Origin of the sequence: Lacinutrix sp. 5H-3-7-4 (assembly GCF_000211855.2) — a bacterium.
Classification (GTDB): domain Bacteria; phylum Bacteroidota; class Bacteroidia; order Flavobacteriales; family Flavobacteriaceae; genus Lacinutrix.
On sequence record NC_015638.1, the window covers coordinates 865,071 to 922,741 of the forward strand.

The following is a 57,671-nucleotide window of genomic DNA, read 5'->3' on the forward strand; positions in this document are numbered from 1 at the left end:
ACCACATCCTAGAGCTGCACTATCTAAAGATAGAATTTGGCTAGAAAACCAAGACCATCTAATTGAAAAAAATCTATATGTTGCTGGCACATTAGCAGGTTGGCGTAGTCAATTTGCCATTGCTTCTGGTAGTGGAGCCCATGTAGCTACAGATATTTTAACACTATGGAATAATGGTAAGCAAACAAAAGTACACGACAAAACAACTATAATTTAACTATTTGGTTTCTGTAGATTGCTTTATAACCTCTTCTACCATAATATCTTTTTTATTTACAACTTCCTCATAAGCACCAAAACCAAACAATTGTTCTGCTAACGATGCTTTAATGTATTGTTTCACTTCTTCTCTGTAAGCTACAAAAACAATTGTTGTACGTCGTTTTTCATTTAAAAAATCCTGAAACTCGTTTATAGCTTCATCACTTATATGAAAATTTTCAATAAATTCTGTTCTAGTAAAATCACCAAAAGCTGCTCTATCTTTTTCTAAAAACTCGAAAGCAAAAGCTCTAATATAACCGCGTCTTAATAGAAAAGAAATGGTTTCATTTTGCATACTTTCATCTAACGGCACAAAAACATCAGGAATAATACCGCCGCCGCCATAAACTGTTTTTCCTTTAGGCGTGATAAACTTTAAAGAGTCTGCAATTTCAATTTTATTAAAATCTAACAACTCTCCACTATCTAGTCTTGAATAGTAGTCGTCAAAATAATCTTGTTGATGTCCTTTTTGGTATGAGCGTTGAATAGAACGTCCTGTAGGCGTATAATATCTAGAAACAGTTAATCTAACCGCACTACCATCACCCAACTGCATTTCTCTTTGCACCAAACCTTTCCCGTAAGAACGACGACCTACTATTGTTCCTTTATCATTGTCTTGCAGAGCTCCTGCTACAATTTCGCTTGCAGATGCAGAGTTTTCATCAATCATTACATAAACATGTCCTTTTTCAAAAGAACCACGTCGTGTTGCAAAACTTTTTTCTATATCTCCACGTTTATTTTTTGTAAATAAAATTAGCTTATCGTCTTCCAGAAATTCATCTACAATTTTTTCGGCTACACCAAGAAAACCGCCAGGATTGTCTCTTAAATCGAGTGCTAATTCTGTAGCTCCTTGTTTTTCTAATTTTGTTAATTGTAATTTAAATTCTTTATATGTTGATTCTGCAAACCTGTTAATTTTTATATAGCCTAGTTTATTTGTTAACATATAACCAGCATCAACACTTTTAATAGGGATATGATCTCTAACTACAGTAAACTCTAAAGGTTCTTCTTCTCCTTTTCTAATTACGCCCAACACTACTTTTGTATCTATTGGACCTTTTAACTTTTTTACTAGATCACCATTGGTTAAATCTCGACCAAATAAAGAGTCTCCATTGGCTGTAATTATTCTATCTCCTCCTTTTAGGCCTGCTCGTTCACTTGGTCCATTTTCTATAGTTCTAATAACAGTAATTGTATCTCTAAAAGTATTGAAATTAATACCTATACCAACAAAATCTCCTTTCATGTTTTCTGTTACACGTTGCAAATCTTCTTTTGGAATATAAACTGAATGCGGATCAAGATTTTCCATAATACCATTTACAGTAACATCTACAATACTATCTGTATTAACATCTTCTACATATTCATGGTCAATATAATCTATTAACCTATTTAATTTATCTTTTTTACTGTTTGAGGTAAATAAGCGATCTGAAGTATCATTAAAATCTAATTTGCCGCCAATAAAAATACCAGCTGCAATTGCAACACCAAAAAGTAAAGGCCAGTATTTTTTATTCATTTTATTAAGCTTTTAAATCTTCTATTCTTTCTATTTCTATTCCTGCTTTTTCTAAAAAGCGCAAACCAGAGTCGTCTTTATATCCTTCTTTATATACAACACGAATTATACCAGCTTGATGAATTAGTTTACTACATTCTTTGCAAGGCGATAAAGTTATATATAAAGTAGCACCATTACAGGATTGAGTTGAAGATGCTACTTTTAAAATCGCATTTGCTTCGGCATGTAAAACATACCATTTAGTATAACCTTCTTCATCTTCACAAGGATTTTCGAAACCTGTAGGCGTTCCATTAAAACCATCACTAATTATCATGCGGTCTTTTACAATTAAGGCTCCAACTTGTTTTCGCTTACAATGAGATAGCTTTCCCCATTCTTGTGCAATTCGTAAATACGCTTTATCGTATTTGTGCTGTTTATTTTTTGGCATATTATAAAACCGAGTAGCATTATAATGTTATTACGCTTAAAAAAAGCAAAAGCTACTACTCTACTAACAACGAAGATAATGTGTTAGTATTTTAATTACAATTTAACCAAGCAGATTTATGAAAACTTTATAGAAGCTATTTATTTTATTAATGGACTATTTAGCAACATTGGTATTACAAGTCCTACAACAATAGCAGAAACTACCATAATCCAATCGCGTTTAGAAAACCTAAATACTGTTTGTGTTAAGTAGCCTAAAAATAAAACTATAAAAACTATAATAACCTGAGCTAATTCTATACCTAAAGCAAACTCTAAAAGTGTTATTATTTTATTATCATCATTACCTATTAACAATTTAAATTCTCTAGCAAAACCCAATCCATGGACTAAGCCAAAAAACAATGTAGAGATAAATAAAACACCTATTTTTTCCTTTTGAGCGCCTTTTCCAGAAGTAAACACATTAAAAAGTGCGACAATTAATATTGTTATTGGTATTAAAAACTCAATTAAGTTCCCTGAAATTTTCACAGCTCCATAAGTTGCTAATATAAGCGATAATGTATGTCCAACAGTAAAAACTGTTACGAGTAAAAACACTCGTTTCCAGTCTCTAAACATATATGGAACAGTTAAAACAATAAGAAATAAAACGTGATCATAAGCATTAATATCAAGTACGTGATTGATACCATATTGTACATTAAACCAAAGTTCTTCAAGCATTTTAAGTTATATTTTTGGGTGTTTGTAAATATATAAAAATAAAGAAAGGCATCAATAAAAATTGATGCCTTTGTACTCAAAGTGGGAATCGAACCCACACTCCCGAAGAAATTGGATTTTGAATCCAACGCGTCTACCAATTCCGCCATTTGAGCTTATTAGCAATGCAAAAATATATCTTTTTTCGATAAACACCTTAAAAATAGTGGTGATTATACCTTATAGATAAAAAAATAGTCATAAATTTGCACCTCATTAAAAATAACGTAGTGTTATTCACTACTTTAAAACATTTTTACGATGCCAAATACTAAGCCAGACGCAAAAATTTTTTCAATTACGCAAAGTAAAACTTTAGCCGAAAAAATTGCCGCGGCATATGGTGCTAAATTAGGTAATGTAATTACATCTACTTATAGCGATGGTGAATTTCAACCATCTTACGAAGAATCTATACGTGGAACAAGAGTTTTTATTATTGGGTCTACAAATCCAAGTTCAGAAAACTTAATGGAAATGTTATTAATGTTAGATGCTGCCAAACGTGCTTCTGCTAGACATATTACAGCAGTTTTACCTTATTTTGGATGGGCAAGACAAGATAGAAAAGACAAACCTAGAGTTCCTATTGCAGCAAAATTAGTTGCAAAAATGCTTGAAACAGCTGGAGCAACTAGAATTATAACTATGGATTTGCATGCAGATCAAATTCAAGGGTTCTTTGAAAAACCAGTAGATCATTTATTTGCTTCTACAGTATTTTTACCATACTTAAAAGAGTTAAATCTTGATAATTTAACTATTGCTTCTCCAGACATGGGAGGAAGTAAAAGAGCTTATGCTTACTCTAAGGCAATGGAAAGTGATGTTGTTATATGTTACAAGCAACGTGCTAAAGCCAATGTAATTTCTCACATGGAATTAATTGGTGATGTTACTGGAAAAAATGTAGTTTTAGTAGATGATATGGTTGATACTGCTGGAACTTTAACCAAAGCTGCAGATTTAATGATGGAGCGTGGCGCAAAAAGTGTTAGAGCTATTTGTACACATCCTATTTTATCTGGTAATGCTTACGAAAGATTAGAAAATTCTAAATTAGAAGAATTAATTGTAACAGATTCAATTCCTCTAAAAAGAGAAAGTAAAAAAATTAGAGTTATAAGCTGTGCAAATTTATTTGCAGAAGTAATGCATAATGTACATTTTAACAAATCTATAAGCTCTAAATTTTTAATGTAGTTAATAACTACCAACAATGTATATTAATAATTAAATATAAATAACAACAATGAAATCAATTACAATCAACGGATCTCAAAGAGAAAGCGTGGGCAAGAAATCAACAAAAGCCTTACGTAATGCTGGTCAGGTTCCTTGCGTATTATACGGAGGAGACAAGGCAGTGCATTTCTCGGCAGCTGAATTAGCATTCTCTAAACTGGTGTATACACCTAATGCGCATACAGTTGTAATCGAATTAGAAGGTGGTGATACTTATAATGCAATCTTACAAGACATTCAATTTCATCCTGTAACAGATAGAATTTTACACATAGATTTCTACCAAGTATTCGAGGATAAAGAAATTACTATGGATATTCCTGTAAGATATATTGGTAACCCAAGAGGTGTAAGAAATGGTGGTGTTTTACGTAAAAACAAACGTAGCCTTAGAGTTAAAGCTTTACCAGGAAACTTACCAGATTACATAGATGCTGATATTGAAAACCTTAAAATTGGAAACAAACTTTACATCACTAAATTAGAGTCTGAAGACTACACATTCATGCACCCAGATAACACTGTTGTATGTTTAGTAAGACGTTCTAGAGCTGCTGTAGTAGAAGATGATGAAGATGATGAAGATGCAGATGATGTACCAGCAACAGAAACTGACGATGTAGCTGCTGTAAAAGAATAAACAACTTATTCTGAATAAATAAAAAAAAGCATTCTGAAATATTCAGGATGCTTTTTTATTTTTACAAAAAAAACTAACTTCAATATGTTTGATTGGTTCTACAAAATATTTAAAACTAAAAACAATTCAAATACAATTGAAAAAGCAAATTCTATGAAAAAATTCTTAATTGTTGGTTTAGGAAATATTGGTGATAAATACGAAAACACACGTCATAATATTGGCTTTAAAATTCTAGATTACTTTGCAAAAGAAGAATCTTTAACTTTTGAAACACAAAAACTTGGAGACATAACAACCTATAAATTAAAAGGAAGAACTTTTATTTTTCTCAAACCAAATACCTATATGAATTTAAGCGGAAAAGCTATTTTATATTGGTTAACAAAAGAAAAAATACCATTAGAAAATTTACTAGTTATTACTGATGATTTAAATCTTCCTTTTGGAAGCATAAGAGTAAAGACTAAAGGAAGTGATGGAGGTCATAATGGCTTAAAAGACACTCAAGACAAGCTAAACACCAATAAATACAATCGCTATAGATTTGGTATAAGTGATGCTTTTACCAAAGGACGACAAGTTGATTATGTATTAGGAGAATGGACGGAAGAAGAAAACAGCAAACTTGAAGAACGCCTAAAAAAATCTATAGAATTAATAAAATCTTTTGGCTTAGCTGGAATAAATAATACCATGAATACTTTTAATGGTAAATAAAAAAGGAAGCCAATTGGCTTCCTTTTTTTCTAAATTTATAATATAAATTACTTTACAATTATTTTTTTTGTTTGCGAGTTGGCTCCATCAGATACTTGTAATATATACATACCAGCTTCTACATTATTTAAATTAATTGTTTCTTCAAAATTTGTGGTGCTTTTAAATTCATTTTTAAATACACTTCTTCCTCTTACATCAAAAACAGAAATCATAATATCATTTTGAGATAGGTTATTGAATTTTACGTTAAACGATCCATTATTTGGATTTGGAAAAACTGAAAAATCAGATATCCCTGTATCAAATTCATTTACAGATAAACTACCTTGAACACAAAGGTCTAAATCAAAACTATTCCACGTTCCTCCATCAAGGTTAGCATCATCAACTACTGTTAAAATCCAATCTCCACCAGACAATTCACCATAAATAGTTGATAAATCTCCTTCTGGCACAAAATTACCTGTAAAAGGTGCACTACCTCCTGTAATAGGACCATCTGTTCCTTCTTGATCAAAAACAGTAGCAGTATAATTATCTCCACTTCCACCATTATCGCTCGTTAACTCTACCACTGTTCCTGCCGGGCTTGTTAAAGTTATATCTAAATCACCTGACCATGAGTGCGTAATATCTATTGTAACGTTAACATCGGTTATAGGAAAGTTAGCACCAACATTTATTGTAGATACATAACTATTTCCTGCACCACTTGTAGAAACTGTTTGAGGTAAATCTGTCGCACTAAAGGTAGCACAAGTTAAATTTGCCGTAGTAAAATTAAAAACAGTTGAAGGTGCAGCAGTAGCACATTGGTTAGATGCTGTTACTCTCCAAAAATATTGTGTATTTGCTGCTAGAGCAGTTGTATAAGTGTTTGTTTGCACCGTAGCTGTTTCAACTATAGAAGTAAAACCTGAATCTGTTGCTACCACTACCAAGTAATTCTCAGCATTAACATCTATATCCCAAATCAAATCTCCATCTGCAGCAACATCTACTGCTCCATTTGCAGGAGATACTAATGTCGTTGGGTTTATTGTACTACTAAATACATTAAATGTACCGTCTACAGATTTTGTAATAGTTCCTGAAGTCCCTTCTAAAACTATAGAATAAGGTCCAGAAGCTAGACTACCTGTTCCAGAAATTGTAACTGTTCCTGTAGTGCCATCTGCAGATGCAGATACTGGATTAATTACTGCCGAAGTTCCTGCTGGCAATCCTGTTACTGTAAAATTAGTAGTATCGCTAAATCCTAAAAAAGTATTATACGTGAAATTAAAAACAGCATCATTTGGCGCACAAACATCAACAACAGGATTATCAATAGTAATTACAAATTCTGATTCTTGAATTGAAAAATTTGAAGCGTTTACTGCATAAAAAATATTGTTGTTTCCTTCTACTATAACTCTAGCCATGTTAGTATCTCCACCAGTTAAAGGAACTGTAACATCATGAGATCCATCATTTGGCACATTAGATGCCATTACAAATGGAAAAGTTAATCCACCATCTACAGATAATAGTATGTTTACCGTAGGCGTGTTTACAACTCCTACATCTGTTCCTGCTACATCCCAGCTAACGGTTTGTGTCGATCCTGCATCCCAAGTTTCGTTAGTAGTTTGAGACGTTACAGTAAAAGGTCCCGAAGTCCCATCTACAGTTACTAACATTTCATCAAAACTAGTTTGTGGAGATTGCCCAATACCTCCAGCTTCAGAACGATCTCTAACTGTTAACGCAAAATTTAAGTTTCTTGCTACTGTAGATACTGTTTCCCATGACGAATTATCTACAGTTTCAACTGGACTAGATTCTGTTAAGTCTCCATTTAAAACTCTGCTTAAAATAGGCATATATCTATCTGGCGATGTACTTGGTGGTCTTGATCTCCAAACAGCTCCTGTTGTTTTTGTTGGTCCAAACGAAGAATTAGTGGTAATACCATTATCTATTTGCTCCCATGTATATGTCAGTGTATCTCCACCATCAGTATCTGTTGCTGCACCTCTTAAAACAAATGCAGTACCCATAGGTATAATATAATCTAAACCAGCATCTGCTATTGGAGCATTATTTGTAATTGCTGTAGTAACTGCACAATTATTAGGTGCGGTAGTTACATTGTTTAATATTTGATCTATACTATAGTAATGAAAATATGGATCACTATGGTCTTGCACATCGTTTCCTCCTGTTATTCCAGCATAACCCATTATAGTAGTTCCACTTCCCGGCTCAGCATTAACTCCAGTACCTTCAGAATTAAAAGACCAAGTATGGTTTGCTCCCATTTGGTGGCCAATTTCATGTGGCACATAATCAATATCGAAAAAATCTGCCATGTATGGTCCGCCATCATTATCTGTAAATTGATGTGCAGAAAAAGCACTTCCTTTCCCACTTTCGCATACACAACCTATACAACCAGCATTACCATTATTACCTGCAAAAGCTAACAAGTGTCCTATATCATAATCTCCTTCACCTACATTAGCTGTTAAATTTGTTTGTAAATCACCATTTAAATCTGTACCATAAGGATCTGTACCTACATAAATTAAATCTAATGCAGGATCATCCATAGTATCTACTAATTGAAATGTAATAGCCATATCAACTTCAAACACTTCATTAGTTCTATTTAAAGTAGAAACCATTTGAGCCAATGCATCTTGTTGCGCATCTCCATTTGCAGCATTACCATCATCCCAATAATTGGTATATTCTGATGTTACAGACATTGCCATTCTAAACGTTCGAAGTAATTGGTCATTTGCATCTCGAGAAAATGCACTACTCACAACACGTTTTGATATATCAACATCTTCTGTTAAGCATTCAAATGTTTCAGATGAATTAAGTTGAGCTGTTCTATTATAAACTAAGTATTGACCATTTGAGAATTTAGTAACAGGCTGTATGTAAACTGTTTCTTTTCCTGGCTCAGAAACCATTGCTTTTAAGCCTAATGGAGTTACACTAAATCTTACTCTTGTACCTGTATTATCCAGTCTAGAACCTAAATAAGTTTTAATGTTTGGGTGTTGTGCCTCATTATCGTTAGATGAAAAAATTTGAGTTTCCACTACTCTAAATTGTTCCAATTTACCATTCACTGATGGAAAACTTACTATTGTGTTAGATTTTCCTTGTGATAAAAATCTTAAAGGCGCTCCTACAAGTTGTTGTTTTAGATTGAGAATATCTAGCTGCAAAACTATAGCGTTATCTCTATCTAGGTTTTTTAAAGAAATGCCTTCTGTATTCTCTTTAAAAATTGTTTTAGTCCACACATTATCTTGTCCGTAAATTTGATTTACAAAAAGAAAAAGAAGCAGAAATAGTATTCTTAGTAATTTTGTTTTCATTTTGATGATTTTTTAGAATATAAAATTAATAATTTTTTAACACTTAACTTGTATTAATCTGTGTTTTTGTTTGTTTTTTTCACCACAATCAATAGCGTCTAAAAAAAAGAACCGTCTATAAATCAATGCTATAAAAGGAATATTTTTTTAACCCCATAAAATAATTCATTTTTAACAACTACTACTTCAGTCTTTTTCCATAATTTGTAAGCCAATAAATTAACGTGAATTTAATCTATAGAAAATGAAAAAAATTACTTTTTTACTTTTGCTTGCTACCGTAAGTTTTTCAGCAAACTTATTTGGGCAACAAAAAACTCCTATTCAAAATACTAAAAGAAGTATACAGCAGCAGATTCCAGCATTTGAACCTACAAAAGAAACTCAAAACTCACTAGAACAAACTGGATATGCTCGATGCTTAACAGATGAAAATGAGATTGCATTACAAAAGCAATATCCTAGTCGTGTAAACTCTGCAGAATTTGAGGCATGGATCGCTCCTAAATTAGCACAATACAAAGCAGATAGAGCTGCAGGTAAAACAATGCCTCCAGTATTTAACATTCCAGTAGTAATTCATATTATTCATAATGGAGACCCAATTAACACCAATGGTTTACCTGGTAATGAAAATATCTCTGATGCTCAAGCATTATCTCAAATTCAAGTTATGAATGAAGATTACAGACGTTTAGCCAATACTCCTGGCGGAGCTAATACAACTGGTTTAGCTCAAGATATTGAAATAAATTTTTGTATTGCTCAACAAGATCCTTTTGGCAGCCCTACTACTGGTATAGTACGTCACAACATTACTCCTCCAAGTAATACAAGTGCTGCTACAGATGATTGGGAAACTAGAGCAGATACTGAAAACATGAAAACTACCACGCAATGGGATCCAGAAATGTACCTAAATATGTGGACTATAAAAGCTGGTGGCTTACCAATAAATCAAGGTGGTCAACAAGGTCTTTTAGGTTATGCTCAATTTCCAAGTAATTCTGGATTAGCGGGAATTAACACTAACGGTGGAGCAGCAAATACAGATGGTGTTGTTGCTAGTTATGATGCCATGGGTACTTTAGCCGAAAATGATGGATCTTTTATATTAAACAACCAATATAACTTAGGTCGTACAATGACTCACGAAGTTGGTCACTGGTTAGGATTACGTCACATTTGGGGTGATGGAGATTGTAGTGCAGATGACTTTTGTGCAGACACACCTATTTCTGGAAACCCTAATTACACTTGTAATTTGAGTGCCGATTCTTGCCCAACAAGTGCTGGTAATGATCAAGTACAAAATTATATGGACTATACAAACGATGCATGTATGGACACCTTTACCCAAGATCAAAAAGATCGTATGGTAATTGTTATGCAAAATTCGCCAAGACGTATGCAATTAAATACTTCTAACACATGTAGTCCTGCTAGTCCTACTGTAAACTATACCACAACTGCTCCTAATTCTGTTATAGAAGGAAGTGATTGCGGTTTTCAAGATTTTACTTTCCAGCTGTCAATATCGTCACCTACTACAGCAACCACAACTGCTAATTTAATCTCTACTGGTTCGGCTACAATTAATGAAGATTTCGATTTATTAAACAATTCTGTTGTTTTTAATGCAGGGACTGGTTTTCCAAGTGGAAATGACACCATAACATTAAGAGTTTATAACGATAGTTTTGTTGAAACAGATGAAGATATAACTCTAGAAGTAAACGTAACAACTACTGGAGATGCCATTGCATCTACAACACCATTTACACTTACTCTTGTTAATGATGATATTGCTGCAACAGGAAGTGCAAATACAACTATTTTTACTCAAGATTGGGAAGACACTACCGGATGGACAATTATAGATAGTGATGGTGATGGTGAAAACTGGGGTGTTTTTCAACCGCTTACTTTTGGTAACCTATCTGGTAATTGGGCAGGTTCTGTAACAGATCAATCTGTAGTAGGAGGAACAGGAGTATTAACTCCAGATAATTATATTATCTCTCCAGCTATTACTATAGGTTCAAGTGCTACTAGTGTAGAATTCAATTACGAAATTGGAGCTGCAGGTACTCCTGAACATTTTGCTGTATATTTCACAACAGATATTACAGATGAGTCTACTATTATTGCAGGAACTTTACTTGAAGAAACAAACACAATTGGTGGCACAACAGAAAACAGATCTGTTATTACAAGTGATTCTAACATAGTTGGACAAACAGGACATTTAGTATTTAGACATTTTAATACTACCGGTAACTCTTTAATTATGTTAGATACAATTAATATTATAGAGTCTATTAATTTTGTTGTACAAACAGAAGAAAACATAGCAAACCCAAGTACTATAAATGTTAACACAACGGGAACTGCTTATTCTTTTGACAATGCAACTGGAAACATTGTTGCAGGATTAGATAATACAGGTGGTTTTGATTATGGGTGTACAACTATAACTGTAACAAGAGACCAAACAATAGCAGGAGCTCCAACCGTATTACGCCCTGGTTCTACTGCTAACGAAGATAGAGTTATGGCTAAGACAATAAGTTTTACTCCTGAAAACACGAATACTTCTGGTCAAACTACACTTAGTTTCTACTTTACAAATGCTGAAATTACAGCATGGGAAACAATTACCGGAGAAAGTAGAAATAATTTATTTGCCTTTAGAGAAGGTACAAATGTATCTGAACCTGTTACTGTTTCAGATTTTAATGGAGACTACATTTTAACAGTGCCTTTCACTTCTGGAATTGATGGTAATTACTATTTTGGTAGACAATTTAACTTATCTACACCTTCGTTTGATTTAGAAAATTCAGTTTCTATTTTCCCAAATCCAACAAGAAACTCGTTAACAATTTCATCTAAAAACAACGAGATACCAAGTGAGTATAGTGTTTATAATATGCTAGGACAATTAATTACAAACAAGAAAATTAATACCGAAGCAGATTTAACATTAAATACTAGTGCTTTAAGCAATGGTGTGTATTTTATTAAGATTGCAAAAGATAATGCTGCAATAACTTTACGCTTTATTAAAGAGTAAATAACAGCACTTAAAATTATATTAAAGAGGATTTGAAGTCATTTCAATCCTCTTTTTTTATTTTTGCAAACTAAAGACAAAGCATTTGAAACCAAACGCGCTAGAAAACGAGCAAACAATTATTACAATAGGTACTTTTGACGGTGTACATATTGGACACCAAAAAATTATTAAAAGATTAATTGCTGTTGGTAGTAAAAAACATTTAAAACCAACGATACTAACATTTTTTCCACACCCTAGAATGGTGCTGCAAAAAGATGCTAATATTAAGCTCATTAATACCATGGATGAAAAAGCCTCTCTATTAGAAAGCTTAGGTATTAAAAATATGATTGTAGAAAAATTTACTCAAGAATTTTCACGTTTAACGGCTGAAGACTTTGTTGAAAAACTTTTAGTAAAAAAATTAAATGCTAAATATATAATAATAGGTTACGATCATCACTTTGGTAGAAACCGATCTGCTAATATTGATAATTTAATAGATTTTGGTAAAACCTATAATTTTGAAGTTGAAGAAATAACAGCTCAAGATATTAACGATGTTGCAGTAAGCTCTACAAAAATTAGAAATGCCTTAAATGAAGGCGATATAAAAACAGCAAACACGTATTTAGGCTACAACTTTATGCTAACTGGAACAGTAGTAAAAGGAAAAGGAATTGGTAAAACAATAAATTACCCTACAGCCAATTTAGAAATTACCGAAACCTATAAACTTATTCCAAAGCAAGGTGTTTACGTTATAAAATCTATTATAGAAGGTAAAACTGTTTTTGGCATGATGAATATTGGTACAAACCCTACAGTAGATGGTACATCTCAAACCATAGAAACACATTTTTTTAATTGGGACGTTTCACTTTATAATAAAACATTAAAAATTGAATTATTAGACAGACTTAGAGATGAACAAAAATTTGAATCTATTGAAGTTTTAAAAACTCAATTAAAAAAAGATCAAAACAAGGCATTACTTATTATAAAAAATTATGATTAACTCATTTCTTTTTAAACATATAGATAATAGTGCGCTTGTTGTCTTCAGGATTATTTTTGGTTTACTATGCTTTTTAGAATCTGTTGGTGCAATTTTTACCGGCTGGATAACACGCACTTTAGTAGAACCAAAATTTACATTCTCGTTTATGGGCTTTGGCTGGCTACAGCCATTATCAGGAAATGGTATGTACTTTTACTACGCAATTATGGGTGGTTTTGGTATTTTAATAATGCTAGGTTATAAGTATAGGTTTAGTGCATTGGCCTTTTGTTTAATGTGGTGCGGCGTATATTTTATGCAAAAATCCTCATATAACAACCATTACTACTTACTTGTTTTATTAAGTGCAATTATGGCTATTTTGCCTGCAAATCGCTATGCATCTTTAGATGTTAAATTAAACCCTAAACTTAAAGAAATTTCTATGCCTAGTTGGTGTAAGTGGATTTTTGTAATCCAGTTGTTTATACTTTACACTTACGCATCTAAAGCAAAATTATATCCAGATTGGATAGATTTAACTGTGCCAAAACTATTAATGAGAAGTAAAGCCAATTACCCAATTATTGGCGAGTTATTACAAAATAATTTTATGCCATATTTAGTAGCTTATGGTGGCATTTTATTTGACGGTTTAATTATACCTCTTTTACTTATTAAGGCTACAAGAAAGTACGCTTTTTTTGCTTCTATATTTTTTCATTTATTTAATTCTATTGTATTTCAGGTTGGTGTATTTCCATACCTATCCTTAGCATTTTGTTTATTCTTTTTTGAGCCTAAAGTAATTAAAAACATCTTTTTAAAACGAAAAGAGTTTTACTCTAAAAACGAAATTATTGTGCCTAACTATAAACCCGTTTTAGTAACACTTGGAGGCATTTATTTTATAATTCAAATAATACTACCTATTCGCCATCATTTTATTGAAGATAATGTTTTATGGACAGAAGAAGGCCACCGTTTATCTTGGCGCATGATGCTACGCTCTAAAAGCAGCAGAACAACTTATAAACTTGTTAATAATACTACAAAAAAAGAAACTGTTTTAAAATTAGACAAATACCTCTCTAAAAAACAAATACGCTCTGCTAGCTCTAAACCAGATGTTATGTGGCAGTTTTCACAACGGTTAAAAGAAGACTACAAAAACAAAGGCGAAGATATTTCTATATATATAAAAGCTTTTGTAAGTGTTAATGGTAAGCCACACAAACAATTAATAGACCCAAAAGTAGATATTGCAAATGCCAAGTATAACTACTTTACACATAATGATTGGATATTACCATCAAAATAGGTTTCTTTTTTATTTTACAACAAGCTAAATCTTACTACTTTTACCATTATTAAAAATATGTTTCAATTTGCGTTAAGGATTGAAAGGTTTGTTTGAGCTCCTCACAGAGAGCGAGCCTTGAAAGCCTGACCAAAAACAATGCTTTTTTAGCTTGTTTTTGGTAACGCCCAAAATAAAATTTATGTTACAAGTACCATTTATTAGAGATAACAAAGAGACTGTAATTGCTGGTTTAGCAAAACGCCACTTTGATGCTAAAGATTTAGTTGAACAAGTTATTGTTTTAGACGAAGAACGCCGTACGTTACAATCGAAATTAGACAATACTTTAGCTGAATCTAATGTTATTTCTAAAGAAATTGGGATTTTATACAAGTCTGGTCAAGGCGAAAAAGCTAACGCATTAAAAGAAAAAACGAGTGCTTTAAAAGAAAGTTCTAAAACACTTACCGAAGACTTAAACACAACCGCAGAAAAATTACAAAATTTATTATACCAACTGCCTAATGTACCACATGAGTCGGTACCTGCAGGAAAATCTGAAGAGGAAAACGAAGAAATTTTTAATGAAGGAGAAGTACCTAAGTTATTTGATGGCGCACAACCACATTGGGAATTAGCCAAAAAATATGATATTATAGATTTTGAGTTAGGTAATAAAATTTCGGGTGCTGGTTTTCCTGTTTATAAAGGTAAAGGTGCTAGATTACAACGTGCTTTAATTTCTTATTTTCTAGATAAAAATACAGCTGCTGGTTATACAGAGTATCAATTACCGCATCTAGTAAACGAGGCATCTTGTTATGGTACTGGACAGTTACCAGATAAAGAAGGGCAAATGTATCACGATTCTCGTGACGATTTATATTTAATACCAACTGCAGAAGTTCCTGGAACTAATGTTTTTAGAGATGTTTTATTAAACGAAAGCGATTTACCAATTGGTATTACTGGTTATACTCCTTGTTTTAGGCGTGAAGCTGGTAGTTATGGTGCACACGTGCGTGGTTTAAATAGACTGCACCAATTTGATAAAGTAGAAATTATACGTGTTGAGCACCCAGAAAACTCTTACAATGCCTTTTTTGGTATGGTAGAACATATTAAAAGTATTTTACGTGAGCTTAAATTACCTTATAGAATTTTAAAATTGTGTGGTGGTGACACAGGTTTTCCATCTGCTATGACTTACGATTTTGAAGTTTTTTCTACAGCTCAAGATCGTTGGTTAGAAATTTCTAGTGTATCAAACTTTGAAACTTACCAAGCTAATCGTTTAAAATTACGTTTTAAAAATAGTGACGGTAAAAATGAATTGGCTCACACTTTAAATGGAAGTTCGCTTGCATTACCTAGAGTTTTAGCTGGAATTTTAGAAAACTATCAAACTGAAAATGGTATTTCTATTCCAGATGTTTTAGTACCTTATACAGGATTTAAAAACATTCAATAATATTTTGTTTTAACAAATTTTATCGATTAAATGTTAAAAAAACACGTTGTTTAACGAATTTTACAGATAAATCTTTGCTGTTTTAATTTTAATTCTCAAATTTATATTGTTCTAAAACAGTATTGAGATGAAAAATATAAAACGTTTGTTCCTACTTGCAACGTTAGTAATAGTTGCAACAGTTGTTTTTTCTACGGAATATGACAAATTAAAATCTAAAATAAGCACAACTGCAATTGTGTCTAATAATTAACTATACTTAGTTTTTATATAAACCCCAATCGAGTATTTGAATCATTGTTAAATATATGATTAATAGCACATTTATTTAGATTGGCATGCCTGATTAATTTCAGGCATTTTTTTTGTCTAATTTTTTAATTTAATAACAATAGGCATAACATTTGTTATATTTACACAAACATTTGCTATGAGATTTTTACTTATTTTCACCTTTCTTTTAAGCTTTAATGCTCTTGCTCAAGACGATATTTTAGCTAGAGAATATTTTAAAAATGGAGATTTTGAAAAAGCTGCTACTACCTACAAAAAACTATATGCTAAAAACAGCAGAAATAAAACTTACCTTTTACAACTTGTAAAAGCTTACCAGCAATTAGAGAAATTTAAAGAAGCCGAAACATTATTACAAGACGAATTAACGCGTTACGAGTACCCACAACTTATTGTAGAATTAGGAAGAAATTACAGTTTACAAAACGACACTATTAATAGCAAGCTAAATTACGATAAAGCCATATTAACAATAGAAAAAAACCCAAACAACGCCTATGCCGTAGGTAGAAGTTTTGAAAATTATTCGTTATTAAATGAGGCTATAGTCACATACAATAAAGCCATGCAATTAAAGCCTCAACTAAACTTTAATATAAACTTGGCAAAAATTTATGGCGAGCAAGGCAATATTGAAAAAATGTTTAATAGTTATATTAATTTTTCTGAAATAAATGAAAATTATTTAAATACAGCTAAAAGAGAATTTAGTTCTTTTATTAGTGAAAATAAGGAAAACGAAAACAATATTATTTTAAGAAAAATACTATTAAAAAAAATACAAACCGCTCCAAACTTACTCTGGAACGATATGTTGAGCTGGCTTTTTATCCAGCAAAAAGAATACAAAAAAGCTTTTACACAAGAAAAAGCAATTTATAAACGAGAATTAGAAAGTTTAAATCGTGTTGAACAATTAGCAAACATTGCCTATAACCAAAAACAATTAAACGTTGCAAAACAAATCTATACTTTTATTGTAGAAAACACTCAAGAAATAGATATACAAATAAATGCAAATTACAACCTATTAAAAATTGAAACAGAACAAGCCAAAGAAAAAGACTACCAAATAATAAACAATAAATACCTTAAGCTTCTAGAAAAATACGGTAAAACCTCTAGAACTGTAAACTTACGTGTTGCTTATGCTCATTTTTTAGCATTTAATTTAGATAAATCAAGAGATGCTGTTGCTTTTTTGAAAGAAAGTTTAAATATTAATTATAGCAGTTACCAATTAGCGCAATTAAAATTAGAATTAGGAGATATACTAGTTTTAGAAGAGAAGTTTAATGAAGCATTAATCTATTACACACAAATTCAACGTGCTTTAAAAAACACCAAAATCTCACAATTAGCAAGATTTAAAGTAGCAAAAACAAGTTATTATAAAGGTGATTTTAAATGGGCAGAATCTCAGCTTAAAATTTTAAAAAAATCTACATCTCAACTAACAGCTAATGACGCATTAGACTTAAAGCTACTTATAAGTGATAATAAACAAGGAGACTCTTTACAAACTGCATTAAAAAAATATGCAAAAGCAGATTTACTTGCTTTTCAAAACAAAAAAAATCAAGCTATTACAATATTATCAAACATTATACAAGAGCATAAAACCGAAACCATTATACCTCAAGCTTTATTAAAACAGGCACAGTTATTTGAAGACAAAGCAGACTTTGAAAAAGCAAAGTCTAATTACCTTCAAATTATTTCAAATTATACAGATGGTATTTTAATAGACGATGCCATCTTTGCTCTTGCAGAGATCTATAATAACCAATTACAACTACCAGAAAAAGCTAAAGAACTTTACGAACGCATAATATTTAACCATGCAGATAGTATTTACTTTGTAGACTCACGCAAAAAATACAGAGCATTAAGAGGTGACAGTATAAATTAGGAAAAGCTTAAACATTGCAGTTTTTCTTCAATTCCTTTTTAAAATCCTACCTTTGCAAAAACTCTTTTTTCAATACAATTTTTAAGGAATGATTATATACAACGTCACAGTTAATATAGATAATAGTGTGCACGAGCAATGGTTAACTTGGATTAAAGAACATATTCCACAAGTACTTGCAACAGGTAAATTTTTAGAAGCAAAACTTACCAAGGTTTTAGTAGAAGAAGAAATGGGTGGCGAAACCTACTCTATACAATACAGAGCACATTCTCGCGAATCTCTAGATGCCTACTATAAAGAAGACGCAGATCGCTTAAGAACCGAAGGTTTAAAACTATTTGCCGACAAGATGCTTGCTTTTAGAACAGAGCTAGAAGTTATAGATGAATATGCTGTAAACTTTAAATAAAATATAGCAAACCACAACTTAGTATTTAAACTAAAAAATTTAAAACAGCTACCAATGACCAAGAAAAAACACAATCCGCACCAAGTAAAAGCAAAAAAGTTTTTAGGTCAGCACTTTTTAGAAGACGAAAGCATAGCAGAACAAATAGCAGACGCTTTATCACTTGAAGGCTATAAAAAAGTATTAGAAATTGGTCCTGGAATGGGTGTTTTAACCAAGTATTTATTAAAAAAACCTGTAACAACCTATGTTATAGAAATAGATACCGAAAGTGTAGAATATCTAAAAAATAATTATCTAAACCTTGCACCAAGAATTTTAGAAAAAGATTTTTTAAAATACGATGTTAGCGAAACCTTTGGAGACGAACCTTTTGCAATTAGCGGTAACTTTCCATACAACATATCTACACAAATTGTATTTAAAACCTTAGAGCTAAGAGATCAAATACCAGAGTTTTCTGGAATGTTTCAAAAAGAAGTTGCCCAGCGCATTTGCTCTAAAGAAGGCAGTAAAGTATACGGTATACTCTCTGTATTAACACAAGCATTTTATAATGCAGAATATTTATTTACCGTACCACCAACAGTATTTAATCCACCACCAAAAGTAGACTCAGGAGTATTAAAACTTACACGTAAAAAAAACTATAGCTTACCATGCGACGAAAAACTATTTTTTAGAGTGGTAAAACAAGCATTTCAGCAACGTAGAAAAACATTACGTAACAGTTTAAAAACATTCGAATTGAGTGATAATTTAAAAGCAAATGTTATATTTGGCAAGCGACCAGAACAACTCGATGTTCAAGCCTTTATTGAGCTTACAACATTAATTGAAAACGACACCAAAAACGAGTCTATTTAGTGGAAGAACAAGAAGAAAATATCCAATTTAAAATAAGCGATGCGCTTATAACTAGTGTAGAACAATTAGTAGATGCTAAAAATGATAACGCCATTTTAGAACTATTAAATGAATATCACCATGCGGATATAGCCGAAATTCTTGAAGACCTAAATACAGAGCAATCCAGCTACATTATTAAATTATTAGATAGTGAAAAAACATCCGAAATCCTTATGGAAATGGATGAAGATGATCGAGAGAAAATCTTAGCAACACTATCTACAAAAGAAATTGCAGAAGAAATCGAAGAACTCGATACCGATGATGCTGCAGATATGATTGCCGAGCTTCCCGAAGAACGACAAGAACAAGTAATTGCACAAATTGAAGACCAAGAGCACAAAGCTGAAATTCAAGAACTATTAACTTACGACGAAGATACAGCTGGTGGTTTAATGGCAAAAGAATTAGTGCGAGTAAACGAAAACTGGACCGTTACAGAATGTGTACGCGAAATGCGCGCACAAGCCGAAAACGTAACAAGAGTTCACTCTATTTATGTAGTAGATGGTAATGAGAAGTTAATAGGACGACTCTCACTAAAGGACTTACTTATGGCATCGCCAAGAGCGCACATTTCTACAGTATACATACCAAAAGTAGATTATGTAGACGTTAACGAAGAAGCCGAAGAAGTAGCTAGAATAATGCAAAAATACGATCTAGAAGCCATTCCTGTAGTAGACGAAAACAAAGTATTAATGGGTAGAATTACCATTGATGATATTGTAGACGTTATACGAGAAGAAGCAGATAAAGATTACCAACTAGCAGCAGGTATAACACACGATGTAGAGGCAGACGATAGTATTTTACAACTAACCCGAGCAAGACTACCATGGCTATTTCTAGGTCTAATAGGAGGAATTGGAGCATTTGTAATCATGTACTTTTTTGAAGGCAGACTACCAGAACAAGCCGTAATACTATTTTTATTCACACCATTAATAGCCGCAATGGCAGGAAATGTAGGAGTACAATCAAGCGCCATAATAGTGCAAGGTTTAGCAAACGACGATGTAAAAGGCAGTATAAATAATAGATTAGTAAAAGAAATGCTTCTAGCCGCGTTAAACGGTGTAGTATTATCTATATTTCTATTTCTATTTGTGTTCGCATGGGAACAAAACTTTAAGCTCGCATTAGCCATATCAGTATCACTAGTAGTAGTAATAATAATCGCCGGATTAATAGGCACATTTATACCGCTATTTCTAGACAAAAGAGGCGTAGATCCAGCCATAGCAACAGGACCATTTATCACCACAAGTAACGATATTTTTGGTATAGTAATCTATCTATTGATATCAAAATCAATATTAGGCTTTTAGTATTAAAAGTAAAATATTTGGGCGTTTCCTTTTTTCTCTTCGTACCTCAGGTAAAAACGTCAGGCTTTCGCAAGTCGCTCTCTGCGAGGAGCTCCAACAATTGCTCAATCCTTAACGCAAAACTTTGTAACTTTAAACACAATTAACTGCATTTAAAGATTATGAAACCAATAAACATAAGCCAAAAACACACCCTATTTACAAAACAATGGCATCCACACCGCATTGCAACAGTAGATAATATGCAAGTACTACTAGCAAAACTAAAAGGAGAATTTGTTTGGCATAGCCATGATAATGAAGATGAGCTTTTTCAAGTAATAAAAGGCACACTATACATGCAATTTAGAGACAGAACCCAGGTTGTAAATCAAGGAGAAATAATTGTAGTACCAAAAGGAGTAGAACATAATCCTACAACAAAAAATAATGAAGAAGTACACGTGTTACTATTCGAAAAACTAAGTACATCACATACCGGAAAAGTAAAACACGACAAAACACAAACCAACTATCCAGAAATTTAAAATAAAGAGCATCACTAGTAAAATGAAGATATTACATATAGATAGCAATCACCCATTATTAATAAATCAACTTAATGCCTTAGGCTTTACAAATCATGAGAATTATGTAGATTCAAAAGAAAACATTCAAAAAAGCATTCATGAGTACGATGGTTTTATAATAAGAAGTAGATTTAGTATAGATAAAGCCTTTATAGATTCAGCAACAAATCTAAAATTTATAGGTCGTGTAGGTGCAGGATTAGAAAATATAGATTGTGATTATGCAGAGCAAAAAGGCATAACACTTATTGCAGCACCAGAAGGAAATAGAAATGCTGTTGGAGAACACAGTTTAGCAATGCTATTATCTTTATTTAATAAGCTAAACAAAGCAGATCGAGAAGTAAGAAACGGGCAATGGCTGCGTGAAGACAACCGAGGTTTAGAGTTAGATGGTAAAACCGTAGGTATAATAGGTTATGGTAATATGGGTAAAGCCTTTGCAAGAAAACTACGCGGTTTTGATGTTAACGTTTTATGCTACGATTTAAAAACAAACATTGGAGACAGTAACGCAACGCAAGTAAACTTATCACAACTTCAAGAACAGGTAGATGTATTAAGCTTACACACACCAGAAAACCCATCAACCATAAACATGGTAAATACAAATTTTATAAATGCATTTAAAAAACCATTTTGGTTAATAAATACAGCACGCGGTAAAAGTGTAGTTACAAAAGATTTGGTAACCGCATTACAATCTGGAAAAATATTAGGTGCAGGATTAGATGTTTTAGAATACGAAAAATCATCATTCGAAAATTTATTTACTAGCAATAATATGCCAGAACCATTTAAGTATTTAATTAAGTCTCAAAATGTTATTTTATCGCCACACGTTGCAGGTTGGACAATAGAAAGTAAAGAAAAACTAGCACAAACTATAGTTAACAAAATTCAAGAAAAATTTTGCTAACTTTAAACAGATTAAACATAAATTATAATGACCTCAAAAGCAAAAACACCAGAAGAGTATATAGCACAACTCCCAGAAGATAGAAAAGCACCTGTTACAAAATTACATAATCTAATAAAAAAGCACATGCCAAAAGGTTTAGAGTCGGGAATAGGTTATGGTATGTTAGCATATTATGTACCAAAAACTATTTATCCAAACGGTTACCATTGCAAACCATTTCCACCTCTACCATTTATAAATCTAGCATCACAAAAAAACTACATAGCACTTTACCACTCTGGAGTTTATGCTAACAAAGAATTGCACGATTGGTTTGTAAACGAATACCCTAAACACAGTAAATACAAGTTAGACATGGGAAAAAGCTGTATTAGGTTTAAAAAACCAGATGCTATACCTTACGATTTAATACAAGAGTTGTTAGGTAAAATAACTGTAAAAGAGTGGATTGAGATTTATGAGAAAACTATAAAAAAATAGATATTAATTAATAATATTTAAAAAAAGGAAATGAAAAAAAGAGTAACAGGAATTGGTGGATTATTTTTTAAAACAAAAGATCCAAAAGCCTCAAAAGATTGGTATAAAAAGTATCTAGGTTTTAATACAGACGATTACGGTAGTACATTCTGGTGGAAAGATAAAGACGGTAATGACTGTTCAACACAATGGTCACCATTTAGTGAAGACACTAAATATTATGAGCCTTCTAAAAAAGACTTTATGTTTAATTACCGTGTGGAAAATTTAGTAGAATTACTAGCAACTTTAAAAGAAGAAGGTGTTACTATTGTTGGTGAAATGGAGGAATATGAATACGGAAAATTTGGTTGGATTTTAGATAACGACGGTAATAAAATAGAGTTATGGGAACCTATAGACCAAGCATTTAAATAAAAAATGTAACTTGTTTACCATAAAACCAACCCTATAACAACTAAATTAATGGCAGAAGAAAACAAAAACTTCGAAGACGAGATTAAAGAAAAAATTGAAAATGCCGAAGAAAAAACAGAAACACTCGCCGAAGAAACTAAAGACTCTTTAAAAGATTTTAAAGACAAAGCATCAACTATAGCAGACGATGCTAAAGAACAATTAAACAACTTAAAAGATAAAGCCTCAAGTTTTATAAATGAAGACAGCAAAGTAATTGTAGATAAAGCAAAGACTAAAGCCTCAGAAATCGCAAATGAAGCTGAAGAAAAGCTTGAAGAATTAAAAGAAGACGCTAAAGAAACCTTCGAAAAAGCAAAACAAAAAACTACACAATTTATAAACGAAGATGGAAAAGAATTGTTAGACGATGCCAAAGAAGCTTTTGATGATGTAAAAGGAAAAGCTAATGATATTGTAAATGAAGCAGGAGATAAACTTGAAGATTTTACAGAAGAAGCTAAAGAAGTTATTGAAGAAACTTCAAAAAAAACCAAAAACTTTTTTCAAAGATTATTTGGTAAATAATTAAATTTTAAAACCTAAGGTTACTGCTTTAGGTTTTATTTTAAATATTTTTATTGTAATATTGCAATATCACGTTATTTAAACTATTAATTATGGGCTTTACTAAACGTCATATTTTTGATAAACAACAAAATGAAATTGCTAGTTTCACTAAAATGATTGGACATCCTGCAAGAGTTTCAATCATACAACATATTAGCGAAAACCAACACTGTAATTGTAACGAGCTAGTTAAAGCTATAGGTTTAGCACAACCTACAATTTCTCAGCATTTAGCCGAAATTAGAAAAACAGGTTTGCTAAGTCAAACTGTTAAAGGCAAGAGTTTATTTTACTCTATTAATAAAGATAAGCTAAATGAATGCAGACGAATACTCAACGATTTTTTTGTTAAAACTCAAATAAATTGTAGTAAATAAACACGTAATTATAAACCATAGTTTACTGGTAAGAAATCTCCAATACGTTGTCTGGCCATAAAGCCTCCAAAAAGCACTTTATCTATTGGAGAGTGGTTTCCAAAAGCATCAATATAAAACCGTTTTACTTCACTTTTAATTGCAGATTGCCTGCCTTTACATAATATGTTAAGTTTCATTAAAAGCTCAACTTCTGTAACATTTAAACTGTCGTTTTTAAATGTTTTAATGTATAATGATGGGTCTGTTTGGTATTGACCTTTAAACACTTTAAACTTTTCTTTTTTAAAACTTTTATTGGCAATAGTTCTCATAAAATGTAGTGTAGATCCAGTATACGCTTGCTTTCTGTTTCGTAAAGCACGTTTGTGCTTTTTAGATTTTATGTTTTCGAAAAAAGTTGTACCAGAATACACAACAGATGCTACTGTTTTAAAAGCTTTTTCTAAATCTAAATTAGATTCTAAATTAATATTATAGATAATGGCAAAGTCTTTAATATCATATTTAATTATATAGTCTAAAGCTTCGTTTTTTATAATAATAGGAGAATTTGCTGATGCTATAAGTTGCTTTGTTTCACGTTCAAAATTTAGTATTAGAGCGTCTTCATTTAAAATTTTACATTGCTTTGCAAATTTAGATTCTCCTAAAAACTCTCTCCTAAACTGCTTGAGTTTAAATGACCTTGACCATTCATCTTTACTATCTAGAACAACCTCATCAAGAGTATTTATATCTTCTTTTAGTTTAAAGGTTTTTATTGTTTTATACTCTTTTAAATAAACTATTTGTGTTTTAAAACCTACATAAGAAACTACTAATGGTGAATTAACCATTTGCTTTAAATCTATATAAAATTCACCGTTAAAATCTGTAATGGTTCCTATTGAGGTATTATCAAAATATACAGATGCTCCAACTATAGGTTCATTATTATTTACATTTAATACAATGCCTTTTAGTTCTTGTGCTTTACATGTAATACTAAAACATAAAGCATATATAAAAACTAAAAATTTCACTTTTAAATATTTTAATTGTCTGTGGTTGTATTTGGAAATTTACTTTCTAATTCTGCTTGAAATTCTTCCATTACTGGACGCACTGTACTTTCTGGAAGGTCTGATATTTTAATGTACATTAAACCATCTACAGCGTTATTAAATAATGGATCTACATTAAATGCTACTAGTTTTGCATTTTGTTTAATGTATTTTTTAAGCAATACAGGTAGTCTTAAAGCTCCTGGTTCTATTTCATCTATTATTTTATCAAACTTGTTTAAATCGGCTTCAGTTTCTTCAAAAACAAAATCTTTATCTGCGTCTTTAAGTTTTACTTTAAATTCCTTTTTTGGGTGAACGTATTGTGCCACATAAGGGTCGTAATAATGAGATTTCATAAACTCAATCATTAAAGATTTTGAAAACTCAGAAAATTGATTACTAATACTTACACCACCAATTAAGTAATTGTGTTCTGGATGACGTAATGTTGTATGTACAATACCTTTCCATAGTAAAAATAAAGGCATTGGTTTTTGTTGGTAATCTTTTATAATAAATGCGCGTCCCATTTCTATAGATTCGCTCATCATTTTATGCAATTCTGGTTCAAAACGAAATAAGTCTTGCAAATAAAATCCATCTATACCATGAGCTGCAAATATTTGAGAGCCTAAGCCCATTCTATACGCTCCAACTATAAGTTTTGCTTCGTTATCCCATAAAAACATATGGCAGTAGTAACTATCAAACTTATCTAAATCTATAGCTTCATTAGTTCCTTCTCCAACGGCACGAAATGTTATTTCTCTAAGCCTACCTATTTCTGTAATTATATTTGGTATTCCTTTTGCTTCGGTTAAAAATACTTCGTAGTTTTTGCTTTCTAGTAATCGCTTATCGTTTTTTCTTAGAGCTGTAACTTCTGCTATCATTACCTCTTTGCTTATAGGAGTAACAATTGCTTTAGGTGTTTTTGGTATTTTTAAACTTGAAGAAAATGAACTTATACTTTTCTCTTTTGGCACAAAACTATTAGAAAGCATATATGTTTTACGACGTATAAATGCGGTGAAACTTTCTAAAGTCTTGTGCTCGTTTTGGTCTTTTACTGTTATTGGTTTACCTACTCTTACTTTAATAGTTCTCTTTTTTTGAGTAAGCAACTCTGAAGGTAATTTAGCTGTTCTAAACGTATCACTAATTTTTGAAAGTTTATAAAACAACTTACTGTTTTTAGCGTGAAAATAAATTGGAACTATTGGCACATTAGCTTTTTGAGCTAATTTCATAGCAGCTTCTTCCCAAGGTTTATCTACCATTAATTTACCATCTTTATAGGTAGATACTTCTCCTGCTGGAAATATACCCAATGGATGTCCTTCTCTTAAATGCATAATTGCATTTTTAAATCCTGCGATACTGGATTTTGCATCTTTTCTATCTTCAAATGGATTTACGGGCATTATATATGGCTTCATTGGCTCTATACGATGCAAGAGAAAGTTTGCTATAATTTTAAAATCGTCTCGTTTTTCTAGCATTAACTTTAAAAGTAAAATACCGTCAATTCCTCCTAATGGATGGTTTGATACTGTTATATATGCTCCGTCTTTAGGTAAACGCTTTAAATCTTCTTCGGGAATTTCAAATTTAATTTGAAATTCGTTTAAAATAGCATCTAAAAATTCTATTTCTTTTAAATCTTTATTACGGTTGTAAATCTTATTTAAAGTAGAAATTTTTAAAGTCTTCATTAATAGCCAACCAGCAAATGTACCAAACACCCCATACTTATCTAAATGGATTGCTTTTGAGACTTCTTTGGCTGTTACTAACGACATATTTTTATTTGTTAACGCTTACAAATGTAAGCAAAAAGATTATTGAGTTACTATTTGCACTGTTTGTTGAAACAACTGCTTAAGTAACACGGTTTTATCTTTCTCTAGATTTTTAATAGAGGCTTCATCATAATGCCTAATGGTATATAATGATACATTTTCGTGGCAAGTTACTTTAAATTTTGCCTTTAAGTGCAATAATAATTTTTCAAGATTGTTATAATTATTATCTATACATACCGAAAAACTAATTGCTGAGTTTTGTATGACATCAACTTTCATTTTGTAATGAGATAGCAAATTAAATATTTCACTTATATTTTCTTCTACTACATACGAAAAATCTAAAGTTGACAAAGATAAAAGTACTTGGTTTTGTTTTAATATAAAACATGGTAACTGCGGTTCTATTCCTATAGATTTATCTACTGTTGTGCCGTTGTTTTCTGGATTTAAAAAAGATTTTACGTGCAGTGGAATTTCTTTTCTTTGTAATGGTTGCAATGTTTTTGGGTGTATTACAGAGGCGCCATAAAAGGCAAGTTCTATAGCTTCTGTATAAGATATTGTATTCAACAGTTGTGTATTTTTAAAATGTCTAGGATCTCCATTTAATACACCTGGTACATCTTTCCAGATAGTTACACTTTCTGCATTTAAACAATAGGCAAAAATAGCTGCTGTATAATCACTGCCTTCTCTACCTAAGGTTGTTGTAAAGTTATTACTATCACTACCTAAAAAACCTTGAGTTATATACAAAGTATTTGGTTTAACTACTTTGGTAATTATATCTTGAGTTAAATTCCAGTCTACATTTGCACTTCTATAATAGTCATCGGTTTTAATACATTGTCTAACATCTAGCCATGTATTATTAAAATGTTTCTCGTTAAGATAGTTACTAATTATTGTTGTAGATACTAATTCTCCAAAACCTATAACTTGGTCGTAAATAAAGTTGTAGTTTGGAGATTTGTTACTTGTAAAAAATTGTAAAAGCTCTTTAAACAAAACATTAACCAACTCAAAAACTACAGGCCTTGTGTTACCAAATAAATCAAGCATAATTTGATGATGATAATGCTTTATAGTTTGCAGTTCACTTTTGTAATTTTCTTTATCGTTAAGATATTTATCTATAACAACCTCTAACGCATTGGTTGTTTTTCCCATTGCAGAAACTACAATTAATATGTTTTCATGCCCAATTTTTTCTAAAACACTAATAACATTTTTTACTCCATTTGCATCTTTAACTGATGCTCCTCCAAACTTAAATACTCGCACTATATATTTTTTAAATAACTTTTAATTCCAATTTCATTTAAATGTACAACATCCCAATCGCGCTTAACATTTGCTCCTTTTTTTTCATAAAATGCAATTGCAGATTCGTTCCAGTCTAAAACTTCCCAACAAATACGCTTTACACCTTTTTTATTTCCAAATTTCACAACTTCATCTAGTAAGAGTGTTCCTAAACCATGACCTCGCATAGCCTCACTAACAATTAAATCTTCTAAATGCAAAACTTCTCCTTTCCATGTAGAATACCTCATGTAAACTAATGCGGCTCCAACAACTACAGCGTCTTTTTCTACTACAAAACAAGTAAATTTTGGATGCTCACCAAATCCATCATTTTCCAAATCTTTAACTGTAATTTCTACAGCATCTGGTTCTTTTTCATATACAGCAAGTTCAACAATTAAATTGTACACATGCTCCATATCGTTTTTTGTTGCTAAACGTGTGGTATAATTCATAATTTAAAATAAATTGAAAATCAAATATAACTTAAAGTTAAATAGGGTACTATATTTAAATAATGGAAATTAATATAGTTTGTTAAAAAAACCGATATTTGCATAAAGCATTAGTTATATATCATGTCTAGAAAAAATCAAACCTTAGGAGAGTTTATTATTGAAAATCAATCGTCTTTTAGATACAGTTCTGGAGAATTATCAAGATTAATAAATTCTATAAGGCTAGCAGCAAAAGTAGTAAATCATGAAGTAAACAAAGCCGGTTTAGTAGATATTACTGGTGCAGCTGGAGATACTAATATTCAAGGTGAAGACCAGCAAAAATTGGATGTTTATGCTAATGATAAGTTTATACAAACCTTAACTAATAGAAATATTGTTTGCGGTATTGCAAGTGAGGAAGAAGACGATTTTATTTCTATAAATAGCCAGGATGAAAATAACCAGAATAAATATGTTGTTTTAATAGATCCTTTAGATGGCTCATCAAACATAGATGTAAACGTATCTGTTGGAACAATTTTTTCTGTTTATAGACGTGTTACACCTGTTGGAACACCTGTAACAATAGACGATTTTTTACAAAAAGGAAGCGAGCAGGTAGCTGCTGGTTATGTGGTTTATGGTACCTCAACAATGTTAGTTTACACTACCGGTCATGGTGTTAATGGTTTTACATTAAATCCTGCACTAGGAACCTTATATTTATCTCACCCAAATATGGAGTTTCCTGTAGATGGTAAAATATACTCTGTAAACGAAGGGAATTATAATCACTTTCCGCAAGGTGTAAAAGATTATATTAAATACTGCCAAATGGAAGAAGGCGACAGACCATATACTTCAAGATATATTGGGTCTTTAGTTTCAGATTTTCATAGAAATATGATAAAAGGCGGTATTTATTTATATCCAAAAAGCTCAAAAAATTCTGAAGGAAAACTACGTTTGCTATACGAATGTAATCCTATGGCTTTTTTAGCAGAACAAGCTAACGGTAAAGCAAGTAACGGTTTTACAAGAATTTTGGATATTGAACCAACAGAACTTCACCAACGTGTACCTTTTTTCTGTGGAAGCAAAAACATGGTAGAAAAGGCAGAAGAATTTATGCAAAAAACTTTGTAGTGTAACTTTACTTAAATTTTGTTACATTTGTTAATAACACATAATTTATTAATAGCATAATGGCTAAAGACGCTAATACCGATTCTCAATTAACAAACGCTCAAGATCCTACATCTAAAATTGATGCAATTAAGCAGCTAATTTTTGGTGAAAATATGGTTGAATATAACCATGAATTTGAGTCTGTTAAACAAGATATACTTAACAAGAAAAAAGAACTTGAGAATTTAGTAGATGAAGTAAAAGCAGAGTTACTTCAAAACATAGATAATTTAAGTACAGATATTAATATTAGAATTACTGAACTTGAAAATTCACTAGACGATAAAGCAAACACTTTAGACGAAAAAAAATTAGACCGCAAAGTTTTTGGCGATTTACTAATTAAACTAGGCGAGAAAATAAGTAACTAACCTGATTCTCGCGCCATGAATCAAGACGAAAAACTTAATATTTTAAAAGACATCTTACTAACAGATGAGCGAGAATATGCCCAAAAAGTAGAAGAAAAACTTAAGGTTGTAGAAGAAATTATTAATAAACAAAACAAACTCTCTGAGCGTGTTAACCCTATTATTGACGATAAACTAAACAACTTTATTATAGAAATCCCTAAAACTCTTGGCCCAACAATTACCGAAGCTTTAAAAACCGAAATTAAAAACTCTCAAGACGCTGTAGTAGAAGCATTATTTCCCATAATAGGAAAAATGATTAAAAAATATGTACAGCACGAAATGCAAAAACTATCAGACGAGATTAACTCTAAAATGAATAAAGCATTTTCTTTTGAAGGTTTAAAAAGAAGGTTTCGATCTAAAAAAACAGGTGTAAGCGAAGGTGATTTAATTTTACAAGAACTAGCTAAACCTATAGTAGAGCAAATTATGGTAATAGAAAAGGGTTCTGGTATAATAATATCAGAATATTCTAAAACTAAATCAATAGATGATGATATGGTTGCAGGAATGCTAACAGCCATTAAAAGTTTTGCAGAAGATGCCTTTGAAAAAAGTGACCAAGAATTGCAATATATAGAATATAATAATTTTCATATTCACCTACAAAACTTCTCTGCTTATTACATAGCTGTTGTAATTTCTGGCGCATATAATGTTATGTTTAAAGACAAATTAGAAGACAAACTTTTGGACTTCGCACAAAATCACATAAACAAAGAAGATTTAAAAGACAATGATTCTTTTTCTAAGAAATTAAAAGTATATTTCGGCAATGAAAATCTCTAAAAAAATAGTACTATTAGGCCACTTTGGAGTAGGTAAATCTTCTTTAATTAGACGTTTTGTTGAAAATACTTTTACCGAAGATTACAAAGTAACAATAGGCGTACATATATTTAAAAAAAACGTAACAGTTCCAGAAAAAAATACAGATGTATCTTTAGTAATTTGGGACTTAGAAGGAAACGACGATATTACAAATACTAGATTATCCTATTTACTAGGTACCAATGCCTTTATTTACGTTTACGATTTAACAAGACCTGCAACATACAAGAATATTAAATCTGAAATTGAATTCTTGCAAAAACAGCAACCAAAAACACCAGTTACAATTGTTGGAAATAAAGAAGACTTGGTTACAAAGTCATTTATTAAGCAGAACAACGATGAATTTGGCAGTTTAACGGATTTGTATGTAAGTGCAAAAACAGGAAATAAGGTTGATATTCTTTTTTCTAAATTAGCAGAGTCGCTTATATAAGTAAGCAAAAACCAGCTAATTATATGTTAGAAGAGTATAAAAAAAAGTATACAAAAGTTTTAGTTCAGCACTTAGTAGTTGATCTTAATGGTGAGGTTTTAGAAACAGACAGTACGCTCTTTCCTGTATCTAACAAAGAAAATATTGTAGATATACATCCCTTTTTTGAAACCGTATTTCCTTTATTAGAAACCAAAAACGAAACTTTTACTTTTTCGTGTATACATTTAAACATAGCAAATTTTAAAGCTACTGTAGACATTATACTTAAAACCTTTTCAAACAATACAAAACCCCTATTAATTATTCATGATTTAACAAATCACTACAATAATTATCAAACAACAGCACAAGTAAGAAATGAGTCTGTAATAAACTCTCAAATACTTGAACTTAAAAACACTTATTTAAAAGAAAAAGAAGCATTTAAAAATACATTTATTGCTAACTTTAGTCATGAACTTAGAGATCCATTAACAGGAATTTTAACGTTTTCAGATATTTTAAGTAAAACACAATTAGATCCTCAACAAAAAGATTATATACAAATACTAAATTCTTCTTCTAGTTTTTTAAAACAAATGATTGATGATATTTTAGATATCTCAAAAATAGAAGCAGGCAAATTAGAACTTACAATAGACCCTTTTAATTTAAAAGAACTACTTGAAGAAATTAAATTAAACTACATAATAAAAGCACAACAAAAAAGTATTGACTTTAACTATAAGTTTGATGAAAACCTACCAGAAATTGTAGGTGGTGATTCTAAACGTTTAAGACAGGTAATCACTAATTTATTAGACAATGCAATTAAATTTACACATACAGGTAGTGTAACACTAGCAGTATCTTTAAACCAAATTAGAGCACAAAAAGCAAGTATTCATTTTGAAATTAAAGACACAGGAATAGGTATTAAAGAGGAACATTTTAATGACATATTTTCAAGTTTCACGCAAGTAAATGAAAATGACAATTATAAAGGTACCGGCTTAGGTCTTGCTATTGTTAAACATTTAGTAGAACTCTCTAATAGTAAAATTAATGTAGAATCTAAACTTGGAAAAGGCTCTACCTTTTCAACCAACATTAATTTTTTATCAAACTCAAGTTTAAAACTTCCAAAAAAAGGAAAAACCACAGATATTGTTTTCGATACTAATAAAAAATACAACATTCTATTAGTTGAAGATTCAGAAATAACACAACTATCTGTGCTAAAAATATTAGCAACAAAAGGTCAGTTTTTTCTTGACATTGCTACCAAGCCTGAAGAAGTAATATCTAGAATTTCTACATTCGAAAACGAAATAGATTTGGTATTAATGGATATTAAATTAAAAGAACATAATGGAGACGAAATTGCTAAACAAATTAGAAGTCTTCCAGAACGTCAACATAGAAAAATTCCTATAATAGCCATGACAGCTAAGGTTTTTAAAGAAGACCTTAAACGTTATAAAAAAGCAGGCATAAATGATATTTTAAAAAAACCTTTTAACGAAAGGCAATTATTAAAAAAAATATCTCAACACTTAAATTAAGTATAAGTTAATAAAACAATACTTGCTATAACATCAGTCTTCTATACTTAAAAAAATTGTATCTTTAGTTTACAAAACGTTTTATCCCAAATGTATGCTTAAAGATTATAACACTTCCTATAAAGAATCTACAAACCAAATATTAATTGTAGACAAAAATGGATTAGTTATAGATTGTGATTCTCAATTATTTGAAAATTCAAAAGGAAAAAAATTAAACAACTTACATCCTTTTTTTATAAGCATAACCAACCTATTAAATACACCTAATAAAACTTATAATTTTGAGTGCATAAATCTAAAATTAAACAATTTAAACCATTCGGTAGACCTTACTTTACATACAAACAAAAAAAATGAAAATGCAGTAATAGTAATTCAAAACCTAACAACACAGTATATTAGATATCAAAAAGTAGCACAAAATAGAAATGAAGCTGAAATAAAATCTCAAGTATTAGATTTTAACAACAAACTTCTACTAGAAAAAGAAGCTTTTAAAGATAATTTTATAGCCAATTTTAGTCATCAAATAAAACTACCACTAATTAGTATTGATGGTTTTGTAACCCAATTAGAAGAAAGTAATCTTGAACAAAACCAACGCTATAATTTAAAAATTATAAAAAGTACTAATGGCAGATTAAAAACAATGATTAACGATATTTTAGACATTTCTAAAATTGAAGCAAATCACTTTAAAGCCTATAAAATTAGATATAATTTAATACAAGAACTCAATATTTTAGCCGAAATTTACAGTAAAAAATGTGAAGAAAAAGGACTAAAATTTGTTATAAATATAGACAAAAACTGTCCTAAATATGTAATTGCAGATAAGTTTAGGCTAGCACAAATAGCCAGCAATTTAATAGGAAATGCTATAAAATTTACAACAAACGGCAACGTAACTATAGATGTTAAAACTATAAAACAAAATAAAAACAAAGCCACTATACTATTTACTATAACAGACACTGGCATTGGTATAGAAAAAAACCATTTAGAAAATATATACAAAAGCTTTTACCAAATAAATAATAACATAAACAATGATGGCTCAGGATTAGGTTTAGCAATAACCAAAAACCTAATTAAAGCCCTAAATGGAACTATAAATATAAAAAGTAAACCAGAAATTGGAACCACAGCCAAAGTAACATTAGATTTTAAAATTGCCGATAATCAAGAAAATGAAAAATCTAAAACAAATATTAAAAACACAGCAACAAGTAATGCACCAAAAATTCTAATTGCAGAACCCTTACAAAAAGAACAAAACCTTTTAGTAAAACACCTAACAGCAAAACAACTATTTAATGTAGATGTCGTAGAAACAGGAGATGCCGTAATAGAAGCCCTACACAGTAAAATTTACGATACAGTAATTTTAAATATCAAACTACCAACAATGGATGGTTTAGATACAGCAAGATATATACGCCACTCAGATTTTTCACATTTTAACAACATACCAATTATAATTATTTCTAGTAAACCCTCAACACAAGAAGAGCAATACTGTAAAAACAAAAAAATAAATAGCTATATAGGAAGACCTTATAATAAAGCCGAACTCTTAAGAAAAGTTAAATACAATGTAAAAAAAAAGCAAGCCCAATAAAGCCTGCTTAATATTATTATAAAAAAATTGTGTTACCTGTTCATTAACTTAATTTCTTCAATAAAAGTATCTAAATCAACACCATTACTTACTAAAGTTAAAGCCTTATCAACAACATACTTAGTGTTTTCAGGGTTAAAACCTAAACCAACAGCAATCTTTCTTAATAAAATTTCTTCGTGATCACCTTTAATATGGTCAACATATACCATACGCGATAAATCATATAAACGCTCCAATCTACTATCGTAAGAATGTGGCGGATTAATTGGGTGAGACTGGTAATCTTCTAAAATCTTAGCATAATCACCTTCGCCAATATCTAAATTACGTGCCAAACGGTCTAAAAACTTTTTTTCATCCTCTGTAATAACACCATCATCCATTGCTACTCTAACTATAGAAGCAAAATGGTCCTCGTTGCGCTTTTTAAAACCGCTATCAAATAAATCTGCAAATGACATATATTTCTTTTAATATTTTAAGTGCCTCAAAGATAGACAAACTTAAAATGTTTTAAAATTAAAATTTTCTTTTTTTGGGCATTCATTTTACTTCCTTTAAAGAGAAGCAAAATACCGCGCTTTCACTCCTCGCTTCTGCCTAAAGGCAAGAGAGCTCAAACAAACCGTTCAATCACTAATGCAGTAACCAAATGCACTCTATATTTATAAATTTAAGTTAAAACCAGCAATTAAAAAGCCTCAATTACCAAATAATAATTCTAACACTTATATTTGTAGTATAACACAAAATAAGTGAGCAAAACATTAATCTCGCAAACCTATTTAAAGTCTTTGCAACTGCAAAAACTACAGGATTCTATTACCCAAAACGAAAATTTCGATAAAAACCAAGACAATACAAAATCTCATTTAAAAGGTTTAGTAGGTTCATCGCTATCGTTTGTAGTAAGCGAAAGTTTTAAAAACGCACAAAAACCTTTTTTATTAATATTTAACGATAAAGAAGAAGCCGCTTTTTATCTTAACGACTTCGAACAACTACTAAACTCTAAAGACGTTTTATTTTATCCTGGAAGCTACCGCAGGCCATACCAAATTGAAGAAACAGATAATGCAAACGTATTACTTCGGGCAGAAGTTTTAAATCGCATAAACTCGCAAAAAAAGCCCGCGATAATAGTAACATATCCAGATGCTTTATTCGAAAAAGTAGTAACACGTAAAGAACTAGAACGCAACACACTAAAAATAAATGTTGGAGACGATTTAAACATAGACTTTGTAAACGAAGTATTATTTGAGTATAAATTTAAACGTGTAGATTTTGTTACAGAACCAGGCGAATTTTCTGTACGTGGTGGTATTGTAGATGTATTCTCATTCTCTCATGATGAGCCATACCGTATAGAATTTTTTGGAGACGAAGTAGACAGTATTAGAACCTTCGATGTAGAAACACAACTCTCTAACGAGCAAATAAAAAAAATAGGAATAATCCCTAATGTAGAAAACAAGTTTTTAGAAGAGTCACGCGCAAGTTTCTTTAAATACATTGCTCAAAAAACAGTGGTGTACACTAAAAATGTAGACTTATTATTTTCAAGAATAGACAGCTTATTTAATAAAGCCGAAGAAGCCTTTAAAAACTTATCTTCAGATTTAAAACATGCAGAACCGCAAGAACTATTTTGCAACTCTACCCTATTAAAAAAACAACTATTAGAGTTTAATGTTGTAGAATTTGGTAACGATGCTTGGTTAAACCCATCGCAAAACATAAGCTTTAATACCACACCACAACCTGCATTTAACAAACAGTTTAACTTATTAATAGAAAACCTAAATAGTAACCACAATAACGGTTACAAAAACTATATAGCTTGTATTAGCGAACAACAAGCCAAACGCTTCCATGATATTTTTGATGATGTTGAAGGCCAAGTACATTACGAGACTATAATAATTTCCTTATACCAAGGTTTTATAGATCATGAAAATAAAATAGTTTGCTATACAGACCATCAAATTTTCGAACGCTACCATAAGTTTCATCTTAAAAATGGCTACGCAAAAAAACAAGCCATTACCTTAAAAGAACTTACAAACCTAGATATTGGCGATTATGTTACACATATAGATCATGGTATAGGAAAATTTGGCGGACTTAAAAAAATAGATGTAGAAGGTAAAAAACAAGAAGCCATAAAGCTTGTATATGGAGAGCGAGATATTTTATATTTAAGCATTCACTCTCTACATAAAATCACCAAATTTAACGGTAAAGATGGCAAACCACCTAAAGTTTATAAACTAGGAAGCAAAGCCTGGAAAACTTTAAAACAAAAAACCAAAGCCCGTGTAAAGCATATAGCTTTCAACTTAATAAAACTTTATGCAAAACGCAAGTTAGAAAAAGGCTATCAATACAATACAGATAGCTATTTGCAACATGAGCTAGAAGCCTCTTTTATATACGAAGATACGCCAGACCAAATAAAAGCCACGGCAGATATTAAAGCCGATATGGAGAGCGAACGCCCAATGGATCGTTTAATTTGTGGCGATGTAGGTTTTGGTAAAACCGAAGTTGCCATTCGTGCCGCCTTTAAAGCTGTAGATAATGGTAAACAGGTTGCCGTTTTAGTACCAACTACAATACTTGCGTTTCAACACCATAAAACCTTTAGCGAACGTTTAAAAGAATTTCCTGTAACTGTAGATTATCTTAACCGTTTTCGTACAGCAAAAGAGAAAAGAGAAACAATAGAAAAGCTTGAAAAAGGACATGTAGATATTATTATTGGTACACACCAATTAGTAAATAAAAAAGTAAAATTTAAAGACTTAGGCTTATTAATAGTAGACGAAGAACAAAAGTTTGGAGTTGCCGTAAAAGAAAAACTAAAAACACTAAAAGATAATGTTGATGTTTTAACTCTAACTGCTACACCTATACCAAGAACGCTTCAGTTTAGCTTAATGGCAGCAAGAGATTTATCGGTTATAACAACACCACCACCAAACCGTTTTCCTATAGAGAGTAATGTTATTCGTTTTAACGAAGAAACCATTCGCGATGCTGTAAGTTATGAGATACAACGTGGCGGACAAATATTTTTTATTCATAATCGTATAGAAAACATTAAAGAAGTTGCTGGAATGTTACAGCGTTTAGTACCAGATGCTAAAATTGGAATTGGTCATGGCCAACTAGATGGCAAAAAACTAGAAGAGCTTATGCTTGCTTTTATTAATGGTGATTTTGATGTTTTAGTAAGTACTACAATAATAGAAAGTGGTTTAGATGTACCTAATGCAAACACCATATTTATAAATAATGCCAATAATTTTGGGTTAAGTGATTTGCACCAAATGCGTGGTCGCGTTGGTAGGAGTAATAAAAAAGCCTTTTGTTACTTTATAACGCCAGGCTATGATGCTATGACTCCAGATGCCAGAAAACGTATTCAAGCATTAGAGCAATTTACAGCCTTAGGTAGCGGCTTTAATATAGCAATGAAAGATCTAGAAATTCGTGGTGCTGGAGATTTATTAGGCGGCGAACAAAGTGGTTTTATTAACGAAATTGGTTTTGATACTTACCAAAAAATATTAAACGAAGCTATAGAAGAACTTAAAGAAACAGAATTTAAAGACCTTTATAGCGAAGATATAAACGATAAAGAATACGTAAAAGATATTACCATAGATACAGATTTCGAACTACTGTTTCCAGACGATTATATTAATAATATTAGTGAAAGGTTAAACCTGTATACTCAATTAAACAATTTTAAAACCGAAGAAGAATTAGAAAAATTCGAAATAGATTTAATAGACCGTTTTGGAGAATTACCAACACAAGTTGTAGACTTACTAAATAGTGTTAGGCTAAAATGGTTAGCAACAAAATTAGGTTTAGAAAAAGTAATCATGAAAAAAGGAAAATTAGTTGGCTATTTTATTAACGACCAACAAAGTAGCTTCTACCAAAGTGGTAATTTTACTAAACTATTAAAATACATTCAACAAAATCCAATGGCAGGTAAAATGAAAGAAAAACAAACCAGAAATGGTTTACGATTATTACTTACCTTTGATAATATTAAAACTGTAGATCAAGCCTTAAAGGCTTTAAAACCAATTTTGGCTTAGTTTTTGTCTTAATAAAATAAACTAAAAAAATGACTAAAAAAATTCTTTTTGTACTCGCTTTTTTACCTGTTATGTTGTTTGCACAACATAGTGTAAAAGGAACCTTTTCTCCTGCAGAACAGTTTAAATTTGCCTTTTTATATCGTGTTACCGCACAAACTTCTCTATTTGTAGGTAATGCAGATGTTGATGAAAAAGGAAACTTTGAAATTAAATTAGACTCTACAGCTGTACCAGGAACCTATAGGTTGGTTTACGCACAACCACAAGAAGAATACAACTTCGATTTTATTGTTAACAATAAAGAAGATGTTGTTTTAACATTCGATTTAGAGCAAGGTGTGAGTTTTATAGAATCTGCCGAAAATAAAATGTATACTTCATACAATAAAAGTATGGCTTTAGTAAACCAAAGTATACGAAAGTATTATGGCTCTGGAAAAAAAGATGAAAAAGGATATATGGAAATTTTTAAAATCCTTGAGCGTACACAAAATGAATTTGAAACAGCATCAAAAGGTATGATTGCTAATACTTTTATTAAAGCTTGCCACCCATACATTCCAACACAAGTGGAAGATGTTGCAACCTTTTCTAAAGGAGTAAAAAACAACTACTTTAAACATATAGATTTTAGTAATAAGTCACTTCAAAACTCTGGTTTTTTAATAGACAATACTATTAATTACGTTTTAGGGTTTGTAGATAGAAATAATCCTGATAAATCTTACATAGAGAATGTAGATACAGTAGTAAATGCTATTGGTAATAATCCAGAAATAAAGAAAATTTTATTAGAAATACTTTGGAGTCAATTTGCTAGTGAAAACAATGAAGTTGTTGCAAATAAAATATCAGACAAGTATTTAATGTCTATAGCAAAAGCAAGTAAAGACTTCGAGTTAACACAAACACTTACCTATTTTAAAAACGCTTCAATAGGTAATATAGCACCAGATTTTAATTTAAAAATTAAAGACAACAAAACTAATAAAACTGTAAGCTCTAAATTAAGTGCTTTAGATTCTTCAAACAACTATTTAATATTCTTTTGGAGCACAACATGCTCTCATTGTCTTGATGAAATTCCTAAGTTAAAAGAATACATAGCTAAACAAAATAAAGAAGATATTAAAGTAATTGCTATCGCATTAGATAATGATGAGTACCGCTGGAAAGAAATGACTTTTGAATATCCAGATTTTATTCACGTATTTGGAGAAGGTAAATGGGATAATGAAATAGGGAACCAGTATAATGTAACAAGCACGCCTTCATATTATATATTAGATAAAGACAAAAAAATAGTTTCTAAACCAGAAGATATAGATGGGTTTAAAACAAATTTTAATACCATTAAGTCTAAAACAAAAAAATAAACATTTTAATTAAAATGTTAGTAATACAAAAAGCGAAGTACATACTTCGCTTTTTATGTTTTTAAAAGTGATAAAAAGCATTTTCAAGATGCTCAATAACAAAACGCTTATTTTCCTTAACAATAGCTATAATATCAAAACGAACCTCTACATCCAATGCGTTTTCAATAACATATTCATTAACTGCTTTTACTAAACGTTGTATTTGTTTTGGTTTTACAAAATCTTGTGGATTTCCAAAATTTGTAGTCGACCGTGTTTTAACCTCTATAATTGCTAAAGTATCTTCTATTCTGGCAATAATATCAACCTCGGCTTTATCAAAACGGTAATTGCGTTCTACAATTTCATAGTCCTTTTTTAATAAAAAATCTACGGCTAATTGCTCTCCTTTTTTGCCAAGCTCGTTGTGTTTTGCCATCGATAAGTAATCTGTTTTAGTATGCTGTTAGCAGTTATTTTTCATTACTAAAAATTATTTTTCAAAAGTAATTGTAGATTGAGAACTATTAACGTCTAGTTGTATTGTTCTTCCTAAAATCATAGCTCTGTTATCATCTTCATGACCAGCAGGCATGTTAAACGCAATTGGAAAATTATAATCTTCTAAAGCATCAATAATTAATTGCTCTACACTACTTCCCCAAAGTGTTGTGTTTTTTCTCATTCTACTCATATCTCCAACAATAACACCTTTGCAATTATCAAAATAACCAGCACGTTTCATACTTTGTAACATACGGTCTATATGGTATTTGTACTCACCTATTTCTTCAATAAATAATATTTTTCCATCCACATCAATACTAGTATTAGAACCTAACATAGTATGTAAAATAGTTAAATTCCCACCAACAAGTTGTCCTTTGGCACTACCTGTTCTATTATATTTTGATCCTGTTAAAGTATAAGCTAAAGGTTGTCCAAAAATTGCAGATTTAAAAGTTTCGATGCTTTTTTCAATTTTACTTAAATCATTAGGTAAACTCACACACATTATACCGTGAATTGTTTCTACTCCTATAGTATGTAATTGGTTATGTAAAGCTGTAATATCACTATATCCAATAATCCATTTAGGTTGTTTTAAAAATTTAGAATAATCAAGTTTATCTAAAATTCTAACCGTACCATAACCGCCACGTGCACTCCAAATCGCTTTTATACTTTTATCGTCTAATGCTTTCTGGAAATCTTCACAACGTTCTGCATCTGTTCCTGCAAAATGATTGTCTTTTTTAAAAACATTATCACCAACGATAACATTTAAATTCCAGCTTTCTAGTAATTTTTTAGCGCGGGCAACTTCATCATTTCTATTTTTTAAAATTCCTGAAGGCGCAACAATAGCAACAGTATCGCCAGCTTTTAAATAAGGTGGTTGTATCAATTTGTTTTCATTTTTACTTTGTGCAGTTAAACTGGTATTTCCAAATAGAAAAATAGCACTACACAAAATCAATATTATTCTAATTTTCGACATATTGTAAATGTACATTTTTTTTCTAAATGGCTATCAAAATGTGTACTTTTACGGCTTCAAAAGAAAAGATGATGTCAAAAAGATATACAATTACCGCAGCATTACCATATACTAATGGTCCAATACATATTGGACATTTAGCAGGTGTGTATGTACCGGCAGATATTTATGCAAGATATAAGCGTTTAACTGGTAACGATGTTGCTTTTATTTGTGGAAGTGATGAACATGGTGTGCCAATTACTATTAAAGCAAAAAAAGAAGGCGTTACACCACAGCAAATTGTAGATAGATATCATAAAATAATTAAAGATTCTTTTGAAGATTTTGGTATTACTTTCGATAATTACTCTAGAACGTCTGCCAAAATTCATCACGATACAGCTTCAGAGTTTTTTAAAACATTATACGATAAAAATGAGTTTGTTGAAGAAGTATCTGAACAATTATACGATGCAGAAGCTAACCAGTTTTTAGCCGATAGGTTTGTTATTGGTACTTGCCCAAAATGTGGCAATGAAGAAAGTTATGGTGATCAATGTGAAAAGTGTGGAACCAGCCATAATGCTACAGATTTAATAAATCCTAAATCTGCAATTACAGGAAATGTTCCTACTTTAAAAGAAACAAAACACTGGTTTTTACCATTAAACAAACATGAGCAATTTTTAAAAGACTGGATTCTTGAAGGTCATAAAAAAGATTGGAAACCTAATGTATACGGTCAAGTTAAATCTTGGATAGACGATGGTTTAAGACCAAGAGCAGTAACACGTGACCTTGATTGGGGAATTCCTGTACCTGTTCCTGGTGGCGAAGGCAAAGTACTTTATGTTTGGTTTGATGCGCCAATTGGTTATATATCTGCAACTAAAGAATGGGCTGCAAGAGAAGGCAAAGATTGGGAACCGTACTGGAAAGATGAAGACACTAAATTAGTACACTTTATTGGTAAAGATAATATTGTATTTCATTGTATAATTTTTCCTGCTATGCTAAAAGCAGAAGGATCTTACATATTACCAGATAATGTACCTGCTAATGAGTTTTTAAATTTAGAAGGCAATAAATTATCAACATCTAAAAATTGGGCTGTTTGGTTACCAGAATATTTACAAGACTTCCCAAACAAACAAGATGTTTTGCGTTATGCTTTAACAGCAAATGCACCAGAAACAAAAGATAACGATTTTACTTGGAAAGATTTTCAAGCAAGAAACAACAACGAGTTAGTTGCCATATTTGGAAACTTTATAAATCGTGTAGTTGTTTTAACTAATAAATATTATAACGGTATAGTACCAAAACCAGGAGAATATTCTAGTGTAGACCAAGAAACTCTAGCTGCAATAAACGCATACCCAAGTGTAATAGAGAGTTCTTTAGAACGCTACCGTTTTAGAGAAGCATCTCAAGAGTTAATGAATTTAGCAAGACTTGGAAATAAATATTTAGCAGACGAAGAACCATGGAAATTAATTAAAACAGATGGAGAGAGAACAAAAACAATAATGTTTGTAGCGCTACAAATAGCATCAGCTTTAGCAATATTAAGCGAACCGTTTTTACCATTTACCTCTGCAAAATTAAAATCTATTTTAGCATTTAATAACCTTGCCGAAGCACAAAACTGGACTGATGTTTCATCAAATGAAATTTTACTTCCAACAGATCATCAAATAGGAAAAGGAGAACTTTTATTCTCTAAAATTGAAGACAAAGAAATACAGACACAATTAGATAAATTAGAAGCTAGTAAAAAAGCTAATGAGGCTGCAAATAAAGTTGTAGAACCACAAAAAGACACCATTACTTATGATGATTTTACAAAGTTAGACATGCGTGTTGGCACTATTTTAGAAGCAGAAAAAATGCCAAAAGCAAAAAAACTACTTGTTTTAAAAGTAGATACTGGCATTGATGTAAGAACAATTGTTTCTGGTATTGCAGAAAGTTTTACTGCCGAAGAAGTTGTTGGTAAAAAAGTAACAGTATTAGTAAATCTTGCACCAAGAGCATTACGTGGTGTAGAAAGCGAAGGCATGATTTTAATGACAGAAACTCCCGAAGGAAAACTAGTGTTTGTGAATCCAGACCAAGCAGAAGTAATTAATGGCCTAACTATTAACTAGATAATCAATTTAATTTTTAAAACTAACCAAGCTTATTTATGAAAAAACTATTAACTCTATCATTCTTTCTATGTTCAACAATTTTATTTTCTCAAATGAAATATAAAAAAGGACATATTATTAAAAAAAATGGTGAAAAAACAAATGTGTTAATTAAATACCAAAATAAAGATCATGTTCCAGATTTTTTTAACTATAAAATTTCTAAAAGTGATGCAAAACAAGAAATATCGATAAAAGAGATTAAAGAAATTGAAATCTATAATATAGCTAAATATAGAACCATAACAGCAGACGTAGACATTTCAGGCACTAAAGAAATAAAATTAGCTCCAAAAGATTTTTTTGCAGAAATTATTGTGGAAGGTAAAGCCAATCTATACTATTTTAAAAATAAAACAGAAACACATTTTATATATAGTGTAGACAACAAACCTAATAAAGAATTGATAAAAAAATCATTTAAAAAAGGTGAGTTAACAGGATTTAATAACGATTATATAAAAAAATTAGTTGTTGATGTTAATTGTAATAATATGGATATTCAATCTGTAAAATTAAAAAAAGAAGATTTAAAAAATCACTTTATTAATTACAATGAATGTAATAACCAACCTTCTAAATACATAGAAAAAGAACAAAAAACGAAGTTTAATGTTAATATTATAGGAGGAATAAATAATTCTAGTCTTGAATTAGATTTCTCAAATTATAACAGCCCAACAGTGGACAACTACTTTGATTATGGATCTAAAACAACTTTAACTTTTGGAGCTGAAATTGAAGTAATATTTCCCATAAACAACTATAAATATTCGTTTATTTCTGGGTTATATTATAGAAGCTTTGAGGGAGAAACTTTAAACAGTCAAACTTCAGATCCAACATCTATTAAATATAATAGTATTGAAATTGCAGTTGGAGCTAGACATTACATGTATTTAAACCAAAATTCAAAACTTTTTATAGACGCAAGTGGCTATGTGAATTTAGTAAATGATAATAATATAACTCTTAAAGCTACAGGTACTCAGGTAGACATTAACTCAGATTTTAAAACGCCTCTTCGTTTAGGTTTAGGATTGGGCTATAAATATAAAAAATATGGTATAGCTTTTAAATGGTTTGCACCTCACAATATTACAAACAATTATAATGTGTTAACTACTTCTTTTAAAAACACCTCTCTAATTTTATCTTATAATATATTGTAGAAAAAACAATTAACAAATCACCAAAAACAATGGCGTGATTATTGATAAAATTACGACTTAGACCAATAAAACATTCGAATATGATAAAAAAACTAAAATTTTTCCTAATCGTCACTTTTCTTTTTTTATCATATTCGAATATAATATATGCTCAAAAACCTAATGATAGCCTATTTAAAGCTTTCGCTTCATACTCTAAAATTTCAAGAGAAATTACCTTTGCTCATTTAAATAAATCAACTTATATAAAAGGTGAAACAATGGGTTTTACTTCGTACGTTTTAGATAAGAAATCTAAAAAACCTTCATTACTTACTACTAATTTATATTGTATAATTGAAGACTCTAATAAAACTATTGTAAAAAGTAAACTTATTAAAATCACTAATGGTGTTGCCAACGCAAATTTTAATATAGATACTACATTTACCTCGGGAGATTATGTGTTTAAAGCCTATACAAACTGGCAAAAAAATTTTAATGAACAAAATTTTTACACGCAACCTTTTAAAGTATTAAATATAGACAAGGAAAACAATAATAACAACACAGATATTGCAAAGCATAGCATAGATGCCCAATTTTTACCCGAAAGTGGTCATGCAATATATGATGTAGAAAATACTTTTGGAGTAATCACTAAAAATAAATATGGAAATAGTATTGCAAACGTTTCAGGAAAAGTTTTAGATTCTGAAAATAACATTATTATAAGTTTCAAAACAAATCATTTAGGCATTGGCCGTTTTTCTTTTACGCCATCATCTGATAAAAAATACAATGTAGAATTAAATATAGATGAAAAAAAATATCTTTTTAAACTAAATAATATTGAAAAAAAAGGAGTCACTCTAAATTTAAAAAGAACAAACAGTAAAGTTATTATAAGCTTAAAAACAAACAAAAAAACTCAAAGAGATATTAAAAATGAAGCCTATAGATTAACAATACACAACGGTGATAAATTAGAAATAATTGAAATTGATTTTCGAAATAAAACTGAAATAACTTCTTTAATAAACTTAAGCAAGCTAAATACGGGTATAAATGTTTTTACACTTTTTAACTCTGAAAACAAGCCAATTCTTGAACGTTTATTTTTCAATTATAATGGAATTAACACACTAAACAAAGTTACAAGCAGTTTTTCTAAGTTAGCAGATTCTACTATAATAAATTTAAAATTTGATGCATCTAATTACAACAATTTAAGTATTTCTGTTTTACCTGAAAATACAAGATCTTATAATCATCATCATAATATTTTATCTTATACTTTTTTACAACCTTATATAAATAGTTACATAGAGAATGCTAAATATTATTTTACAGATATTTCTTCAAAAAAAATGCAGAGTTTAGATAATTTACTAATTACACAAGGTTGGAGTAGTTACAATTGGTTTAACATATTTAATAACCCACCAAAAGTTAATTACGTATTTGAGAAAGGAATTTACTTTAAAGCTAATATTAACAACTCTAAATCTAATAAATTTATAATGTATCCCACTCAAAATAATAAATCTATGGTTTTTGACACTTCCATAGGAGATAGTAAATTTGAACTTAGAGATTTTTACCCAATTAATAATGAAAAATTAAATATTGCAGAATTTAATAAAAAAGGAGATTTAAAAAAACCTGGATTGTATATTCAATTCTACCCTTCAAAAATTTCTAGCATAAAAAATAAAATAGAAGTTTTAAAAATTAATTCTAATTTTAAAAATATTAATACAGTAAATAATGTTTTTTTAAGTTCAAATCTTGATAAAACTCAGAAATTAGATGAAGTGTATATTGAATCTAAAAAAAAGGAAAAAAGATTAGAAAAATTAAGACGCTCTTCTTGGGGTAAAATTGATATTTGGAATGATAATATGAGAGAAAGGACTCCAAATTTAATGGCATATTTTAGTTCTTACTTCGCTACTGGTATAGATTCAAAAGGCAACCCATATATTATAAACAGAAATGCTAATAGTCTTACAGGCAGAACAAATCCTTTAGTTTTTTTAAATGATTTACCGTTATTAGATCTAGCCCGAATATCTTCTATACCTATGACTACTATAGATTATATAGAAATCAATAAAAGTGGAATTGGAGAAGGCATTAGAGGTGGAGCTGGAGTAATTAAGATATATACGAACGATAATTTAATGGTATCTAATAACTCAAAAGGAAAAAATTATAAATCTTATAAAATACCTTTAACTTTTAGTGAAGATAAAAAATTTTACAAACCGGTATATACTTCCTATACTAGTGATTTTTTTAAATATTATGGCGTTATAGATTGGATATCTAATTTAAAAATAAACAATAACGGTATAGCTTCATTTAAAATTGAAAACCCAAAAATAAAAAGTATAAAACTATTTATTGAGGGTATGACAAATGATGGAGATTTTATATCTACAACAAAAGTAGTTAACCTAAATTAATATTACTTTTACTCACATACACACTTCGTTAAACATTTGCTAATTGAGTTTTTTTTAATAATGTTTCATAATTGCGATTGTATTTTTATATAAATCAAAATTAGAAACCATGAAAAAACTACTATTACTACTTTTAACCACAGGATTCCTTGCTTCATGCGGAACTCCAAAAGTTGTAAGACAATCTGAAAAAACTATTAAAGGTCAATGGGTTCTTAATTCTATAAATTATAGCGAACCTGGGACATACAATGTAAAATTACTAAACGATACATCTAAAGAATGTTTCGAGCAAAGTACTTGGCAATTTATACCAAATAATAATACGGGTATATATAGTATTGTAAACAGTACTTGCGATACTGGAGATCGTAATTTTATTTTTACTATTCAAGAAACCGATGAAACTACTGGCCTTTATCACTTTCTATTAAAACCAACCAACGCAAAAGGTAAAAGTGAATTCAATCAAGGATTTAGATTAAAGTTGTCTCAACTATCAGACCTAGCCATGCAATGGCAACAAACCGTAAATGTAGATGGAAAACCATTTACAATTAATATGAACTTTTCAAAACTATAAAAACTATGAAATCAACAATATATAAAATATCTACAGCTATACTAACCGTTATGGTAGTACTTTCTATGTCAAGCTGTAGCTCTGTAAAAAATGCAAATAACAAACAAAAAGGTGGCGTAATTGGAGCTACTGGTGGAGCCATTCTAGGAGCCATAATAGGTAATAACGTTGGTAAAGGAGGTAATGGCGAATTAGGTGCCGTTATTGGTGGCGTTGTTGGCGGTGGCGCTGGAGTACTTATTGGTAGCAAAATGGATAAACAAGCACAAAAAATTGAAGAAGAAATTCCTGGAGCTGAAGTTGAACGTGTAGATGATGGAATTGTTGTAACTTTTGATGAAAACAGTGGTGTGTATTTTGATACCGCTAAGTATAATATTAATGCTGCTTCACAAGCAACCTTAAGTAAATTAATAGGCGTATTTCGTGAATATCCAGATACTAATATTTTAGTAGTTGGTCACACAGATAGTGTTGGTAGCGAAGACAGTAACATGACACTATCTAAAAATAGAGCTTACGCAGTTACAAACTACCTTACTAATCAAGGAATTAGTAACGCTAGAGTAACTACAAATTGGTTTGGAGAAGGACAACCTACAAATGACAATAGCACAAAAGAAGGAAGAGCGAAAAACAGACGTGTAAATATTGCCATTGTCCCAAACCAAAAAATGATTGATGAAGCAAAAACTCAGTCTGGAGAAAACTAAAAAACTTTTACATTTTCTTATTGAAAATTAAAAAGAGATAAATATATTACAAGACCTTATTAACAAATAATAAGGTCTTTTTTTATGCTTTTAAAATACATTACTTCTCGAACAAAAATTAACGAGAAATCTGTTAAAAACACGATAGAATTATTAAATCAAGATGCTACAATTCCTTTTATATCAAGATATAGAAAAGAAGCTACTGGAAATCTAGATGAAGTACAAATTGGTGACATTGTTAAATATAAAGAAGCATTTGAAACTTTAGAAAAAAGAAAAATTGCCATATTAAAAGCAATTGAAGAACAAAATCTTTTAACCGAAACATTAAAAGCAAAAATTCAAGCTTGCGTAGACTTAACAACTCTTGAAGACTTATATCTACCCTACAAAAAAAGTAGAAAAACCAAAGCCGAAAAAGCACGCAAAAATGGTTTAGAGCCTTTGGCAAAAATTATTATGAGTCAAAATGCAAACGACATAGAGTCTATTGCGTTTAAGTATATAAAAAACGACGTTAAAACGGCAGACCAGGCGCTTGAAGGTGCAAGACATATTATTGCAGAGTGGATTAATGAACGTACCGATATTAGAAATAATTTAAGAAACCAATTGCAACGCTATGCAATGATTTCTACAAAAGTAGTAAAAGCAAAAAAAGAAGATGATAATGCACAAAAGTTTAGAGATTATTTTGATTGGGAAGAAGCTTTAAACCGTATTCCATCTCATAGATTATTAGCCATTTTAAGAGCTGAAAAAGAAGGTTTTATTAGAGTAAAAATTGACATTGACAAAATAAAAGCTTTAGAGAATATAGACAGGAAACTTATAAAAAGTAATAATGCCTGTGCAGACCAAATAGAATTAGCCATTAGTGATGCATACAAACGTTTACTATTTCCATCTTTAAGTAATGAAGCGCTACAAAATGCAAAAGAAAAAGCAGATGCTTCTGCAATTTCTGTGTTTGCAAAAAACTTAAAACAACTGTTACTAGGTTCTCCACTAGGTGAAAAACGCGTTCTTGCAATAGATCCCGGATTTAGAACCGGCTGCAAACTTGTATGTTTAGATGCGCAAGGTACTTTATTACATAACGAAACAATATATCCACATCCACCAAAAAGCGACACAACAGGATCAATAAAAAAAATAGCCTCTTTAACCGAGGCTTATAAAATTGAAGCCATAGCAATAGGTAATGGCACTGCATCAAGAGAAACAGAAGCTTTAGTAAAAAAAGTACATTTTAAAAATGATGTTCAAGTATTTGTGGTTAGCGAAGCTGGAGCAAGTATTTATTCTGCATCAAAAATTGCACGAGACGAGTTTCCTAATTACGATGTAACAGTACGTGGCTCTGTTTCTATTGGGCGACGTTTACAAGATCCATTAGCAGAACTTGTAAAGATTGATGCCAAATCTATTGGTGTTGGACAATACCAACATGATGTAGATCAAGCTAAATTACAAAAACAACTTGATCTTGTTGTTGAAAATTGTGTAAACAGTGTAGGTGTTAATATTAATACTGCTAGTACTTCTTTATTAAGTTATGTCTCTGGTATTGGACCTAAATTAGCCGAAAATATATTTAACTATCGCAATCAAAATGGTGCTTTTAAAACTAGAAACGATATAAAAAAAGTACCACGGTTAGGTGGTAAAGCTTTTGAACAAGGCGCTGCATTTTTAAGAATTAAAAAAGGTACTAATGCATTAGATGACTCGGCAGTACATCCAGAAAGTTATAAAATAGTCGAAAAAATGGCTAAAGAATTAAAGGTTTCAATTAATGATTTAATTGGTAACAAATCACTACTTCAAAAAATAGATTTAAAAAAATATTGTACAGATACTGTTGGGTTATTAACCTTAGAAGATATTATAAAAGAACTTGAAAAACCAGGGCTAGATATAAGAGAGACAGCTAAAGTTTTTTCCTTTAATCAAAATATTAAAACTATAAACGATTTGGTTAGTGGACAATTATTACCAGGTATTGTAAACAACATTACAAATTTTGGTTGCTTTGTAGATGTTGGTATAAAAGAAAGTGGTTTAATACACGTGTCTAACTTATCTGATAGTTTTGTAAAAGATGTAAATGAGCATGTACACTTACATCAACAAGTTATTGTAAAAGTCTTAGAAGTTGATGTTTCTAGAAAACGAATACAATTAAAACTACATAAATAAAATAAAAAAAGCATCAACCAAATAAGTTGATGCTTTTGTTTTTGTAACATTACGACGCCTTTTTAATTGCTTCGCGTTTATTTAATTCTGTTTTAACAATTGATTCCCAATTTTCAATTCTTCGAGATTCATAATCTTCAGTAAAACCTTCATTGGTGTCATAGAAACAAAGTAATAATGGCGCTTTATTATTAGATTTAAATGATATTTTTAAGTCTAAATTTTTTAACCTTGTAACCTTATCTCTATCTGTTTTATAGTTTGATATGGACTCGCAAGATTGTATTTCTGAAACATTTATGTTTTTATATATTGCATTTTCATCTTTAAAATGAATATATGTAAACACTGTTTTATCTTTGGTTATTCCTATAAATTTGTTGTTCCAAACCTCGGTTTTTTCATATTTATAATTACTAGACTTTATAAGGTTTTCGGCTTTTTGTTTTGTTTTAGATGTGCTGTTTAGTCCTTTAAAAACAAATATTAAAAAAGGAATTACCACACTTAATACTACTAGTATTGCTAGTAGTGTAAATGAAATTTTCATTGTTTTATTTTTTAGATTTAATGTATAGAAAATCAATACAAAACCTTAAAACAAGCTTTTGTATTGCAATAATTTGAGATAAATTATTGCTTTATGTAAACCAATGAAAAGGATAAATTATTTGTGTTTTAGACAAGCCAACGTTAATGTATTGACTTATGCTTTGATACACTAAATAATGCGCTTGCTGTTCTTTAAATTCAACATTTAATAAACCTAATTTTTTAAAAAAAGAGTTGTTAGTTTCTGGCTGCGAATTAATAACAATTTCAAGGTTTGAGTTTACAATTATACCTTGATATTGAGAAGCTGTGTTTGCTTGGACAGTTTGTTGCGGAAATGATTTTTTTATAGCATTGATAGGGTCACTTTCTGTAGATAAGAAAGCGAATACACTAAAAAAAAGTGCTATTATTACGTACTTAAACCTTGCCATTATAAATGCTCTAATAATGTACAAAGGTATACTATAACTTGTTAAGAAGATGCTAAAGTTTTTACAAAAAAATTTAAGCTATATAACTAAAGCATTAAAGTGCCTGTAGAAAAACTATTGCTAAAACAAAACATATAAACGGAAGCGCTATTAGCAAACCAAAATTATGATTAGGAGCTTTCTTTTTTGTGAATTTTGCATTCATAATTTTTCTTGTTTTCCCATTATATTTCAACCAATTTTTTACATGTATAATTATAGCTGCTATAATAAATAATACCCAAACTTTATCACTAGAAATAGCATTATAATTCATTTGATTAAAAAATGCAGCAAAAAAACAGCCTAGTAAAAAGACTATTGCTATTTGTAATACCGAAGTATATATTAATGCTATAGTATTAGCCTTACGTTTATAACGCAGCTTAAAACGCATAAAAATGGTGTAAAAAATTTGGTCGAAAACTGTCATCCTTTAAAAGTAAAAAACCTGCTAAGTTATTAGCAGGTTTTTTTAATATAATTATTATAAAATATTATTGAGGTGTAAGTATTTTAACATTACTTAAGTCAATAGTAGAGGAAATAGTTCCATTATTACTATCATAAACAAACGCAATAACTGCATTACCACTTACACTTGATAAATCTATTAAACCAGTTGCTTCATATTCGTTGTCAAAAAAGCCATCATTATCTGATAGAGCTACAATTTGATCTGTTCCTATTTCAACCCATGTAAATGTTGAAGGATCGTTACCTGAAACATAGTCGTTTGAATAATAAGCTTTTAAAGGCTCTCCATTATTAAAAGCATCGGCAATTTCTAAAACTAGTTGCTCACCTTCTTGTGCATCAAAATCAAAAGATGGAGATACTAAGTAACTTACCATATTTACAATAGTTCCACTTGAGAAAGCTGAAGCACGTGCATAAAAATCATCATTAAAATCTTGAGCATTCCAAGATGAAGTTCCAACTGTATTATAAACATCCCAACCTGCTAAACCATCTGTAAAATCTTCTTCAAAAACAACGTTAAAATCATTAATATCGAATGGGTCACATCTTTCTGGATTAGTAAAGTCTATATCGTTTGTTGAGTTTAATACTATTACATTAAAATCGTCTCCAAAATCTCTTGTATAAACACCTTTTATAGTTCCAGTACCTTGAGGTAATTGAGCGTTTTTAAAATCTGCAAATGTACTTGTCTGTAAATCTATAGTTCCATCTGTGTCACAGTTTTTAATTGTTCTAAAACCATCAAATTGATCTGAATCTTCACCTGCATATGTTTTATTTTTATCTGCAACTACTATTTGAGAGTTTGATAATTGTATAAATGTATTTTCATCTTCTTCTGATAAATCTTCAACAGCAACCATTTTAGGTATAATTGTAGCTACTTCTGCATCTCTAAGAATAAAGTCTGTATATTCTGGATCTTCAAGTTGTACAGAACTATCTCCTTCTGCCTTACCTAAAGTGTAAACACCGTTTTCTAAACTAACAGCTAAACCATTAAGTTTAATAAATACTTTTCTACCAAAGTTATAGTAACCTCCAAGATCTCCTTGGTTGATTTCTACTTTTAAACCACGTCTAACATCTGATACTGGATCTGTTGCATCTGGTGTGTTTTGGATTATTATTTCTTCGAAAAAGTTACCTGCGCTATCATCTGATACTACATAACCTATTGTATATATAGGCGCATCATTTTCTACTGAAAATACACCAACACTTTCACCATCTGCAACTGCTGCATCGTATGCTGCAACAATATTAGAGAAAGATGTAAATAAACCTAAAGAACTTTCGTCTACTGGTACTACTGTTAAGTCTGGAGTTGAAAAATCGTCGTCTTCAACACATGAATTTATAAATAGCACAGATACTAAACCTAGTGCTAGTGCTAAAATTTTATTTGTTTTATTCATAATAATCGTTTTTATTAAATATAAATTTTTCTTTTTAATTTTTAAAATCTTACGTAAAAGTTAACAAAATAGTTAATTCCTCTTCCGTACCAATATTTAGAGCCAAATACTCTTTCTTCATTAGCATTATCTTCTTGTAATGCTCTATAATCTGCAGTACGACCTTGCTCGTAACCACCTGTTTTATATTCTTTATCTAATAGGTTACCTATACTTGCAAAGAAACCTACATACTTATCTCCAATTTTCCAAGATTTTCCACCTACTAAGTTAATTACCATATAGTCTTCAAATTCTTCTTGGCTTAATAACTCTCTAGCTTCTTCTTCATTATAATCTGTATAGGTATTACCATCGATATCTTGAGTAAAGTATGTTGAACGTGCTAATGGACTTATATCTACATAAGTATTAGAGAAAAAGTTTGCTGTTGCACCAAACCACCAGTAATCTGGGTCTCTATATTCAAACCCTATAGAGGCTGCACGTTGTGGTCCACCTGCTACTTTATAATCTTTTAAAGCTGTTTTATAGATTTCTCCAGAACGGTTAACTTCATTACCTTGATCGTCTGTGTCTCTAAACTCTTCAGATGTAGAAGTAATGTATACAAATGGGTTGTTATCGTAAGTGTATTGACCTACAGAAGCAGCTCCTTTTAATTTAATTGTTGGTGTTACTTGTGCTTCTATTCCTAATTCACCACCAAGGTGTCTTTTGTCTGCATTGGCAACAGTTTCTTGAATAAATCCTGGTCTGTTACCTTGTGTGAAGTAAAATGATACTTCGTTTGCATCTTCAATTTTAGTATAAAAACCTGTTAAACGTGCTTTTACAATTGGAGATCTAAATATATAACTTGCGTCTATAGACTTAATTTTCTCTTCTGTTAATTCTACATTGTCTAAGTTTTCACCTAAAAATACGCCTACATAATCTTGACTTTCTCTTGAGTTAGTATATGTATTTCTTAATGTTGGTGCTTTTGTAATATAACCTCCATTAAAATCTAATAAGTGTTTACCTGAAATTTTATAAGTAAAACCAGCTTTACCGCTTATTCCTGTAAAATTTAATTTATCTCCTTTTCCAGATGAGTTGTCTAAACGTTCTGTACCATCTGCATTTCTATATACTTGGTTTTCATTTTTATATAAACCTTCGCGTTGGTAATCTGTTTTGGTTAAACCTCCAGATAAATAAAAATCTATTTTATTGTATTTAAATTGTGCTTGTGCAAATCCTCCAATTTCGTTAGCATATAAGTTATAGTTATATCTAAACTTATCACCTTCTTTAGCAATTATTCCTGGATTTAACAAATTGTAATCTGCTTGGCTAAAAGCATCAATATTTGAAATACCTACTGTGCTTCCTAAAAGATCTATAACTTCAGCAAAATTTTCAGATTTCAATCTTCTGTAATTAACACCTGCATTTAATAAAATGTTTTCGTTAATTTCTGTATTTAAAATTGTATTAGCTGTAAATAATTTATCGTCTGTTCTATCTTCATATAAAACATATGCAGCAGTATCTCCTGATAAATTATTAGCTTGATTATCTATAAAAATTCTAGTCCAATCTACTTGACCATCATTTAAGAATTCTTGTTCTGCTCCATAAGCTGCACCATAATTTGGTCCATCATCATCTATTTGAGATAAGTGGTAACTTGGTAAATCTTGATAATATGCTGGACTTGGATTGGTTCCTCCTGGATAATCTAAACGGCTATTACCTACTTTTCCAAATTGGTATCCAATATTTGTGTTTAATTGAGTTTTAGGTGTAATATCCCAAGTATGGTTTAACATTAAAATAGGCTCTTCTACCTCTTTAACACGAGAGTTTTTTTTCTCACCGTTTAACCAACCCCAATACTCATTATATTTAATACCTTTTAAATCGTAAACTTCTTGTGTATTAGCAGAAGACTTACCTCTTCTATTTGGCGCATAAATTGATGTAAAGTTTAAGCTATGCTTGTCGTTAAACTTTTTCTCTATAGATGCAAAAAATGAATTAGAATCGTATAAAGTTGCATCTTGGAAACCTTCATTTCCCCAACGGCGACCTGCCATAATTGTATATGCCCAACCATCTTCCATTAAACCAGAGGCGTAACTTGCCATGATACGGTTTGTATAACTTCTATTAGAAGATGAATATGTAATACGGCCACCTTCTCTATAAGATGAAGCTTTTGTATTAATATTTGTTGTACCTAAAATACCACCAAAGTTATAAGCTGAAGGCTTTAAACCGGTTGTTAATTCCTGATTACGAACAACATCATTTAATCCACCCCAATTACTCCATTGTGGTCTACCAGTATCAAATTTATTCATTTTAATACCGTTAATTAAAACTGATCCATTATCTGAGTCTAAACCTCTTACTCTAAAAAAAGAAGAGCTAAACTCGAAAGCGGCAGTTCTTTGAAAAATGTCTTGTGAAGATGATAATAAACCAGATATATTATCTGATCCACTTGTATCATCATTTAATTCATCATCAGATAAAGTGATGGTAAATAAATCTGCTTGACTACCACGATCTACTTCAAGAATCATATCTTGAATATCTACTGTTCTTCCTTCGTTTACAACAATAGCGTAGCGTTTTGGTAAAAAACCTGGTTTAGAAATTTTAAGCATTTGTTCTCCAAATGGTACTGGAGTTGCGAACTTAAACTGGCCAAGGCCATCGGTTTTTTCTGTCTGTCCTGTTTCTTCAACAGTAATCGTTACATCTGGAATAGGCTCGTTTGTTACAGCGTCTTTAACGCTTCCTTTTACTATAGTCTCTTGTGCTACAAGCGAAAAGGTTGAAAACATTCCAAATAAAAAAATAAATAAACTTTTTTTCATACTAGAAATAATAATTGTTTAAGGTTAAATTATAGTTATTTAACAGCGTGCAAACTTACATTATTTATTAGAAACATTTACCTTTGGCAAGCATTTTGTATAAATGAATAACATAAACATAACATTACACCAAATGAATAATTTAAGATTACTTTTTTTAATCGCTTTTTTAACTCCTTTTATTAGTGTTAATGCACAAGAGGAAAAAACTTATAAAATTCACACTGTTGCTTTTTATAATCTAGAAAACTTATTTGACACAGAAAATGACCCTGAGAAAAATGATGAAGCTAGCCCAATGATGGAAATTAAAGCAGATAGAGAGAACATTTACAAAAGAAAAGTACATAATATGGCAAGAGTTATTGCAGATATTGGTACAGAAACAACTGGAAATGCGCCTGCTCTTTTAGGTATTTGCGAGGTTGAAAACATTAAAGTTATTGAAGATGTTGCTAATGACCCTTTACTTTTAGCTAAAGATTATGGCATTGTACATTTTGAATCTCCAGATAGACGTGGTATTGATGTTGGTTTAATGTACCAAAAAGATTTATTTCAACCTATATCTAAGAGCTCTCATACTTTAAAAATTTATGACGATCAAACTAGAAAACGTGTTTATACAAGAGATCAATTATTAGTTAGTGGAGAATTAGAAGGTGACTTAGTACATATAATTGTTAATCACTGGCCTTCTAGAAGTGGTGGTGAAGCAAGAAGTAGAAGTAAAAGAATTGGTGCTGCTAAACTTAACAAACGTATTATAGACTCTTTACAATCTATAGATCCTTACGCTAAAATTATTACTATGGGTGACTTAAACGATGACCCAACAAATGCTAGTGTAAAAGATGTTTTAAAAGCTAAAAGA

The 57,671-nt window shown here is 30.6% G+C and carries 49 protein-coding genes and 1 tRNA gene (2 of these 50 cut by a window edge); 33 read left to right on the forward strand and 17 right to left on the reverse strand.

Annotated features, from left to right (window positions below):
* Nucleotides 1-217, forward strand: the 3' end of a protein-coding gene (locus LACAL_RS03810) for an FAD-dependent oxidoreductase (RefSeq protein ID WP_013869384.1). The gene continues 395 nt to the left of window position 1, outside the view; only the last 217 of its 612 coding nucleotides appear in the window; its start codon lies off the left edge, out of view; it ends in the stop codon at nt 215-217.
* On the opposite strand, the gene LACAL_RS03815 is transcribed toward LACAL_RS03810, so the two are convergent.
* The 4 genes from LACAL_RS03815 to LACAL_RS03830 form a co-directional block, all read right to left on the reverse strand.
* Nucleotides 218-1,807 (reverse strand): S41 family peptidase, encoded by a 1,590-nt coding sequence (locus LACAL_RS03815; RefSeq protein WP_013869385.1) that lies wholly within the window; start codon nt 1,805-1,807, stop codon nt 218-220.
* 4 nt (nt 1,808-1,811) lie between these two features.
* Nucleotides 1,812-2,243 carry a dCMP deaminase family protein gene (locus LACAL_RS03820; protein WP_013869386.1) on the reverse strand — a complete coding sequence of 144 codons (432 nt, stop codon included), beginning with the start codon at nt 2,241-2,243 and terminating at the stop codon, nt 1,812-1,814.
* 140 nt (nt 2,244-2,383) lie between these two features.
* The gene (locus tag LACAL_RS03825; RefSeq protein WP_013869387.1) at nt 2,384-2,974 is read right to left on the reverse strand and encodes a HupE/UreJ family protein; all 591 of its coding nucleotides are present in this window, start codon (nt 2,972-2,974) and stop codon (nt 2,384-2,386) included.
* Nucleotides 2,975-3,047: 73 nt separating this feature from the next.
* A tRNA-Leu gene (locus LACAL_RS03830) sits at nt 3,048-3,129 on the reverse strand.
* 145 nt (nt 3,130-3,274) lie between these two features.
* On the opposite strand from LACAL_RS03830, the gene LACAL_RS03835 reads away from it, so the two are divergent.
* From LACAL_RS03835 to pth, 3 genes are all read left to right on the forward strand, one after another.
* Nucleotides 3,275-4,216 carry a ribose-phosphate pyrophosphokinase gene (locus LACAL_RS03835; protein WP_013869388.1) on the forward strand — a complete coding sequence of 314 codons (942 nt, stop codon included), beginning with the start codon at nt 3,275-3,277 and terminating at the stop codon, nt 4,214-4,216.
* A gap of 49 nt (nt 4,217-4,265) precedes the next feature.
* Nucleotides 4,266-4,898, forward strand: a complete 633-nt coding sequence (locus LACAL_RS03840; protein ID WP_013869389.1) for a 50S ribosomal protein L25/general stress protein Ctc — start codon at nt 4,266-4,268, stop codon at nt 4,896-4,898.
* A gap of 153 nt (nt 4,899-5,051) precedes the next feature.
* Nucleotides 5,052-5,618, forward strand: coding sequence for an aminoacyl-tRNA hydrolase (pth, locus tag LACAL_RS03845; protein ID WP_148256120.1), 567 nt, complete (start codon nt 5,052-5,054; stop codon nt 5,616-5,618).
* Nucleotides 5,619-5,665: 47 nt separating this feature from the next.
* Here the strand turns inward: pth and LACAL_RS03850 are convergent, their stop codons facing one another.
* Nucleotides 5,666-9,001, reverse strand: a complete 3,336-nt coding sequence (locus LACAL_RS03850) for a reprolysin-like metallopeptidase (RefSeq protein WP_013869391.1) — start codon at nt 8,999-9,001, stop codon at nt 5,666-5,668.
* Nucleotides 9,002-9,245: 244 nt separating this feature from the next.
* On the opposite strand from LACAL_RS03850, the gene LACAL_RS14965 reads away from it, so the two are divergent.
* The 14 genes from LACAL_RS14965 (at nt 9,246) to LACAL_RS03920 (ending at nt 24,068) form a co-directional block, all read left to right on the forward strand.
* Nucleotides 9,246-12,077 (forward strand): T9SS-dependent choice-of-anchor J family protein, encoded by a 2,832-nt coding sequence (locus tag LACAL_RS14965; protein ID WP_013869392.1) that lies wholly within the window; start codon nt 9,246-9,248, stop codon nt 12,075-12,077.
* 85 nt (nt 12,078-12,162) lie between these two features.
* Nucleotides 12,163-13,080, forward strand: coding sequence for a bifunctional riboflavin kinase/FAD synthetase (locus LACAL_RS03860; protein WP_013869393.1), 918 nt, complete (start codon nt 12,163-12,165; stop codon nt 13,078-13,080).
* Nucleotides 13,073-14,383 carry an HTTM domain-containing protein gene (locus LACAL_RS03865; RefSeq protein ID WP_013869394.1) on the forward strand — a complete coding sequence of 437 codons (1,311 nt, stop codon included), beginning with the start codon at nt 13,073-13,075 and terminating at the stop codon, nt 14,381-14,383. The genes LACAL_RS03860 and LACAL_RS03865 overlap by 8 nt, the downstream gene beginning before the upstream one ends.
* A gap of 181 nt (nt 14,384-14,564) precedes the next feature.
* Nucleotides 14,565-15,836, forward strand: coding sequence for a serine--tRNA ligase (gene serS / locus LACAL_RS03870; protein WP_013869395.1), 1,272 nt, complete (start codon nt 14,565-14,567; stop codon nt 15,834-15,836).
* Between the two features lie 430 nt (nt 15,837-16,266).
* On the forward strand, nt 16,267-18,042 hold the full coding sequence (locus LACAL_RS03875) for a tetratricopeptide repeat protein (RefSeq protein ID WP_013869397.1): 1,776 nt from the start codon (nt 16,267-16,269) through the stop codon (nt 18,040-18,042).
* An 88-nt stretch (nt 18,043-18,130) separates the two neighbouring features.
* Nucleotides 18,131-18,454 carry a DUF4286 family protein gene (locus LACAL_RS03880; RefSeq protein WP_013869398.1) on the forward strand — a complete coding sequence of 108 codons (324 nt, stop codon included), beginning with the start codon at nt 18,131-18,133 and terminating at the stop codon, nt 18,452-18,454.
* Between the two features lie 54 nt (nt 18,455-18,508).
* Nucleotides 18,509-19,321, forward strand: a complete 813-nt coding sequence (gene rsmA / locus LACAL_RS03885; RefSeq protein ID WP_013869399.1) for a 16S rRNA (adenine(1518)-N(6)/adenine(1519)-N(6))-dimethyltransferase RsmA — start codon at nt 18,509-18,511, stop codon at nt 19,319-19,321.
* The gene (gene mgtE, locus LACAL_RS03890) at nt 19,321-20,694 is read left to right on the forward strand and encodes a magnesium transporter (RefSeq protein WP_013869400.1); all 1,374 of its coding nucleotides are present in this window, start codon (nt 19,321-19,323) and stop codon (nt 20,692-20,694) included. Before rsmA ends, mgtE begins: the two co-directional genes overlap by 1 nt.
* A gap of 161 nt (nt 20,695-20,855) precedes the next feature.
* The gene (locus LACAL_RS03895) at nt 20,856-21,221 is read left to right on the forward strand and encodes a cupin domain-containing protein (RefSeq protein ID WP_013869401.1); all 366 of its coding nucleotides are present in this window, start codon (nt 20,856-20,858) and stop codon (nt 21,219-21,221) included.
* Nucleotides 21,222-21,243: 22 nt separating this feature from the next.
* Nucleotides 21,244-22,182, forward strand: coding sequence for a 2-hydroxyacid dehydrogenase (locus LACAL_RS03900; RefSeq protein ID WP_013869402.1), 939 nt, complete (start codon nt 21,244-21,246; stop codon nt 22,180-22,182).
* A gap of 27 nt (nt 22,183-22,209) precedes the next feature.
* The gene (locus tag LACAL_RS03905; protein WP_013869403.1) at nt 22,210-22,665 is read left to right on the forward strand and encodes a DUF1801 domain-containing protein; all 456 of its coding nucleotides are present in this window, start codon (nt 22,210-22,212) and stop codon (nt 22,663-22,665) included.
* Between the two features lie 30 nt (nt 22,666-22,695).
* Nucleotides 22,696-23,082, forward strand: a complete 387-nt coding sequence (locus LACAL_RS03910) for a VOC family protein (protein WP_013869404.1) — start codon at nt 22,696-22,698, stop codon at nt 23,080-23,082.
* 48 nt (nt 23,083-23,130) lie between these two features.
* Nucleotides 23,131-23,649: a YtxH domain-containing protein gene (locus LACAL_RS03915; RefSeq protein WP_013869405.1), complete on the forward strand. Its 519-nt coding sequence runs from the start codon at nt 23,131-23,133 to the stop codon at nt 23,647-23,649.
* A 92-nt stretch (nt 23,650-23,741) separates the two neighbouring features.
* On the forward strand, nt 23,742-24,068 hold the full coding sequence (locus LACAL_RS03920) for a helix-turn-helix transcriptional regulator (protein WP_013869406.1): 327 nt from the start codon (nt 23,742-23,744) through the stop codon (nt 24,066-24,068).
* A gap of 8 nt (nt 24,069-24,076) precedes the next feature.
* Here LACAL_RS03920 and LACAL_RS03925 read toward each other — a convergent pair whose 3' ends face one another.
* From LACAL_RS03925 to LACAL_RS03940, 4 genes are read right to left on the reverse strand one after another with little or no spacing between them, the layout of a single operon-like run.
* Nucleotides 24,077-25,093 carry a carboxypeptidase-like regulatory domain-containing protein gene (locus tag LACAL_RS03925; RefSeq protein WP_013869407.1) on the reverse strand — a complete coding sequence of 339 codons (1,017 nt, stop codon included), beginning with the start codon at nt 25,091-25,093 and terminating at the stop codon, nt 24,077-24,079.
* Between the two features lie 11 nt (nt 25,094-25,104).
* On the reverse strand, nt 25,105-26,919 hold the full coding sequence (locus LACAL_RS03930; protein WP_013869408.1) for a lysophospholipid acyltransferase family protein: 1,815 nt from the start codon (nt 26,917-26,919) through the stop codon (nt 25,105-25,107).
* 39 nt (nt 26,920-26,958) lie between these two features.
* Nucleotides 26,959-28,209, reverse strand: coding sequence for an aspartate kinase (locus tag LACAL_RS03935; RefSeq protein WP_013869409.1), 1,251 nt, complete (start codon nt 28,207-28,209; stop codon nt 26,959-26,961).
* On the reverse strand, nt 28,209-28,688 hold the full coding sequence (locus LACAL_RS03940; protein ID WP_013869410.1) for a GNAT family N-acetyltransferase: 480 nt from the start codon (nt 28,686-28,688) through the stop codon (nt 28,209-28,211). Before LACAL_RS03940 ends, LACAL_RS03935 begins: the two co-directional genes overlap by 1 nt.
* A 123-nt stretch (nt 28,689-28,811) precedes the next feature.
* Between LACAL_RS03940 and fbp the strand changes: the two genes are divergently transcribed.
* From fbp to LACAL_RS03970, 6 genes are all read left to right on the forward strand, one after another.
* Nucleotides 28,812-29,819: a class 1 fructose-bisphosphatase gene (gene fbp / locus LACAL_RS03945; protein ID WP_013869411.1), complete on the forward strand. Its 1,008-nt coding sequence runs from the start codon at nt 28,812-28,814 to the stop codon at nt 29,817-29,819.
* 59 nt (nt 29,820-29,878) lie between these two features.
* Nucleotides 29,879-30,232, forward strand: a complete 354-nt coding sequence (locus LACAL_RS03950; RefSeq protein WP_013869412.1) for a hypothetical protein — start codon at nt 29,879-29,881, stop codon at nt 30,230-30,232.
* Between the two features lie 15 nt (nt 30,233-30,247).
* Nucleotides 30,248-31,066 carry a hypothetical protein gene (locus LACAL_RS03955; protein WP_013869413.1) on the forward strand — a complete coding sequence of 273 codons (819 nt, stop codon included), beginning with the start codon at nt 30,248-30,250 and terminating at the stop codon, nt 31,064-31,066.
* Nucleotides 31,053-31,544, forward strand: a complete 492-nt coding sequence (locus tag LACAL_RS03960) for a Rab family GTPase (protein WP_013869414.1) — start codon at nt 31,053-31,055, stop codon at nt 31,542-31,544. The genes LACAL_RS03955 and LACAL_RS03960 overlap by 14 nt, the downstream gene beginning before the upstream one ends.
* Before the next feature lie 23 nt (nt 31,545-31,567).
* Nucleotides 31,568-33,091 (forward strand): ATP-binding protein, encoded by a 1,524-nt coding sequence (locus tag LACAL_RS03965; RefSeq protein ID WP_013869415.1) that lies wholly within the window; start codon nt 31,568-31,570, stop codon nt 33,089-33,091.
* A 94-nt stretch (nt 33,092-33,185) separates the two neighbouring features.
* Nucleotides 33,186-34,715: an ATP-binding protein gene (locus tag LACAL_RS03970; RefSeq protein ID WP_013869416.1), complete on the forward strand. Its 1,530-nt coding sequence runs from the start codon at nt 33,186-33,188 to the stop codon at nt 34,713-34,715.
* A 32-nt stretch (nt 34,716-34,747) separates the two neighbouring features.
* Here the strand turns inward: LACAL_RS03970 and LACAL_RS03975 are convergent, their stop codons facing one another.
* A complete protein-coding gene (locus tag LACAL_RS03975; protein WP_013869417.1) occupies nt 34,748-35,179 on the reverse strand; it encodes a TerB family tellurite resistance protein in 432 nt (143 codons plus the stop codon).
* Nucleotides 35,180-35,473: 294 nt separating this feature from the next.
* On the opposite strand from LACAL_RS03975, the gene mfd reads away from it, so the two are divergent.
* Entirely contained in the window at nt 35,474-38,836 is a 3,363-nt protein-coding gene (gene mfd, locus LACAL_RS03980) for a transcription-repair coupling factor (RefSeq protein ID WP_013869418.1), read from the forward strand.
* Nucleotides 38,837-38,865: 29 nt separating this feature from the next.
* Nucleotides 38,866-40,215: a TlpA disulfide reductase family protein gene (locus tag LACAL_RS03985; RefSeq protein WP_013869419.1), complete on the forward strand. Its 1,350-nt coding sequence runs from the start codon at nt 38,866-38,868 to the stop codon at nt 40,213-40,215.
* 61 nt (nt 40,216-40,276) lie between these two features.
* Here LACAL_RS03985 and LACAL_RS03990 read toward each other — a convergent pair whose 3' ends face one another.
* Nucleotides 40,277-40,636, reverse strand: a complete 360-nt coding sequence (locus tag LACAL_RS03990; protein ID WP_013869420.1) for a YraN family protein — start codon at nt 40,634-40,636, stop codon at nt 40,277-40,279.
* 54 nt (nt 40,637-40,690) lie between these two features.
* Nucleotides 40,691-41,698: an LD-carboxypeptidase gene (locus tag LACAL_RS03995; protein WP_013869421.1), complete on the reverse strand. Its 1,008-nt coding sequence runs from the start codon at nt 41,696-41,698 to the stop codon at nt 40,691-40,693.
* 38 nt (nt 41,699-41,736) lie between these two features.
* On the opposite strand from LACAL_RS03995, the gene metG reads away from it, so the two are divergent.
* From metG to LACAL_RS04025, 6 genes are all read left to right on the forward strand, one after another.
* Nucleotides 41,737-43,830, forward strand: a complete 2,094-nt coding sequence (gene metG, locus LACAL_RS04000; protein ID WP_013869422.1) for a methionine--tRNA ligase — start codon at nt 41,737-41,739, stop codon at nt 43,828-43,830.
* Between the two features lie 38 nt (nt 43,831-43,868).
* A complete protein-coding gene (locus LACAL_RS04005) occupies nt 43,869-45,044 on the forward strand; it encodes an outer membrane beta-barrel protein (RefSeq protein WP_083817715.1) in 1,176 nt (391 codons plus the stop codon).
* 80 nt (nt 45,045-45,124) lie between these two features.
* Complete coding sequence (locus tag LACAL_RS04010) at nt 45,125-47,494, forward strand: hypothetical protein (RefSeq protein WP_013869424.1); 2,370 nt, start codon at nt 45,125-45,127, stop codon at nt 47,492-47,494.
* A gap of 109 nt (nt 47,495-47,603) precedes the next feature.
* The gene (locus tag LACAL_RS04015) at nt 47,604-48,077 is read left to right on the forward strand and encodes a lipocalin family protein (protein WP_013869425.1); all 474 of its coding nucleotides are present in this window, start codon (nt 47,604-47,606) and stop codon (nt 48,075-48,077) included.
* 5 nt (nt 48,078-48,082) lie between these two features.
* Nucleotides 48,083-48,790: an OmpA family protein gene (locus LACAL_RS04020; protein WP_013869426.1), complete on the forward strand. Its 708-nt coding sequence runs from the start codon at nt 48,083-48,085 to the stop codon at nt 48,788-48,790.
* An 84-nt stretch (nt 48,791-48,874) separates the two neighbouring features.
* Nucleotides 48,875-50,995 (forward strand): Tex family protein, encoded by a 2,121-nt coding sequence (locus tag LACAL_RS04025; RefSeq protein WP_013869427.1) that lies wholly within the window; start codon nt 48,875-48,877, stop codon nt 50,993-50,995.
* Between the two features lie 49 nt (nt 50,996-51,044).
* On the opposite strand, the gene LACAL_RS04030 is transcribed toward LACAL_RS04025, so the two are convergent.
* The 5 genes from LACAL_RS04030 to LACAL_RS04050 all read right to left on the reverse strand — a co-directional run bounded on the left by LACAL_RS04030 (nt 51,045) and on the right by LACAL_RS04050 (nt 56,797).
* A complete protein-coding gene (locus LACAL_RS04030; RefSeq protein ID WP_013869428.1) occupies nt 51,045-51,545 on the reverse strand; it encodes a hypothetical protein in 501 nt (166 codons plus the stop codon).
* Between the two features lie 91 nt (nt 51,546-51,636).
* A complete protein-coding gene (locus LACAL_RS04035; protein WP_013869429.1) occupies nt 51,637-51,981 on the reverse strand; it encodes a hypothetical protein in 345 nt (114 codons plus the stop codon).
* Between the two features lie 94 nt (nt 51,982-52,075).
* Nucleotides 52,076-52,417, reverse strand: a complete 342-nt coding sequence (locus LACAL_RS04040) for a hypothetical protein (RefSeq protein ID WP_013869430.1) — start codon at nt 52,415-52,417, stop codon at nt 52,076-52,078.
* A gap of 100 nt (nt 52,418-52,517) precedes the next feature.
* The gene (locus LACAL_RS04045; protein WP_013869431.1) at nt 52,518-53,924 is read right to left on the reverse strand and encodes a DUF5689 domain-containing protein; all 1,407 of its coding nucleotides are present in this window, start codon (nt 53,922-53,924) and stop codon (nt 52,518-52,520) included.
* Between the two features lie 41 nt (nt 53,925-53,965).
* Nucleotides 53,966-56,797, reverse strand: coding sequence for a carboxypeptidase regulatory-like domain-containing protein (locus tag LACAL_RS04050; protein ID WP_013869432.1), 2,832 nt, complete (start codon nt 56,795-56,797; stop codon nt 53,966-53,968).
* A gap of 103 nt (nt 56,798-56,900) precedes the next feature.
* Here LACAL_RS04050 and LACAL_RS04055 point away from each other — a divergent pair, with 103 nt between their 5' ends.
* Nucleotides 56,901-57,671, forward strand: the 5' portion of a protein-coding gene (locus LACAL_RS04055; RefSeq protein WP_013869433.1) for an endonuclease. Its footprint extends 315 nt past the window's final position; only the first 771 of its 1,086 coding nucleotides appear in the window; the start codon lies at nt 56,901-56,903; its stop codon lies off the right edge, out of view.

Coding starts and splice junctions, on each gene's coding strand:
- LACAL_RS03965 (WP_013869415.1), top strand. CDS start 31,568: ATGTTAGAAGAGTATAAAAAAAAGTATACAAAAGTTTTAGTTCAGCAC.
- LACAL_RS03875 (WP_013869397.1), top strand. CDS start 16,267: ATGAGATTTTTACTTATTTTCACCTTTCTTTTAAGCTTTAATGCTCTT.
- LACAL_RS03850 (WP_013869391.1), bottom strand. CDS start 9,001: ATGAAAACAAAATTACTAAGAATACTATTTCTGCTTCTTTTTCTTTTT.
- fbp (WP_013869411.1), top strand. CDS start 28,812: ATGTCTAGAAAAAATCAAACCTTAGGAGAGTTTATTATTGAAAATCAA.
- serS (WP_013869395.1), top strand. CDS start 14,565: ATGTTACAAGTACCATTTATTAGAGATAACAAAGAGACTGTAATTGCT.
- LACAL_RS04045 (WP_013869431.1), bottom strand. CDS start 53,924: ATGAATAAAACAAATAAAATTTTAGCACTAGCACTAGGTTTAGTATCT.
- LACAL_RS04010 (WP_013869424.1), top strand. CDS start 45,125: ATGATAAAAAAACTAAAATTTTTCCTAATCGTCACTTTTCTTTTTTTA.
- LACAL_RS03895 (WP_013869401.1), top strand. CDS start 20,856: ATGAAACCAATAAACATAAGCCAAAAACACACCCTATTTACAAAACAA.
- LACAL_RS04005 (WP_083817715.1), top strand. CDS start 43,869: ATGAAAAAACTATTAACTCTATCATTCTTTCTATGTTCAACAATTTTA.
- LACAL_RS04020 (WP_013869426.1), top strand. CDS start 48,083: ATGAAATCAACAATATATAAAATATCTACAGCTATACTAACCGTTATG.
- LACAL_RS03910 (WP_013869404.1), top strand. CDS start 22,696: ATGAAAAAAAGAGTAACAGGAATTGGTGGATTATTTTTTAAAACAAAA.
- LACAL_RS03940 (WP_013869410.1), bottom strand. CDS start 28,688: ATGAATTATACCACACGTTTAGCAACAAAAAACGATATGGAGCATGTG.
- LACAL_RS03995 (WP_013869421.1), bottom strand. CDS start 41,698: ATGTCGAAAATTAGAATAATATTGATTTTGTGTAGTGCTATTTTTCTA.
- LACAL_RS04040 (WP_013869430.1), bottom strand. CDS start 52,417: ATGCGTTTTAAGCTGCGTTATAAACGTAAGGCTAATACTATAGCATTA.
- rsmA (WP_013869399.1), top strand. CDS start 18,509: ATGACCAAGAAAAAACACAATCCGCACCAAGTAAAAGCAAAAAAGTTT.
- LACAL_RS03880 (WP_013869398.1), top strand. CDS start 18,131: ATGATTATATACAACGTCACAGTTAATATAGATAATAGTGTGCACGAG.
- LACAL_RS03820 (WP_013869386.1), bottom strand. CDS start 2,243: ATGCCAAAAAATAAACAGCACAAATACGATAAAGCGTATTTACGAATT.
- LACAL_RS03840 (WP_013869389.1), top strand. CDS start 4,266: ATGAAATCAATTACAATCAACGGATCTCAAAGAGAAAGCGTGGGCAAG.
- LACAL_RS03930 (WP_013869408.1), bottom strand. CDS start 26,919: ATGTCGTTAGTAACAGCCAAAGAAGTCTCAAAAGCAATCCATTTAGAT.
- LACAL_RS03970 (WP_013869416.1), top strand. CDS start 33,186: ATGCTTAAAGATTATAACACTTCCTATAAAGAATCTACAAACCAAATA.
- LACAL_RS04030 (WP_013869428.1), bottom strand. CDS start 51,545: ATGAAAATTTCATTTACACTACTAGCAATACTAGTAGTATTAAGTGTG.
- LACAL_RS03985 (WP_013869419.1), top strand. CDS start 38,866: ATGACTAAAAAAATTCTTTTTGTACTCGCTTTTTTACCTGTTATGTTG.
- LACAL_RS03835 (WP_013869388.1), top strand. CDS start 3,275: ATGCCAAATACTAAGCCAGACGCAAAAATTTTTTCAATTACGCAAAGT.
- metG (WP_013869422.1), top strand. CDS start 41,737: ATGTGTACTTTTACGGCTTCAAAAGAAAAGATGATGTCAAAAAGATAT.
- LACAL_RS04025 (WP_013869427.1), top strand. CDS start 48,875: ATGCTTTTAAAATACATTACTTCTCGAACAAAAATTAACGAGAAATCT.
- LACAL_RS03815 (WP_013869385.1), bottom strand. CDS start 1,807: ATGAATAAAAAATACTGGCCTTTACTTTTTGGTGTTGCAATTGCAGCT.
- LACAL_RS03915 (WP_013869405.1), top strand. CDS start 23,131: ATGGCAGAAGAAAACAAAAACTTCGAAGACGAGATTAAAGAAAAAATT.
- LACAL_RS04050 (WP_013869432.1), bottom strand. CDS start 56,797: ATGAAAAAAAGTTTATTTATTTTTTTATTTGGAATGTTTTCAACCTTT.
- LACAL_RS03960 (WP_013869414.1), top strand. CDS start 31,053: ATGAAAATCTCTAAAAAAATAGTACTATTAGGCCACTTTGGAGTAGGT.
- LACAL_RS04015 (WP_013869425.1), top strand. CDS start 47,604: ATGAAAAAACTACTATTACTACTTTTAACCACAGGATTCCTTGCTTCA.
- LACAL_RS03950 (WP_013869412.1), top strand. CDS start 29,879: ATGGCTAAAGACGCTAATACCGATTCTCAATTAACAAACGCTCAAGAT.
- LACAL_RS03920 (WP_013869406.1), top strand. CDS start 23,742: ATGGGCTTTACTAAACGTCATATTTTTGATAAACAACAAAATGAAATT.
- LACAL_RS03975 (WP_013869417.1), bottom strand. CDS start 35,179: ATGTCATTTGCAGATTTATTTGATAGCGGTTTTAAAAAGCGCAACGAG.
- pth (WP_148256120.1), top strand. CDS start 5,052: ATGAAAAAATTCTTAATTGTTGGTTTAGGAAATATTGGTGATAAATAC.
- LACAL_RS03990 (WP_013869420.1), bottom strand. CDS start 40,636: ATGGCAAAACACAACGAGCTTGGCAAAAAAGGAGAGCAATTAGCCGTA.
- LACAL_RS03900 (WP_013869402.1), top strand. CDS start 21,244: ATGAAGATATTACATATAGATAGCAATCACCCATTATTAATAAATCAA.
- LACAL_RS03825 (WP_013869387.1), bottom strand. CDS start 2,974: ATGCTTGAAGAACTTTGGTTTAATGTACAATATGGTATCAATCACGTA.
- LACAL_RS03955 (WP_013869413.1), top strand. CDS start 30,248: ATGAATCAAGACGAAAAACTTAATATTTTAAAAGACATCTTACTAACA.
- LACAL_RS14965 (WP_013869392.1), top strand. CDS start 9,246: ATGAAAAAAATTACTTTTTTACTTTTGCTTGCTACCGTAAGTTTTTCA.
- LACAL_RS03865 (WP_013869394.1), top strand. CDS start 13,073: ATGATTAACTCATTTCTTTTTAAACATATAGATAATAGTGCGCTTGTT.
- LACAL_RS03905 (WP_013869403.1), top strand. CDS start 22,210: ATGACCTCAAAAGCAAAAACACCAGAAGAGTATATAGCACAACTCCCA.
- LACAL_RS04035 (WP_013869429.1), bottom strand. CDS start 51,981: ATGGCAAGGTTTAAGTACGTAATAATAGCACTTTTTTTTAGTGTATTC.